This is a genomic window from Pelomonas sp. Root1217, assembly GCF_001425705.1.
Taxonomy (GTDB): Bacteria; Pseudomonadota; Gammaproteobacteria; order Burkholderiales; family Burkholderiaceae_C; genus Pelomonas.
This window is the reverse complement of sequence record NZ_LMDC01000003.1, coordinates 57,672-115,342: the sequence shown is the minus strand read 5'-3', so window position 1 is coordinate 115,342 and position 57,671 is coordinate 57,672. Positions and strand designations below refer to the sequence as shown.

The following is a 57,671-nucleotide window of genomic DNA, read 5'->3' as shown; positions in this document are numbered from 1 at the left end:
CTCGACAAGCGTTAAGCAAGTCGGCTGCCGGCCGGTGGATGCATCGGCCCGCCCTTCACGAGGGCATGTATTTGAAAGATGGGTGGCGCGTTGACCAACGCCACCCGGTGCACCCCCCAGTACCTGATCCGGCTGGGGGCATTAACGAAGTGAAAGGAATAGCACCATGCGTCACCGTAACGGCCTCCGTAAACTCAACCGCACCAGCGCCCACCGCGCTGCCATGCTGCGCAACATGTGCGTTTCGCTGCTCGAGCACGAAGCTATCAAGACCACGGTCCCCAAGGCCAAGGAACTGCGCCGCGTTGTTGAGCCCCTCATCACGCTCGCCAAGGAACCCACGCTGGCCAACCGCCGCCTGGCTTTCGACCGCCTGCGCGACCGCGACATCGTCAGCAAGCTGTTCAACGTGCTGGGCCCGCGCTTCGCCGCGCGCCCGGGCGGCTACACCCGCATCCTGAAGATGGGCTTCCGCGTCGGCGACAACGCGCCCATGGCTTTCGTTGAACTGGTGGATCGCGCCGAAGGCGAGACCGCTGGCGAAGCCGTCGAATAAGCTCAGCCCGCGCTGATCTGCAGAGCCCGCCTTGTGCGGGCTTTTTCATGGCCGCTTGCAACGTCGGCCTCCTCCTACGCGCCAGTCACGCCCGGCCTGACGATGTCGCCGCGACGCTGCGCGCACAGTGGAATGCCAGCTTTCACTTCGCAGGAGCCCGCGCATGAGCCTCCATCCCACCATCTCCTCGGCCAAGGTCGAGGGCACCGCGGTCTATGACCTCGCCGGCGACAAGCTCGGCGCCATCGACGACCTCGTCATCGACAAACGCACCGGTCATGTGCGCTACGCCGCGCTGGAGTTCGGCGGCTTCCTTGGCGTGGGTACCGACCGCTACCCGCTGCCCTGGGACATGCTGAAGTACGACACCAGCAAAGACGGCTATGTCGTCAACCTAGACCGCGACCTGCTGACCACTGCGCCGCGGTACGCCAAGGAAGCCGCGCCGGCCTACACCGAGGACTACGGTCGCAGCGTCTACACCCACTACGGCTTCAACTGGCAGTGAGGACGATCATGAGCAAGCCCCATCTCGGCCGCAGCCACAACGCCCAATCCGGTCCGGTGAAGCACACCGCCGGCGAGTTCGCCACCAGCAAGTCCACCCAGGGGCAGACGCTGACCAAGCAGGCCAAGGCGCCGGCGCGCCAGAAAGACGGCACAGAGCGGGAAGCACCCCAGGGCCCACCTCAGCACAAGATCTGACGCTGAATCAGCGGCGCAGCGGCAGCCAGTGAAGCTCGCCGGCGCCGAGCACCGCGACTTGCGCGCCGTGGCGGGCGAGGTCCGCGCGCCGCAGCGTCAATGCGCCGGTGAGGCCGCCAAACGCAGGCAGCACCAGGGCGTGCGGGTAGTGCACGAAGCAGGGGCGGCGCAGCCGGTCGCCTGCGCGGCTGGCGATGACGACCGCCGGATGCCAGTGCCCCGCGAGCGTGAAGCCGGGTGCCCCTGGCGGTGGCGGTTCGTGCCCGGCTGTCAAAGGCCCTAACGACAATGCCGTGCTGACAACTTCTAATGGCAGCCCAGGCGGATGGATGCGCCGGTCGTGGTTGCCGAGTACCAGCACCGTTGGCACGCCTCGCGCAAAGCCGTCGACCGACTCAAGCAGAGCCGGCGTCAGCCCTTCGGCGCTGTGCCAGAAATCCCCCAGCACGACGAGCCGCCTCGCGCCGTGGCTTGCCGCGAGCACTTCCAGCAGTGCCAGCGTCCGCGCGCTGCTGCCCGCGGGCACCGCCTGCCCTTGCGCACGGAAGGCCGCGCCCTTGCCCAGGTGCAAGTCGGCGGCGAACAAGGTGCGCGCGGCGGGCCACCAGACGGCACCTTCCGGCAACAGCCAAAGGAGTTCGCCGGCGGCTTGGATGCTCAAGCTCATCGACGCCTCCGCCGCGCACCACCGCCCTTGGCGGTTTTGGCGGTTCTGGCGGCCTTGTCACTCTCCTGTCCAAAGGCGAGCTTCTCTCCCACGTCCTGTGGCGCCGCACCACCGCCCGCTGCCGCCTCCAGCTCCGCCAGCATGCGTGTCAGCCGCTGCGCCAGCGACTCGGTCGTCACCCGTTCGCGCAGCATCTCCACCAGCAGCGGAAAGGCCAGCGGCGAGGTTCGCTTTGGACGCTGCAAATCCAGCGGCATGGCGGCCAGCCGATCCAGCGTGCGCGCCAGCGAGTCCTCATCCAGCTCGGCCGACAACAGCTCCTCCTCGGCCTGGCGCAGCAGGCGGTTGCCCGGGTCGTGCTGGCGAAATACATCGAAGTACAACGAGCTCGACGCCTGCAACTGGCGCTGGCTGCGCACCTCGCCCGGATGGCTCTGGAAGATCAGCCCCGAGATGCGCGCAATTTGCCGGAAGCGCCGTCGCGCCAGCTCGCTGGCGTTGATGCTGGCCAGCACCTCCTGGCGGAGTGTTTGACGATCCACCGCCGCGAGCAACGCCGGCAGGCGGGAGGTCCAGTCCACGTCGGTGGCGCTGAGCAGTTCCATGCCGTACTCGTTGATGGCGACGGTGAAGGTGGCCGGCGTGTCCCGCCCGACGCGCCAGGCCAGCAACCAGGCCAGCCCGAGGTGCACCGTGCGCCCCGCGAACGGGTAGAGGAAGAGGTGATGCCCATCCGACGATGTCTGTACCTCGGCCAGCAGTCGCTGCGAGCCGGGCAGGCCGGACCATTCGGCCTGCAGCTTCAGCAGCGGCGCGACGAAGCGCATCTCCTTGTCCAGGTAGCGGCCCTGCGCGGCTTCGTCGAAGCGCTCCAGCATCGCGTCGGCCAGCGTGTCGGAGATCGGGAACTGCCCGCCGTTCCAACGCGGCAGCAGCGCGCGGCCCGGCTTGCCCACGCGCACATAGGCGGTCAGGCCCTCGACACGCACCAGCTCCAGCGCACGGCCGCCCAGCAGGAACACATCGCCCGGCTTGAGCCGTGCGATGAAGCTTTCTTCCACCGTCGCAATGCGGCCGCCGGTCAGGAACTGCACATTCATCATCGCGTCCGACACGATGGTGCCGATGTTGCTGCGGTGGCGCCGCGCCAGCCGCACATCGGGCACGCGCCAGACCCCTTCGTCGTCGGGCACCACGCGCTGGAAGTCGGGATAGGCGCGCAGGCTCTCGCCGCCGTGGCGCACAAAGGCCAGCGCCCATTGCCAGGCCTCGTCGCTGAGACGTCGATAGCTCGGCGCGGTGCGCACCTCGGCCAGCAGCTCGTCTGGCCGGAAGCCACCGCCCAGCGCGACCGTGACGAGGTGCTGTACCAGCACGTCCAGCGGTGCTGCGGGCGCATGGCGCGGCTCGATGCGGCCGGCCTCCACCGCCGCGCGCAGTGCCGAGGCCTCGACGATCTCCAGGCTGTGCGTCGGCACCATGGTCACGCGGGAGCGCCGCCCTGGCGCATGGCCGCTGCGGCCGGCGCGCTGCAGCAGTCGCGCGACGCCCTTGGCCGAGCCGATCTGCAGCACCTGGTCCACCGGCAGGAAGTCCACGCCCAGGTCCAGGCTGGCGGTACAGACCACCGCCTTGAGCTGACCGGCCTTCATGGCCGCCTCCACCCAGCGGCGCAGTTCGGCATCGATGGAGCCGTGATGCAGCGCGATCGCGCCGGCCCAGTCCGGCCGCGCATCCAGCAAGGCCTGGAACCAGCGCTCGCTTTGGGAGCGCGTGTTCGTGAACACCAAGGTGCTGGCCGCCTTGTCGATCAGCTCGACGACAGCCGGCAGCATGGTCAGGCCCATGTGGCCGCCCCAGGCGAAGCGCTCGATGCGCTTGGGCAGCAGTGTCGCGATGTCGATCTTCTTGTCCTGGGCGCCACGCACCAGCACGGCATCCGGCGCCAGCACGTCGCGCGCTTCGTCCAGGTTGGCCAGCGTGGCCGACAACCCCCAGGTCATCAGCGCCGGGTTCCAGCGCCGCAGCCGCGCCAGCGCCAGCTGCAGTTGCACGCCGCGCTTGGTGCCCAGCAGTTCATGCCATTCATCGACGACAACGAGGCGCACGCGCTTGAGCATGTCCGGGGCGTCGGCGCGGGACAGCATCAGGCTGAGGGACTCGGGTGTCGTGACGAGGCCGGTGGGCCAGCGGCGTTGTTGCGAGGCGCGCTCGCTGGTGGATGTGTCGCCGGTGCGGGCGGCGAGCGTCCAATTCGGCGCCAGTGTCGTGGCGGCGTCTTGCAGGGCCAGCAGGGTGTCGTGGCTGAGCGCGCGCATCGGCGTGACCCAGATGACGGTCAGCGGCGCTTCCTTGTTGCCAAAGGCTTGCAGTGCGCCGAGCCAGACGGCCAGGGTCTTGCCGGAGCCGGTGGTGGCGTGGAGAAGGCCGGAGTGACCGGCTTTCATTTCCTTCCAGACGGTGCGTTGGAATGGGAAAGCCTTCCAGCCTTTGGTTTCCAGCCATGTGGTGGTTGGGCTAGGCATCGGGAGCCTTTGCCTTGCAGCGAAAAGACGCTCGCTCCGCCAAAGCAACCCCGATCAACTCACCACCTCCATCAACTCCCGCAGCGAATCCAGCGTATCCGCCTCCCACAACGGCTTGTCCTCCCGAATCCTCAGCATGCGCGGAAACCTCACCGCGATGCCGCTCTTGTGCCGCGTGCTCGCCTGGATGCCCTCAAACCCCAGCTCGAACACCATCGTCGGCCGCACGCGCCGCACCGGCCCGAACTTCTCCACCGTCGTCTTGCGGATCTCGCGGTCCACGCGCTTGATCTCCTCGTCGGTCAGCCCTGAATACGCCTTGGCGAACGACACCAGTGTCAGGTCGCCCCCTGTCGAATCCAAAGCCGCCTCAGCCTCCGCCGCATCCCGCGGCGCGCGGTTCCAGACGGCAAAGCTGTAGTCCGTGTAGAGGTTGGCGCGACGGCCGTGCCCGGCCTGGGCGTAGATCAGCACCGCATCCACGCTGAGCGGCGCGACCTTCCATTTCCACCAGGCGCCCACCGTGCGGCCGATGCCGTAAGCCGACTCGCGGTGCTTCAGCATCAGCCCTTCGACCCGCTTCTCGCGCGAGTCCTCGCGGGCGGCGGCAAGGCCGGCCCAATCGCCAGCGTCCACCAGCGGCGAGGTCGCGATGCCGAGCTGCTCCAGTCGCGCACGGCGCAGATGCATCGGCTCCTGGCGGCGGTCCACGCCTTCGCTCTCCAGCAGGTCGTAGGCCAGCAGCCGCACCGGCGCCTCGGCCAGGATGGCCTTGGACAGCTTGGTGCGGCCGATGCGCTTTTGCAGCAGCGCAAACGGCGCCGGCTCGGCCTCGCCGTGGCGCCAGGCCAGCAGCTCGCCGTCGACGACGGTGCCATCGGGCCAGGTACTGGCTTCGAGCACCACTTCGGGAAAGCGTTCCGTCACCAGCTCCTCGCCGCGCGACCAGATCCACACCTGGCCGTCGCGCTTGACCACCTGGGCGCGGATACCGTCGTACTTCCACTCCGCCAGCCAGTCGCTCCGCTCGCCCAGCGCCTGCGGCTCGCCGGGCAGCGCATGCGCCAGGAAGAAGGGGTAGGGCTGGCCGCCACGAGAGCCGCTTGTGTCCTCGGCCAGCAGCGCCTGGAAGCGCGCGGCCGTCGGCGGCGTGTCGATCTGGGTGTAGCCCATCATGCGCTGGGCGATGCCGGCCGCGTCGGCCCCAGACCACTCGGCCAGCGCCCGCTGCACCAGCAGCTTGCTGACACCGACGCGAAAGCCCCCGCCCACCAGCTTGACGAACATGAAGCGCTCGTCCGCCGACAGGCCCTGCCACGCGCTCAACACGGCCTCGCGTCGCGCCGCTGCGTCGAGCGCACGCAGCGGCAGGATGCGCTGTTCCATCCAGTCGGCCAGCGGCTCGTCGAGCTTGTCCTGCGGGTCGGGAAGCACGTAAGCGATGGCCTCCGCCAGGTCGCCGGTGACGGCATAGCCGGCCTCGAACAGCCACTCCGGCAAACCCGCCGCCTCGCAGGCCAGCGCTCGCAGCTCGCTCGTGGGCACCGCTCGGCGTGGCGTGCCGCCGGCCAGCAGATAGACGGCCCAGGCCGCATCACGCGCGGGCGCGTCGGCCAGGTAGCGTTTCAATGCCGCCACCTTGGCCAGTGTGGACGTGCTGGCGTCGATGGCGAGGTAGAGGGCGACAAAGCGCTTCATCGCGCCGCCTCCACGCCATGCGTCTCGTCGCCGTACTCGGTCGCAAAGGCCTCGGCCTGCAGGCCCAGTTCGCTCAGGTAGCGCACCAGCGCGCCTTCGTCGCCATGGGTGACGATGACGCGCTGCGCACCGGTGGCGGCGATGGCCGACAGCAGCCCCGGCCAGTCCGCGTGATCGCTGAAGACAAAGCCGCGGTCCACGCTGCGGCGCCGGCGCGCGCCGCGCAGCCGCATCCAGCCGCTGGCAAAGGCGTCGCTGTGCGGCCCCAGGGCCTTGGCCCAGCGGCTATCCTGCACCGCCGGCGGCGCAATGACGAGGGCGCCGCGCAGTGCCTTGAAATTGGTCTCGGGCGTCACGGACTCCACCTCAGGCAGCGCGATGCCGGCCGCGCGGTAGGCCGCGTTCAGTCGCTCGACCGCCGCATGCACCAGCACCGGCCCGGGCGCGTCGGCAGTCGCCAGCCCGGCCACCAGCCGCTGTGCCTTGCCCAGGCTGTAGCCCATCAGCAAGGCGTGCTTGCCCTGGGCGGCGCAATCGGCCCACCAGGCCCGCATCTCGCCAAGCACCTCGGTCTGCGGCGCCCAGCGGTAGATCGGCAGCGCAAACGTGGCCTCGGTGATGAAGACATCGCAGCGCACCGGCTCGAAGGGGCTGCAGGTGGTGTTGGCGTCACCGGCGCCGCTGACGAAGTAGTCGCCCGACACCACCCACACCTCGCCGCGGTGCACCACGCGCACCTGGGCGGATCCGAGCACATGGCCGGCCGGGTGCAGGCTGACGGTCACCTCGCCCAGTTGCAGGGGCTCGCCATAGGCAAGGCCCTGGAAGGCCATGTCGGGGCCCACGCGCGAGCGCATCAACCCCTCGGCGTCCCGTTGCGCCAGATAGGCGCCGTGCCCTTCACGGCAATGGTCGGCGTGGGCGTGCGTGATGACGGCGCGCGCCACCGGCCGCCAGGGGTCGATGTAGAAGTCGCCCGCCTCGCAGTACAGGCCCTCGGCGCGCCGGGTGATCAGGTCAGCCATGGCTCGAGTGTGCCGATCCCGGCGTGCGGCTGCTGTCGGACGGCGCCGCCCCGCCCATTTGCGGGCCGCCGCGGAACTCAAACGCCGCTGCCGTGACTCACCACGGGTGCGACCGCCAGGTCCTGCCCGCCGCCACTGCTCCGGACCCGACCTTGCTGCTCGCCTCCCGCCCCTGCCGCCGCTCGCCCTTGCGCCTCAGCCTGCTGGCTGTGCAGCTGCTGGCCAGTGCCTCCGCTTGGGGCGCTGGCACGCCGCCGGTGGTGCCGACGCCGGCCGAGTTGACCCGCCCGCCCGAGGCCCGCAACACCGAGCTGCCGCCCGAGCGCCCGCAGGTCACGCGCGAGCTCGGCAAGCCCGACGACGAACTCAAGATCGACGTTGCTGCCTACAGCCTGCCGCCCGACGCCCCAGTCGCCCTGCGCGAGGCCCTGCCGCGATTGACTGCTGCCTTTGTCGGCAAGGAGCGTGGCTTCGAGGACCTCGTCAACGCTGCCAACGAGGTGACCCGCTTCCTGCAGCGCGACCTGGGCCTCTACCTGGGCTACGCCTACATTCCCGAACAGGTCTTTGACGGCCAGACCGTGCGCATCGCCGTGCTCGAGGGGCGCCTGGACCGCGTCGTGCTGAACTGGAGCGAGGGCCTGCCGGTGGACCGTGAGGTCGTCGAAGCCTATCTGGCGCGCCTGAAGCCGGGCGACGTGCTGACGGTGGACGCCGTCGAGCGCACCGTCTTCCTCATCAACGACCTGCGCGGCATCGTCACGCGGGCCGAAGTCAAGGCCGGCAGCGCGCCGGGCACGGCCATCCTCGAGTTCACGCCGCGCGCCGAGTCGCGCTACAGCGGCAGCATCGACGGCGACCTCAACGGCTCCAAGGTCATCGGCGCCCAGCGCCTGGGCGCCCAGGTCGTCATGGCCAGCCCGCTGGGCCGCGGCGACGGCCTGTCGGCCTCGGTGCTGGCCTCTACCGGCGGCGGCCTGCTGTTCGCGCTGCTGGGCTACACCAGCCCCATCGGCGCCGACGGCTTCAAGGCCGGCGCCTCGCTGTCGGCGGTGCGCTACCAGCTCGACAAGAAGGAATTCCCCCTCGGCCTGGACGGTACCGGCACGACGCTCAACCTCTTCGCCCTCTACCCTTGGGTGCGTTCGCGCAACCTCAACCTGTTCGCGTTGGGCGCCGTCGACGCCAAGCGTTACGTCGACAAGGTCGCCGCCCTGTCGACGAAGAAGCATGTGGACGACGCCAGCGTCGGTGTCAGCGGCGATTTCCGCGACAGCCTGCTGAGCGGCAGCGTCAACACCTTCGAGCTCAACCTGGCCCAGGGCCGGCTCCACTTCCCGGCCGGCGCGCCCAGCGGTGGCGACGACGCGGCGAGTTTTCGCAAGCTCAGCTTCGCGGCCTCGCGGCTGCAGAACGTACTGAGCAATCGGCTGCTGGCCTATTTCACGATGCGCGGCCAGTGGGCCCTGTCCAACCTCGACTCGACCGAGCAGTTCCGCGCCGGCGGCCCGAACGGCGTGCGCGCCTTTGCGCCGGGCGAGGGCACGGGCGACAGCGGTGCCGTGGCCAGCCTGGAACTGCGCTGGCTGCCACCGGCCAGCCTGTTCGGGCGCTGGGCGAGCGAGCTGGTGCTGGCGGCCTTCTACGACGGCGCCTTCATCCGGTACCGCCACGACGCCAACCTCGTGCTGCGCGAACCCGGCTACCTGAACCGCGCCTGGCTGGGCGGCGCGGGGCTGTCGCTGGTATGGGCGCGCGGCAACGCGTATGCCTTCCGCATGAGCCTGGCGACGCCCACGCATGGCCATGCCAGCACCGAAAGCCAGTCCAGCAAGCTGCGCCTGTATGCCCAGGGCTCCTGGAGCTTCTGATGCGGCGCCTGCAACCCCTCGCCCTCGCGCTGTGCCTTGCGGCAGCCTATCCGGCGGCCCATGCGCTGCCTCAGGGCGCCCAGGTCGTGCAGGGCCAGGTCGCCATCAGCTCTGGCCTCATCCAGCAGGGCAGCGACAAGGCCATCGTCAACTGGCAGAGCTTCTCCATCGCCGCGGGCGAGGGCCTGCGCATCCAGCAGCCCAGCGTCAATTCGGTGCTGCTCAATCGTGTCGTCGGCGGCGACCCGTCCCTCATCCTCGGCCAGATGCAGGCCAATGGCCGTGTCTTCCTGATCAACCCGCGCGGCATCGTCTTCGGGCGGGGCTCGCAGGTGGATGTCGGCGGTCTCGTCGCGTCCACGCTGGACCTGTCCGACACCGCCTTCCTGGCCGGCAACTACCGTTTCTCGGCCGGCACAGGTGCAGGCGGCTTGCAAGCCGATGGCAGCATCAGCGCGCCGGGCGGTACGGTGGCGCTTGTCGCTCCCCAGCTCAGCGTCGGCGGCAGCATCGCAGCGCGGCGCGTCGGCCTGGGTGCGGCCAGCACCGTGCAGGTGGATGTGGAAGGCGATGGCCTTGTCCTCTTCAACCTGCGCAACGACGACAACCGCGACGTCGCGCTGAAACTCAGCGGCCGCGTGCAGGCCGAAAGCAGTGCCGAGGTGCGCGCGCAGGCTCGCGGCGGCGCGGCCGGTCAGGTGCTGAACATGGACGGCATCGTGCAGGCGCGTGGCCTGCGCCAGCAAGGCGGCCGCGTCGTCATCGACGGCGGCACGGTGGGCGTCACCACCATCAATGGCAGCGTGGACGCCAGCGGCGAAACCGCCGGCAGCATCACCGCGCTGGGTCAGAAGCTCGCGCTGCTGGACGGCGCGCGGCTGGACGCATCCGGGCGCTTCGGCGGCGGCAGCCTGCAGGTCGGTGGCGGCTTCGAGGGCAGGGGCACCGAGCACAACGCCGAGCAGACCTGGATAGGTGCCGGCGCTGAGCTGCGCGCCAATGCCACCGAACGGGGCGATGGCGGCCGCATCGCCGTCTGGGCTGACGGACGCACCGACATGCTCGGCAGCATCTGGGCCCGCGGCGGGCGTCTGGGGGGCAATGGCGGCATGGTCGAGACCTCGGGCCGCCAGCAGCTCAACCTGCTCGGCCGCGTTGACGCCAGCGCACCGCTGGGGCGGTCGGGCCAGTGGCTGCTCGACCCCAACGACGTGGTCATCAAAGCCAACAGCGGCACCAACACCAACGTTGGCGTGGCGCCGAATTTCGCCAGCACGGACGATGCTGCCGTGGTCGACGTTGGCGCCCTCAACAATGCGCTGTCCGGCGGCACGTCGGTGACGGTGCAGACCCTGGCCTTGGGCACCAACGGCCAACATGGCGACATCGACGTCCAGGCCGCCATCGTGCCTACCGGCGCGGCCACGCTGAACCTGATCGCCTTGCGCAACATCAGCTTCAGCGCCGGCAGCATCGGGGCGGGGGCAGGTGCCCTCAACGTCGTCCTGCAGGCCGGCGGCGACATCACCGGCAGCACCCTCAATACAGGCGGCGGCAGCCTCACCGCGGCGAGTTCGGGCGCGGGCACCGTCGCACTGGGCAGCGTCACCAGCGCAGGCCTGACCCTCAGCAGCGTCGGCGGCGACGTCGTCCTGCCGACCGGCACGGTCACGGGCAATGTCGGCGTCACCACCAGCGGCAGCGGCGCGATCACGCAGGCCGGCGCGTTGGCGGTGACTGGCACGACGGGCGTCACCACGGGATCCGGCAACATCACGCTGACGGCGGCCAGCAACAACCTGCAGGGCGCGGTCAGCCTGACGACCACCGGCATCACCCAGGTCAGCAATGGCAGCGGCCATGCGCTGACCCTGGGCACGCTGAACACCCATGCCCTCACCGCCAGCGCCACCGCCGCCAACCTGAACCTGGGCAGCGGCACCGTCACCGGCAATTTCAGCGCGACGACGACCGGTGCCGGCACCATCACCCAGGGCGGTGCGCTGACGGTGACGGGCACGACGACGCTGGGCAATGGCAGCGGCAACATCACGCTGGCCTCGGCCAACGACCTGCGGGGGCTGGTGAGCGTCACCACCACCGGCAATGCGCAACTCGTCAATGGCAGCGGCAAGGACTTGTCCCTGGGCGCGCTGAGCACCGGGGGCCTGACCGTCAGCACCAGCAATGCCAATCTGGACCTCGGTAGCGGCTCGGTTGGCGGCAACCTCAGTGCAGCGACGACGGGCAGTGGCACGCTGACGCAGACCGGCGCGCTGACGGTGACCGGCACATCGGCCTTGAGCAACGGCAGCGGCAATATCACGCTGGCCTCGGCCAACAATCTACAAGGTGCGGTCGACATCACGACCACTGGCACGACGCAGATCGCCAATGCCAGCGGTAATGCGCTGACTTTGGGCACGCTGAGCACACGCACGCTGACCGTCAGCACCAGCGGCGCCGCCCTGGCCCTGGGCAGCGGCACGGTCACCGGCGCCCTCAGCGCGACGACGACGGGCACCGGCACCCTCACGCAAGGCGGCGCGCTGACGGTGACGGGCGTGACGGCCCTCAGCAATGGCAGCGGCAATATCACGCTGACCACGGCCGGCAACGACTTCCAGGGCGCGGTCAGCATCACCAGCACCGGCGCCACCCAGCTCAGCAATGCCAATGGCAACACCCTGACCCTGGGCACGCTGAACACCGGCGCGCTGACCGTCAGCGCCAACCATGCCGACCTGGTGCTGGGCAGCGGCTCCGTCGGCGGCAACCTCAGCGCGACGACGACCAACAACGGCACGCTCACGCAGAGTGGCGCGCTGACGGTGACGGGCGCCAGCAGCCTCAGCAATGGCAGCGGCGACATCACGCTGACTTCGGCCAACGACCTGCAGGGGGCCGTCAGCGTCACGACGACCGGCACCACGCAGATCAGCAATGGCAGCGGCAAGGCCCTGACCCTGGGGACGCTGAGCGTGCGCGACCTGACGGTCAACACCAGCGGCGCCAACCTGGGCCTGGGCAGCGGCACCATCAGCGGCAACCTCGGCGCGACGACGACCGGCACCGGCGCCATTGCGCAGAGCGGTGTGCTGACGGTGACCGGCACCAGCGGCCTCAGCAGCGGCAGCGGCGGCATCACGCTGGCGGCGGCCAATGACCTGCAGGGCATGGTGAGCGTCACCAGCTCCGGCAGCAGCCAGATCGTCAACGGCAGTGGCAATGCACTCGCCCTGGGTACGCTGACCACCGCCGCGCTGGCCGTCAGCACCAGCAATGCCGACATCGATCTTGGCAGCGGCACCGTGGGCGGCAACCTCAGCGTGACGACGACGGGCAGCGGCGCCCTGACGCAGAGCGGCGCGTTGGTGGTGACGGGCAGCAGCAGCCTGGCCAACGGCAGCGGCAACATCACGCTGACCTCGGGCAACAACCTGCAGGGCGCGGTCAGCGTCACGACCACCGGCACCACCCAGCTCAGCAATGCCAGCGGCAACGCGCTGACGCTCGGTACGCTGAGCACCCATGCCCTGACTGTCAGCACCAGCGGAGCCAACCTGGGTCTGGGTAGCGGCACGGTCACGGGCAACCTCAGCGCCACCACCACCGGCACCGGCGCCATCACGCAGGGCGGCGCGCTGACCGTGACCGGCACCTCGGCCTTGAGCAATGGCAGCGGCAACATCACGCTGACCTCGGCCAACAACCTGCAGGGCGCCGTCGGCATCACCACCACCGGCACGACGCAGATCGCCAACGGCAATGGCAACGCGCTGGCGCTGGGCACGTTGAACACCCACGCCCTGACCGTCTCCACCAGCAATGCCCATCTGGGTCTGGGCAGCGGCACGGTCACCGGCAACCTCAGCGCGACGACGACGGGCACCGGCGCCATCACGCAGGGCGGGGCGCTCACGATCAGCGGCACCACAGCCTTGAGCAACGGCAGCGGCAACATCACGCTGACGTCGGCCAACAACCTGCAGGGCGCGGTCAGCCTCACCAGCAGCGGCACCACGACGCTGGGCAACGGCGGCGGCAACCCGTTGACGCTGGGCACGCTGAACGCCGGCGACCTGATCGTCAGCACCACGGCCGGCGGCGCGCTGAACCTGGGGCAAGGCAGCATCAACGGCACACTGAATGCCAGCAGCCATGGCGGCATCCTCAGCCAGACCGGCGCGCTGTCAGTCAGCGGCGTGGCGACGCTGGACGCCACCACCAGCGGCGACATCAGCCTGCCCAACACCGGCAACCAGTGGCATGGCCTGAACCTGGTCGGCAACTCGCTGGACCTGCGCTCGGGCGGCGACCTTGAAATCCTCAGCCTGACCCAACCCGCCAATCGCGCGCTGACCCTGTCGGCCGGCGCCAACCTCATCCTCGGGCCGGCCGCCAGTATCGACACCGGCACGGCCGACCTCACGCTGGCCAGCGGTGGCAGCTTCACGATGGGCGGCACGCTGGCCGGTCACAACATCGACCTGGCGGCCCAGACCGGCCTCGCCCTCGGCCAGAACATCACGGCCAGCGGCACGCTGAAGTTGACGACGGCCAGCGGCGACGTCAACCAGACCGGCGGCAGCCTGCTCATAACCGGCACGACGACGGTCTCGGCTGGCGGCTCGGTCATCAGCCTGAACCAGCCGACCAACCACTTCGGCGGCGCTGTCAGCCTGAGCGGCGGCACCACCGGCGTGACGGACAGTGCCGCGCTGACGCTGGGCACAGTGAACACCGGCGACCTGACGGTCACCTCGACCGGCAACCTCGGCCTCGGCCAGGGCAGCGTCACCGGCACGCTGAACGCGATCAGCAACGGTGGCGCCATTACCCAGACCGGCGGGCTGATCCTGACCGGGGTCACGACGCTGGACGCCGGCAGCGCCGACATCACGCTGAACCAGGCCAGCAACGATCTGCAGGGCGCCATCACCGCCACGGGCGGCGCGGTGTCATTGCGCAGCGCCAACAACCTCAACCTCTTCGCGCTGACCCAGCAGCCCAACAAGGGCCTGGAGCTTGAGGCGGGCGGTACCCTCATCCTGCCGGCAGGTACGAGCAATATCGACACCGGCACCGAGGCCCTGACGCTGTCCAGCGGCGGCGTGTTCAGCACCTTCGGCACGCTCAAGGGCGGAGCCGTCACGCTCAAGGGTCAGTCGGCGACGCTAGCGCATGACATCACGGCCACCGGCGCTCTCGCCGTGACGAGTACCAGCGGCGCCATCAACCAGACTGGCGGCCGCATCAGCGCCACGGGCACGAGCAGCTTTGATGCCGGCGGCCAGGCCATCACGCTGAACGCGGCGACCAATCAGTTCACCGGCCTGGTCTCGCTGACAGGCGGTACCACTCAGATCAGGAGCCAGGGCGCGCTGGGGCTGGGCAGCCTGGCGACCGGCTCGCTGCAGATCCTGGCCGGCGGCACACTGGGCCTGGGCACGGGCAGCATCGGCGGCGCCCTCGGCGCCACCAGCAGCGGGGCCGTCACCCAGGCTGCTGGCGGCCTGAGCGTGACCGGTACCTCGACCCTCGATGCCGGCGGCGCCGACATCACGCTGGGCGACTTGGCCAACAGCTGGACCGGCGCCGTCGCGCTGACCGGCAGGAACGCCTTGCTCAAGAGCAGCAGCGCCGTCACGCTGGGCCATGTCAATGCCACCTCGCTGGCGCTGACGACGGGTGGCGCCATCACCCAGGGCGCGGGCACGACCCTCGGCCTGACCGGCGCCCTGGGCGTGGACGCGGGCACTGCGGCCATCACTCTGGCCAACACCGGCAACCAGCTCGGTGGCACGGTCACGCTGAAGGGCGGCGCCACGCAGCTGCGCACCACCGGCGCGCTGACGCTGAGCACGCTGGACACGGGCGCGCTGACGGCCAACAGCACCGGCGCCATGAACTTGGGCCACGGCAGCATCGCCGGCAACCTGGCCGCCACCAGCGGCAATGGTGTCATCACCCAGGCCGCCGGCGGCCTGAGCGTCAGCGGCACCGCCAGCATCAACGCGGGTACGGCCGACATCACGCTGGACGACGCGGCCAACGGCTGGACCGGCGCCGTGGCGCTGACCGGCCGCGATGTGCGCCTGACCGACACCAGTGCCGTCGACCTCGGCGCCGTCAGCATCCGCTCCCTCGTGCTGAAAGCCGGTGGCGATGTGACCCAGAGCGCGCCGCTCAGCCTGACCGGCGCCTTGAACGTGGATGCGGGCAGCGCCGCCATCACCCTCAACAACACCAGCAACCAGCTCGGCGGCCTGGTCACGCTCAAGGGCGGCGTCACGCAGGTGAAAACCGCGGCCGGCCTGACCTTGGGGCCGTTGACCACCGGCGACCTCACGGTGGGTGCTGTGGGCCCGCTGAACCTGGGCCAGGGCAACGTCACCGGCAACCTGGTGGCCAACAGCGGCAATGGCGCCATCAGCCAGTCCGGAGCGCTGCACGTGACCGGCTCGGCCGTCTTCAACTCCGGCAGCGGCAACATCACGCTGGCCAACGCCGGCAACCAGTTCCTCGGCGCACTGAGCCTGACCGGCAATGCGGTGACCCTGTTCAACCAACCCAGCCTGAGCTTCGGCACGCTGAGCTTCAACAGCCTGGATGCCACCAGCAACGCCAGCATCACGCTGGGCAGCGGCACGCTCAGCGGCGCGTTGACTGCCCGGGCGCTGGGCGGTTCGATCACGCAGGTGGCGGGCGGCCTCACCGTCGCCGGCAACGCGACGCTGCAGGCGGCGACCGGCATCACCCTGACGGATGCGGCCAATCACCTCAACGGCGTCGTCAGCCTGAGCGGCAGCGCCAGCGCGGTGACGAACGCCGGCGGCCTGCGCCTGGGCACGCTAGCCACCGCCGGCCTGACGCTGAACGCGGCCGGCACGCTGGACCTCGGCAGTGGCGCCGTCGGCGGCACCCTGACGGCGGTCAGCAGCGGCGCCATCAGCCAGTCGGGTGCGCTGTCGGTGAGCGGTGGCACCAGCCTGAATGCGGGCAGTGCCGGCATCTCGCTCGGCCAGGCCGGCAACGCCTTCGCAGGCAGCGTCGACCTGCATGGCGGCGCCACCGTCATCACGGCCGCCAGCGCGCTGAGCCTGGGCAGCCTCAACGTCGCCGGGCTGACGGCATCGGCCTCCGGCGCCCTGCGCCTGGGCACCGGCTCGGTCGGCGGCGACCTCAATGCCAGCGGCAGCGCCATCACGCAGGTCTCCGGCGGCCTGGCTGTCAGCGGGGCATCCACGCTGAGTGCCGGCAGCGGCAACATCGATCTCGCCGAGGCGGGCAATGCCTTTGCCGGCGCGGTCAGTTTGGTCGGCGGCGATGTGACCCTGGCCAACGGCGGCGCGCTACGCCTGGGCAGCGTCACGGCCCATGACCTCAAGGCCAGCGCCGGCGGCGACCTCGACCTGGGCGGCGGCACGGTGAACGGCGAACTGACGGCCACCACGCGTGGCAGCAGGATCAGCCAGTCCGCGGCGCTGACGGTCAACGGCGTGGCCAACTTCGTCGCCGACGGTGGCCTCGCCACCCTGGTGCTGGATCAGCCGGGCAACCAGTTGCTGGGCGGCATCGCCATGCGCGGCGTGAATGGCGGCAGCTTCGCCAGCGCCGACATCAGCAGCGCGCTGGACCTGACGTTCAGCGGCGATGTTCAGACGCTGAAGCTCAGCAGCGGGGGTCTGCTGACGCTGGGCGGGGGCCGCAGCACGACGCTGACGGCCGCGGCCCACAGCGGCATCGTGCAAACCGGCGCGCTGCAGGTCAGCGGCCTGACGACCCTGGTCGCCCAGGGCGGCACGGTCATGCCAGTCGACATGGTCCATGCTGGCAACGACCTGAACCGCGTGCAGTTGCAGACCGCGGCTGGCGGTAGTCTCGGCCGTGTGCAGCTGCGCGATGGCGACGGCAGCCGGCACGACGGCCTGCAGTTGCTGGGCGACGCGGCCAGCCTGGAGATCACCTCAGCCGGTGCGCTGGACTTGGGCGGCGGCCGCTACGGCAGTCTGATGGCTGACACGAGCGCCACCGGCGCAGCCTTCACGCAGAGCGGCGCTCTGGCGGTCAGCGGCCCGGCGACGCTGAAGGCTGGCGGCGGCGCGATCACGTTGATCCGCCCCGACAACGACTGGGGCGGCCTGGTGCAGCTCGGCGGCGGCACAGTGCAAATCACCGCCGCCGGCGCGCTGACCCTGGGCGATGTCGCCACAGACAGCCTGAGCGTGAATTCGGCCGGTGCCCTCAACCTGGGCCAGGGCGTGATCGGCGGTGCCCTGCTCGCAAGCAGCGGCGGCAACGCCATCACGCAATCTGGCGCACTGCAGTTCGGTGGCATGGCCACGCTCAACGCCGGAGGCGCGGACATCGCGCTGCCCCACGCCGGCAATCAGTTCCTCGGCGTCATCAACCTCGCCGCCCGCGACGCGACGCTGTTCAGCCTGCCCGGCCTCAGCCTCGGCACATTGGCTCTGCGCAGCCTGGACGCGAGCAGCAACGGCGGCATCGTCCTGGGCACCGGCAACCTGAGTGGCGCGCTGAGCGCACGAGGTGCCGCGATCACTCAAGTGGTGGGCGGCCTCGCCGTGGCGGGCGGCAGCACGCTGCAGGCAGCGGGCGACATCACGCTGACAGAAGCGGCCAACCAACTGGGCGGCCTCGTGAACCTGAGTGGCGGCACCACGGCCCTGAGCAATGCCGGCGACCTAAGTCTGGGCAGCGTCGCGACCGGTCCCCTGACGCTGGACGTGGCCGGCGCGCTCAACCTCGGCGGCGGCCGGATCGACGGCGAGCTGAAGGCGGTCAGCCGCGGACCACTGACCCAGACCGGTTCGCTCGCGGTCAGCGGCGCAGTCACGCTGGATGCTGGCGCCGCGGCCATCACCCTGGGCCAGGCCGGCAACGCATTTGCCGGCACGGGCATCAACGTTACCGGCGGCAACACCCTGCTCATCAACAGTGGCCCGCTCAGCCTCGGCCTGCTGAACGTCGGCGACCTGACGCTCGCCTCGAACGGTGCCTTGCGGCTTGGCAGCGGCACGGTCGGCGGCGAGCTGAAAGCGAGCAGCGGCGGGGGCGAGATCGGCCAGGTCGCTGGCGGCCTCAGCATCGCCGGCGCGTCGACACTGGACGCAGGCAGCGCCGCCATCCAGCTCAACGAGGCCACCAATGCCTTCGGTGGCCCGATCCATCTGCTTGGCGGCGATGTGAGCCTCGTGGCCAGCGGCGCGTTGCGCCTGGGCAGCTTCACAACGCGCGATCTCAAGCTGAGCGCTGGCGGCGACATCTCGCTGGGCGGCGGCCGCGTCAGTGGCGATCTGACGGCACTGATCCGGGGAACGACCCTCACCCAGACCGGTGCGCTGTTTGTCGCCGGCTCGAGCGAATTCATCGCCGACGGCAGCCTCGTGAATCTCGTGCTGAACCAGCCCGGCAACCAGTTGCTCGGTACGGTCAGCATGCGCGGAGTGAACGGCGGCAGCTTCGCCAGCGCCGACATCAGCAGCGCGCTGGACCTGACGTTCAGCGGCGATGTTCAGACGCTGAAGCTCAGCAGCGGCGGCCTGCTGACGCTGGGCGGCGGCCACAGCGTCAGCCTCAGCGCCGCGGCGGCCAAGGGCATTCTGCTGACCGGGCCGCTGCAGGTGAGCGGCCTGACGACGCTGATCGCCAACGGCGCGGCCGTGCCCGTCGACCTGGCCACCCATGGCGCGGGCAACGACCTCAACCGTGTGGAGCTCAAGGCCCAGGCCGGCGCCAGCCTCGGACAGGTGCAACTGCGCGATGGTGATGCGGCACGCCATGACGGTCTCAAGGTCACGGGCGATGCCGCCCAGCTCGAAGTCACGTCGGCCGGCGCACTGGACCTCGGTGGCGGCAGCTACGGCAGCTTGGGCGTGGACACTGCGGCGACCGGCGCTGCCGTCACGCAAAGCGGCGCGCTGACGGTCGTGGGCCTCACGACCATCAAGGCCGGCAGCGGCAATGTCACGCTGACCCGGCCCGACAACAGCTTGACGCGCTTCGCGATCGACAGCGCCGGCATCGCCAGCCTTGTCAGCGCGGCCGACTACAGCGTCAACGCGAGCCATGTCTCGACCCGGCTCGAACTCGCCGGGCCCGGCGCCCTCAACCTGGTGGGCCCGCTGTCGGGTAGCGGCGAGCTTGTCATGAGCGGCAGCGGCAGCCTGACGATGACGACGGCCCAGAACTACAGCGGCGGCACGCGCATCAACTCGGGCACCGTCGTGTTGTCAGGCCCCTTGGCCCAGGCCGGCAGCGGTGCGGTGCAATTGAGCAGCGCAGGCCAGCTCGATCTGCGCGACGGCGCCGTCATGGATGCTGAACTGGTGGCCAACGGCGGACGTGTGATCAACACTGCGGGTGCTGGCACGCTGGCTGGCGCGGTGACGCTGAAGGCGGCCACAACGGAGTTTCTGCCCGGTATGGGCGGGCTGACGATCAGCGGCGACGTCGCGGACGGCGGTGCCGGCTTCGGGCTGCGCCTGGCGGGCAGCGGCACGCTGACGCTGGCCGGCAGCAATCACTACGGTGGCAACACCGACATCGCCTCCGGCACTCTGCGCGTCACGGGTGAGTTGCCTTCGACCAGTGCGGTGCAGGTCGCGAGCGGGGCGGTGCTGGCCCTGGGCAAGGACCAAGCCATCGGTTCGCTCGCCGGCGCGGGCCGCGTCGAGCTCGGCAGCTTCACGCTGGGCACGGGCCTGGATGGCACGAACACGAGCTTTGCCGGGAGCGTCGTGGGCAGCGGCGGCCTGGCCAAGCTGGGCAGCGGCCGCTTCGTGCTGGGTGGCAGCGGCGCCCACACCGGCGCGACGCGCGTGGCGGCGGGTGAACTGGTGCTGGCGAGCAGCACCGCGCTGAACGACGTCACGGCCGTGAGCGTGGAGGCGAACGCCACGCTCACGGTGCAGCAAAGCCTCAACCTTGGCTCGCTCGCCGGCGCCGGCACGGTGGACGTGCAGGCGGCGCTGCTCGGCGTCGGCAGCAATGGCGGCAATACGCGTTGGGACGGCGCCATCATCGGCAGCGGCGGCCTGGCCAAGCTTGGCACCGGCGTCTTCACGCTGGCCGGTCACAACACGCTGGCGGGCGATCTGCAGGCCCATGCCGGCACGCTGCAGCTCGAAGGCGCCGGCGCTGTCAAACCCTTGGCCGCCGGCGCAGCAACAGCGCCGGTCGTGCCGGCCTCGGCTGGCGTCAACGTGGCCGGCGGCGCGACGCTGGAGTTGCTGACCGACGTCGACCTTGGTGCGCTGAGCGGTGCCGGCCAGGTGCAGCTCAATGCCAACACGCTGGTCCTGGGCGCCAGCGGCCGCAGCAGCCGCTTCGACGGCGTCATCGGCGGCGATGGCGGCCTGAGCAAGGCGGGCAGCGGCACGCTGACGCTGGGCGGCGCCAACCTCTACACCGGTGCCACGCGGGTCGACGGCGGCAGCCTGGTGCTGGATGCGGAACAAACCCTGGCGGCGGCCAGCGCGCTCGTCATCGAGACGCCGGGGCAGGTGCAGGCCAATGCGCGCCAGACGGTGGCCTCGCTGAACGGCGGCGGCAACCTGGTGCTGAACGGCGCTTCCCTGGCGGCCGGCGCCGATGGCGCCGACGGCCGCTTCGACGGTGTCGTCAGCGGCAGCGGTGGCCTGATCAAGCAGGGCGCCGGCATGCTGACGCTGACGGCCGCGCACCGCAACAGCGGCGCCACCGTCATCGAGGCCGGCACGATCCAGCTGACCGGCAATGGCGCCCTGGGTTCGGGCGAGATCCAGAACCAGGGTGAGCTGCGGCTCTCGCGCAGCGACGCGCTGACGCTGGACCAGGCCATCAGCGGCCGCGGCAGTCTCGTCATCACCCAGGGCCAGGTGACGCTGGGCAGCGCCGCCAACAGCTACAGCGGCGCCACCCAGGTGCTGGGCGGCGGCCTCGTCACGACGGCGGCCGAGCGCCTGTCCGACGCCAGCGCGGTGCAGGTGGCCGCTGGCGCCCAACTGCAACTTGGGGGCGCCGAGACCATCGCCTCGCTGCAGGCCGCCGGCAGCGTGCGCCTGGCCGGCAACCTGACAACGCGGGCCGAGCAGGTCTACACCGGCAGCCTGACCCTGGCCAATGCGGCCGGGCTGACGCTCACCGGCACGCTGATCGACGCCAGCCGCAGCACCAACCAGTTCGGCAGCGCGCCGCTGGGCCTGAGCGGTGGCCAGGCCCTGGTGGCCGCCAAGGACAGCCTGCAGCTGGGCGACGTGACCCTGTCGAGCGGCGGCCGCATCGAGGCGGGGCGCCTGGCCATCAACGGCAAGCTGCAACTCACGGGCGGCAGCCTCGCGCTGGTGGCCCAGGCCGCGCCTGACGACGCCAAGGCCACGCTGCAGGGCACGGCCCAGGTGCCGGTCGCCGGCCAGCCGCTGGCGGTGGCCGAGGCGACCGTGCAGCAGGGCAGCGCGAGCGCCATCACGGTCGCCGAGGGGGCCTCCCTGTCGGTGCATGCCGCCGGTGGCGGCTCGGTGCTGCTGGCCCAGGATGCCAACAGCTTCAAGGGCCAGCTCTCGGTACTCAGCGGCGCGAACTACAACACCGCCTGGGCGCCGAATGCGAAGGGCGGCCAGGCCGTGCAGTCCGAGGTGCGCGTGTCTGGCCAGCAGGTGGGGGTGGGCGGCAGCGGTATCGAGGCCGACCTGATCTACATCCGCGCGGACCAGCTCGCCACGGCGGGCGACGCCAAGCTGGTGGCCCGCATGCCGTTCGACGAGATCGTGCTCGGCAGGGCCTTGTCGGCACCGGGCATGGTGCTGGAGCTGGCGCCCGGCGCCTTCGGCACGCCCGGCAGCTTTGGCGCCGTCAACGGCCAGCCCATCCGCATCGAGGTGGGTTCCACTGCAACGGGGAGCCGCACGACGGGACCGAACGCCGGCTATCTGACCGTGCTGCCCAAGGCCGGTGCGCAGGGCTCGACAGCGGTCGTGCTGATCGGCCCCGAGGTTGGCAGCCAGCCCACCACCGGCGGCACGGCCTATCGCTTCTTCCATGATGGGGCCAGTCAGGCAACGGAGATCCCGGTGGTCTATAACGGAGTCCTGCCGCTGACGCCGGCGGCCTCTGGAGCCCTGTCTTCCATCAACGGCGACGCCGAGGACGCCCGCCGTGCCCGTTTCCAGGAGACCGTGCGCACCGAGAACGTGACGGTGCGCCTGCGTTCCGGCGTCATCGCCGAGGTCGGCCCCGGCCGGCCGTCCACCCAAGGCAGCGAGGGCGCCAAGCCGCCCGAACTGTGCGACCCCGCCGCCCAGCCTGCGCTGAGCTGCAAGCCTGCGAGCCCATGAGCGTGTTGCCCGAAACCCATCCTTGCCCCCGCCTCGCGCGCCGCCGCTTCCTGTGGGGCTCGTTGCTCGGCGCGGGGCTCGCCGTTCGGCCCGTCGCGCGCGCCGCCGCGGACTCTCAGCTGCCGAGCACTGAAATCCGCCTGGCGCTGCTGCTGGGCAACCGCAACTATCCGCAGCCCTTCGACCTGCCGCCGATCCCGAAGAACCTGCGCGACCTGGAGGCAGTGCTGGAGCGGCGCGGCTTCAAGGTCACGTCGGCGCTGGACCTTGACCTGCCGGCGGCGCGCCGAGCGCTGGAAGTGTTCATCGCCGAGGCTGCTGCGAGCCCGGCGGATGCGACCGTGTTCTTCTACTTCAGCGGCCACGGCGTGCAGGTGGACGCGTCCAACCTGCTGCTGCCCGCCGGGCTCAATCCCTCGGCCAAGGGCGAGCTGCTGCAGAACAGCAGCATGCAGTTGCTCAGCGACGTCGTGCGCCGCCTGCCCGCGCGCCGCGAGGGCATGATCATCGCGGTCGTCGATGCCTGCCGCACCGGCCTGCGTGCCGGCGAGCTGGTGGGCCTGAACCAGGTCGAGGCGCCGCCGGGCTGCCTCATCACCTTCTCCACCGGTGCCGGCAAGCCGGCCATCGCGCCGGCCGTCGAGACGCAGAACACCTTCTACACCGGGTCGCTGGTCAAGCTGATGGGCAGCGTGTCCGACCAGACGACCTTCCCCGAGCTGATGCAACTGGTGCGCAGCGACGTGCGCGAGACCATGCTCAACCACCCGGTGGCCGCCATCCGTCAATTGGCCCAGGACCCCTTCATCGCCGACCACACCCGCGTGCGCCTGAACGTGGAGCCCAGGCGCGCAGGTGCCGTGGCGCCCGCGGCGCCCGACATCGACGAGGACGCGGTGCTGAAGAAGCTCGAGCAGCTGGCCTGGCCCGCCGAAGTGGTGCAGGTGGCCGAAGACTTTCTGAAGGCCCGGCCCGAGAGCCCCTTCGCACCCGGGGTGCAGGTGGCACGTGACGGCGCGCGCCATGCGCTCAAGGCGCTGCAGCGCAGCGACGTGCGCCTGTACCGCTCGGCCTTTTCCTTCAACCCGGACATGCCCGCCGAGCAGCGCCAGGACCTGCTGCGCTGCGGCCGCGGCGACAAGGATGCCGCCGCGCGCATGGCCTGGCGCGTTCGCGGGCAGAACAGCGGGGGCTATGGCTCCTCGGCGGCGCAATCGCGCTACGAGGGCTGGATGCAGTTCGCCGTGGCACTGGGCAACGGCATTGCCAGCTATGAACTGGCCCTGCATTTCCGCAACACCGGCCAGCCGCTGCTGGCCTCGCAGTTCGAGGCGCGTGCCCGCGACCTCGGCTACACGCCGCCGCCCGACCTGGACAACGTGCGCAAGTAGGCGCGCGGCGCGGGCTACTTCTCCGACAGCGCCATCGCGTCGCCCGTCTGGCCCGAGCGCAGCCGCGCCACATGCAGACTGACCAGGGAGTCCCGCGGCCGCGCGCTGGCCAGCGCTTCGAAGGCGGCCAGCGCCTGGTCGCTGTGGTCGCGCATCAGCTCGAAGGCCTGCAGGTACTCGGGGTCGCTCGCCTGCCCAGACAGCGGTTCATACGTCATCAGGTGGCCGGCGCGGCCGGCCAGGCGCAGGCGGCCGATGGGACGTGCCGGCGCGCCCGCACATGCGGCCAGCGTGGCCTCGGAGACGCAGATCAGCGTGCCCAGGTATTTGTTCGCGCCTTCCAGCCGTGAGGCGATGTTGACCGGGTCGCCGAGGGCGCGGTAGTCGAAGATGGCTTTGCCGCCGAAATTGCCGACTGTGACCTCACCGCTGTGCACGCCGATGCGCGTTTCGCAGAAGGGGATGCCTCGGCCTGCCAGCTCGTCGACAAAGCGGCGCGAGAAGGCGTGCATCTGCAGCGCGCAGCGCAGGGCGCGCTGCTCGTGGTCCTTCTGCTCCACCGGCGCGGAAAACATGATGGCCACCGCGTCGCCGACGATGCGGTCCAGCGTGCCGTCATGCTCGAAGGCGATGGCGATCATGCGGTCCAGGTAGTCGTTGACCAGGCCCACCGCGACCGCCGGGTCCATCTGCTCCATCAAGGTGCTGAACCCCGCCAGGTCGGTGAAGACGAAGCTGCAGCGCTGCCGCCTGCCGTCCAGCGCCAGGGCCTCGGGATGCGTGACCAGGTAGTCGACGAGATTGGGCGACACGTAGCGCGAGAAGGTCTGCTTCATCCAGCGCTGCCGGCGCTCGCTGTGCAGGTATCGCATCACGGTGGTCGGAATGAAGACCCCGGCCATGGCCAGCACGGGCGTGATCGGATCGATCAGCACGCCGGCGCGCAGGAAGGCGCCCCAGGCCGCCATGCCGATGGCGCTGGACAGGGCGACAAAGCCGGCCGACGAGACGGCGGCGCTGCGCCGCATGGCCAGCAGGCCCACCAGCGCGCAACCCAGCAGGGTGGCCAGCCACTCGACGGCCGGCGTCCAGCCCGGGCGGCCCAGGTGGTGGCCTGTCAGCACCTGCTCCAGCGCCTGGGCATGCACCTCCACGCCGGGGATGATGCCGCCCAGGGGGCTGAAGCGCAGGTCCATCAGTCCCTGGGCCGACGTGCCGACCAGCACCACCTTGCCCTTGAGTTCGCCTGCCGGCAAACCGTGGGCCAACACTTGCCAGGCGGGGATGTAGCGCTTCGGGTGAGGGCGGCTGTAGTGCACCCAGAGCGCGGCGCTGGCATCGGTGCCGATGAGTCGCTCGCCGATGCGCACGTCGATGACGCCGCCGTTGTCCCCGGCGCTGCGCACGGTGTAGTGACTGGCTTGCTCCGCCAGCCTCAGCGCCTCGGCGGCCAGGGAGGGCACCAGCCGCCCGTCGAGGCTCAGCACCAGCGGCACCTGGCGGATGATGCCGTCGACGTCGGGGATGAAGGTCATGGCCCCCTGTCCTGCGGCAGCCTGCTGGAATTCAGGCAGGTTGGCGATGCTGGAGGCGAATGACGGCAGGAAGGGCACGGGGTCACCACCCAGCGGGAAGTAGCCGGCCTTCAGCGCCAAGCCGTCGTCGTGCGGGTTGCCGGCGGGCTGGCCGGCGCGTGGCGGCGTGAGGCCGAAGCCGAGCGCAACCCGCCCCTGGGCGAGGGTGCGAGCGAGCACCGCGTCGTTCCCCGGTGCCGTGCCGCCATCGCGCTCGGCGAACAGCACGTCCACGGCGACCGATGCCGGCTCGCCGGCGCCGATGTCGGTCAGCAACTTGGCCACCAGGTCACGCGGCCAGGGCCATTGGCCGAACCGGCGCAGGCTTTCGTCGTCGATGTCGACAATGCGCACCGGCGCGTCGTCGTGGGGCCGTGGATGCCAGCGCTGGAACTGGTCGAAGCTGGCCAGGCGCAGGCCGCGCAGCGCCGGTGGGTCCAGCCACGCCGTGGTCAAGGCCACCACGAGCGCGGCCAGCGGTACGGCCCAGGCCCAATCCCAGGCTCGGCCGGCCCGGCCCGGTTCAGTCCTCGGTGCCGGCATGCAGTTCGGCGGACAAGGCCGCGCGCATGGCCTGCACGCCGGGCAGGAAGAAGTCGCCGATATAGCCCTGCTGCAGCACGGCATCCACGAAGGCGAGCTTGTCCTGCCGGCCCAGCGGCCGGCGCCATTCGTGGGCCAGGCGCTGCTGGACGCGCAGCGCATGCCCTGCATCCAGCCCGATCGAGGGCAGCACATCGGCCTCGCACAAGAGGCTCGCGAGCCGGGCCAGCCTGGGGTCGCCCTGCAGCGCGGCCAACTCGGGCGCGCCGGCGGGCGGGGTGTGCGGCATGCCATCTTTGCCAGCATGGGCGCGGCAGGCCGCCGCCATGAAGGCGGTGCCGCCCTGAGTGTCGGTCGCCAGCACCAGCACCATCAAACGGTCGATCTGTGCGGAGTCCAGGCCGGCGGCCTGCAGCAGCCCCCGCATGCTTTCCACGCTGGCACGCTCCTGGACGAAGCCGGCTTGCGGGCGCCCTTCGTGCACTGCGTCGTGCAGCAGCGCTGCCAGCAGCACCAATTGCGTCTCTGGCGTGCTCAAGGCCTCCAGCAGGCACAGGCCGTAGGCGGTCAGCGCCACCTCGCAAAAATGCTGGCGGTTGTGGTAGCCCAGGCGGTCGAAGTTGACCGGCTGCGCGTCGATGGCGCTGGCGACGGCGGCGCCGGCACGCGCCAGTGCGGCGTCGCGCGGGCCTTGCAGGTCCGCGCTGACCTGGCGCGCGACCCACTGCAGCTTGTCCGGCAGGCTGGCGACATGCTCGAACAGCACCACCAACTCGCCGGCCAAGCGCTGCACCGAGCCGGCGGCCGCCGCGGCGCGCAGGGCCCGCACCGAGGGGGCGGCCGCCGCGCTAGGCATGCTGCACGCTGGCGTAGAAGGGCGTCGGATCGGTGACGTCGATCTGCTCGGGAGCGAGGTGCTTGTGCGCGTACGCCAGGTAGACGCCGGCGCTCAGGAACAGGTTGAAGATGTCGACGTCGATGTGGGTGCCGGCCATGCGCTGCATGACGGCCAGCGCCTGCGACAGCAGCTTGGGCTTCTTGTAGGGTCGGTCCGCGGCAGTCAGTGCCTCGAAGATGTCGGCCACCGCCATGATGCGGCTCGGCACCGACAGCGCCTCGGCGCCGAGCTGGCGCGGGTAGCCGCGGCCGTCCATGCGCTCGTGGTGGGTGCCGGCGTACTCCGGCACGCGCTTGAGATGCTTGGGGAAGGGCATGCGCTCCAGCATCATCACCGTGTGCACCATGTGCTCGTTGACCTTGTAGCGCTCTTCCGCCGTCAGCGTGCCGTTGCGCACCGAAAGGTTGTAGAGCTCGCCGCGGTTGTACAGATGCTCGGGCGTGTCCATGCGGAAGCCAAAGGCCGGGTCGAGCCGCTCGCCGTCGGCGCGGGCGACGATGTGGTGCGGGCGATCGGACAGCAACGGTTCGCTGCAGGGCAGGGCCTGGACGGGCTCGGCCGCGCGGCCGGCCAGTTCGGCCGCCGACAGGCCCAGACGGTCATCGAAATGCCGCACCCAGCGCTGCGCGCCAATGCGCGCCAGCGCCTCGATCGCGTCGTCCTGCATCGGCTCCTCGGTCACGTTGCAATTGGCGACGAAGGCGAAGTCCTGCTGCAGCCGCGCCAGCGCGTGCGCATGGGCCACCTCCTGAGCGTCGCTCCAGCGGCCGGCCAGCTGCGCGCGCAGCCGCTCGATCTCGAGGTCGCGGTGCAGGACCTCGAAGCGCATGCGCACTTCATGGATGCGGTTGTGCAGGGTCTCGAGCCGGGTCGCCTTGTCGATCACGTACTCGGGCGTCGTCACCTTGCCGCAGTCGTGCAGCCAGGCGCCGATGCGGAACTCCTCCCACTCCCGCTCGGAGTGGAAGGCGAAATGCTTCAAGGGCCCGTCGTCAGCGTCGCAGGCGGCCTGTGCCAGGCGCATCGCCAGGTCGGGGACACGCTCGCAATGTCGGCCGGTGTGCGGGCTTTTGGCGTCTATCGTCGTCGCGAGCACGCGGATCAGGCCTTCGGTGAGCTGCTTCTGCGAGTCCACCAGCTCCATGTTGTCGAGGGCCACCGCGGCCTGTGCGGCCAGCGCCTCCACCAGCGCACCGGCCTCAGGATCGAACGGCACGATGGCACCGGTGAACGGGTCGATCGCGTTCATGAACTGCAGCACGCCGATCGGCGAGGCACCCCGCGGGGTGATGGGAACCGTCAGCATCGACACGGTGCGGTAGCCGCTGGCGACGTCGAAGGCGCGCGTGCCGCTCAGGTCGAACCGGGTCTCGGCGTAGACGTCGTCGATGCGAACGGCGCAGTTGTGCAGCGCCGTGTAGACCGACACATAGGTCTCGTTGGGGGCGCCCGTGACCGGGTCGTACAACGGAATCTGCGTGGCTGGCAACGGGTCGCTACGGGTGCGCAACTCGAAGCGCAGCGTCTGCTGCTCGGTGACCATGTACATCGTCGCGCCATCGCAGTTCAGCAGGTGGCGCCCCTCGCCAAGCAGCTGCTTGAGCAGCGCCGCGCGGTCGCGGCTCATGGACATCGCGATGCAGGTCTCGATCAGCCCGTTCAGGCGCAGCGAACGCGAGGACAGCTCCGCACCGAAACGGCTGTGTTCCATGGCGCTGTTGCGGCGAAGGCGGCGCAGCTCGCCCAGCGTGGCCAGGCGCCTGCCTACCAGCGCGCGTTCTGCCGGGCAGGTGAGCCAGTCGCTGACGCCCGCGTCGAAGGCTAGCTGCTGCTCTGCAGCGCCGTGGGCGCCGAGCATGACGATGGGCAACACGGTGGCGGGATAGCGGGCGCGGATGGTGGCCGCCAGCGCGAGCGCTTCGTCGAAGGCGGATTGCGCATCCAGCACGACAACGTCCCAGTCGCCGCGGTCCACCTGCGCCAGTGCATCCTGCCGGCTGCAGTCGCGCACGACGAAACGATCCTCGCGCAGGCCGTCGACCAGCTCTTGAGTCGCATGCGGCCCGGCGCCGTGAACGAGCAGGATCCCGCCCGCGGCCGTCGCGTGCGCCGTGACGGGCGGTGCTGCGCCCGGCGCCAAGCGATCAACGAGAGGCAGTCCCATGGCTCAGCGCTTGAAGACGATGACGCCCGACACGTTGCCCAGGCGGCTGTTGAAGCCGTAGACCACGCCGGCCTGCGTGCCCTGCGACCCCGCGATCTGGCCGATGACCGAGATGTTGTTGCCCAGGCTGCCCGTGCAGCCGCCCTGACAGGCCGCCCCGGTGCTCGTGATCACTGACACACCGGCAAAGCCCGACAGCGAGGTCTGCGTGGCGACACCGGTCAGCGAGAAGGTCTGGCCTGCCACTGGCACCGTCAGCGAGTAATTGGCACTGCCGCCGCCCTGCAGCTTCAATGAAGCGGTGATGCTGCCGCTCGCACTGTCGACGGTGCCGGTGGCGACCAGGTTGCCGTTGGATTGAACAGTGGGCGAGGTGGAGGCGAACGAGGTGAACAGTCCCGACGTCGCGCCCACGGGGGTCGAGGTGGCGGTGAAATAGTGCAGCGTGGCAAGCTTGCCCTTGCTGTCGTCGCCGTCCTCGCTGCCGTCGCGCGCCTTGCTGCGGCCATCGATCCAGCGCCCCCAGGCGATGAAGTCACTGGCGCCCACGTCCGTGGAACTGCCTTTCTCGACGATTTTCCTGCCGGTCGAGCCGTCCCTGAGCTCCACCAAGCCGCCACGTTCGTCGAACTTGGCGGTCGCCGCGGTCAGGTCGGATGAGGTGTCGCCCTTGTCGGTGCTCCATACCAGGCCGGCCGTGACATTGGGTCCGGGCGCGGGAGCCGGTGCAGGTACGGGTGCGGGTGCGGGTGCGGGTGCGGGTGCGGGAGCCGGTGCAGGTGCAGGTGCAGGTGCAGGTGCAGGAGCCGGTGCAGGAGCCGGTGCAGGTGCAGGAGCCGGTGCAGGAGCCGGTGCAGGTGCAGGAGCCGGTGCAGGTGCAGGTGCAGGTGCAGGTGCAGGTGCAGGTGCAGGTGCAGGTGCAGGTGCAGGTGCAGGTGCAGGTGCAGGTGCAGGAGCCGGTNGTGCAGGTGCAGGTGCAGGTGCAGGTGCAGGTGCAGGTGCAGGTGCAGGTGCAGGTGCAGGTGCAGGTGCAGGTGCAGGAGCCGGTGCAGGTGCAGGTGCAGGTGCAGGTGCAGGTGCAGGCGCAGGTGCGGGAGCTGGTGCTGGTGCTGGTGCTGGTGCTGGTGCTGGTGCTGGTGCTGGTGCTGGTGAGGGAGCAGGTACTGGCGCTGGCGCGGGAGCGGGAGCTGTTGCTGTTGCTGGTGCTGGTGCAGGAGCAGGAGCAGGAGCAGGAGCAGGAGCAGGAGCAGGAGCAGGAGCAGGAGCAGGAGCGTTCTGCGCCTCCGAGGCCAGGCTCTGGGCCAGCTTCTCGCCCGACGTGGGTCGGGCAGACGCCGGTGCGGGGGTGGCTACCGGTGCGGCCTCTGCGGCGGCGGCCGTGCCGGCTTCGGCCGCGTTGGCCGGCTGCAAATACATCAGGGCCCGGGCGCTGACGCCGGGTTTCACCGAGCGGTTCGGCGCGTAGGCCGACGAGCCTTTGGGCACGTCGACGCAGCCGCCGTCATTGCAGACTGCCACCAGGCCGCCGATGACGCCCACGCGCAGGCCGTTGTCGACCTCGGCCGTGTACTCGGTGCCGCGGATGCCGATGGTGCCAGAGGGGGTATCGAGCTTGTAGTTGTCGGTACGGGGCTTGCCGATGCTGCCGCTGACGGTGCGCAGGGCGCCGCCCAGCAGGCTCATGAAGCCGCGCTCGTCGTTCCCGGCGGGCCCGGCCAGGTGGTAGTCGTCCAGCCGCAAGGTCGTGCGCTCGCCCAGTGACATCATGGCGCCATCGACCATGCGGAGCTGCACACGGCCCTTGCCGGTCTGCACCGTTTCGCCGGACTCAACGGCCTCGCCGGTCTTGAGCTCACGGACCACGCCCTTGGCCGAGACGACACGGACGTCGCCGCTCGTGAACAAGGCGGTGGCCGATGGTGCGGCCCAGGCCAGGCCGCTGAGGACGCACAGCGCGGCCAGCGCCAGCGCGTCGCGAAGGCCCTTGGTCGGCGCAAGGGCGTGTCCGCGACGCCCACCGGAGCGGTGCTGAGGTCCTTGCCTACGGCTCATTGAAAGCTCCTTTGAGCGCTGATCTGGAAAACATTGCGCGCGTAGTCATAGAGCACGACATTCGACGCCGCCCGGGTCCGTCGCGCCTGTGCGACGAGCTGCCAGCGCGGATCGGCCTGCCAGCGCAGCCCGGCGGAGACGTCGTTCTGGTGGTCCCGGCGGGCCCGGTCGAAGAAGGGCTCCGTGCCGCCGTAGTGGCGGAGCTCGTATTGCCACTCGGCGAATGCGCCAACGGCGGCCGCGAAGCGCTGCTCCATGCCCAGCCGCAAGCCGACGCCGCGGTGGCCGAAGTGGGCGAACGCGGGCTCGCGGCTGCGTTCGCGCACCGCATAGGCACTGCCGTAGCCCAGCGGCCCTGCGCCGCCCGACTGGCCTGCGAGCCCGAGCCCCAGCAGCAGGCGGTCGGTGTTGCGCTCGGCCTGGCCCTTGTACGACTGGCGCGACCATTGCCCGAAGGCGCTGGCCTGCAACGTCGCGTCGAGCTGCGACTGCAGTTGCGCGGTCGCGCCACTGGCCGTGCGGTACAGGCCGCCGCCGACCCAGGCCGTGTTGTTCTGCAGGGCGACAAGCTGCCTGTGCATGCCCGCGGTGTGGCGCAGGCCCGCGGTGGCATCGACCAAGACGGTGTTCATGTCGTGGACGACGCGGTTCACCGCAGCACGAAGGTTGGCCGTGCCCACCAGCTGCCAGGACGGCGACAACCGCGCCTCGGCTGTGGCACCGCCCGCTGCGAAAGCGCTGAGGTCGTGCCGCTGGCGGTTCTCTGGCGTGTTCTGGAACAGGACGCCGCCGAAGGCGGGGATGGCGAACTCCCCCTGCTGGGTGGCACTGTTGACGTTGCTGTCGTAGGCGCCGCCCAGTTCAAGGTAGCCGGACAGCTGCGGCCCGGCTGGGGGCGCCACCTGGTCGATCACGCCGATCGCGCCTTCGATGGCCGCCGATGCAGCCGCCGGCACATTGCCGCGGCCCGCCAGGCGCAGTTGCTCGCGTGCGGCTTCGACGTCACCGGCGGCGAGGTAGGCGCGCCCGAGTTCCGCGCGTGCCAGCGCGTCCTGCGGCTGCCGCTGCACGACGCGCTCGAGCGCGAAGATGGCGCGCGTAACGTGCCCCGCGTCGAGCGCGGCAACACCCAGCAGGTAGTCGAAGGCCGCATCCCCCGCGCGCTGCGCCTCGACATCGGCCAGCAGCGCGTAGGCACCGGCGGCGTCGCGCCGGTTCAGCCTTGCGCGGGCGTCATCCAGCAAGGCGTCCTGGGCACGGGCTTGCGCAACGAAACAAACCAGGGCGACCGTGAAGGCGCTGAGTCGGCCGGCCAGCAAGGCTCGGGCGGCCTTCGTGCTGGAAGGCGGATTGGGCAAAGTAACCTCTCATTGATGGACGTCCGATGCATGGCTGCATGGCGGTCACGGCATCTTCGGGCACCGCTTCCCTGTCTGAAGCCTTGCGGCCACGTCGGCCCGTGACATCCGTCGCGGATGCCTTTTCACAAACGTAACGGCCTGGCGTTGCGCCATCGATGAGAGACAGGAGCCGGCCCAACGGCCGGCGAGGCGCTGGAGGGCGCGCCCCGACAAGGAGGTGAACTACTTCACGGCGCCCTTCAGGCCGGCCGCAGAGCCGCCGACAGAGCTGATCAGGTCGGCGCCATTGATCAGCGTGTCCATGTTGGCGTACTGCTTCACGGTCTCAAGGAGGGTGCGCGGGGCCAGGACCGGGATCTTTTCAAGGTCGCCGACGACGCCGCGGGCCTTGTCGATGAAGGCCTCGAACTCCTTGTCGCGCTGCTGGGCCTGTTCGATGGCGGTCAGCGCCTTGGTTTGCTCGTCGTGCAGCTTCTTCAGCACGGCTGCCTGCTTGGCGATGCCCTTGAAGTCGCCGGCCGCCTTGACCAGGTCCATCTTGTCCTGGGCTTCCCGGGCCTTCACGGCGAGCTTGTCCAGCACCGCGCGGGTGGCCTGGATCATGCCGCGGCGCTCGGTGCACATGCGGGAAGCATCGTCCAGATGCTTGGGCAGGCCGGCCGTCTTGTTGGCGATGCTGCCCAGATGGGTCTGGATGACCTTCAGATCGGCCTCCAGATTGGCCAGGGCGCGCTTTTCCAGGTCGTACTTGCCCTTGATGTCCCGGCCAACCTTGACCAGCGCGGTCAGCCCGCCGAGGCTGGCGAAGGCGACACCCAGCGCGGCGATGGCAGGCGCCGCGGCGCCGAAGGTGACGATGGTCAGTGCAATGGCGGCGGCGGCGGCGCCGAGGATCAGCACGCCCTTGATGACGGCGCCGGCCACGTGGCGGAACTTCTTCCAGCGGATGTCGCTCTTGATCTTCTTCTTGGCCTCGACCTCGGCATCTTTCTCGATCTTCTCGGCCCAGACCAGGATCTGTTGCTCGATGGTGTTCTTGACCGCGTCCTTGAGGTAGTCGTTGTATTCCTTGATCTTGGTGTCGAGCGACTTCTTGCTGCCCGACGCTGCCTTGATCTGCTCCACGAGCTTGAGCGGGTCGGTCTCCGTGGTCATGTCGTTGTACGCCTTCTTCATCGCGTCGATTTCCTTTTGCATGGAACTCAACGGCAGCGCAAAGCCCTCGATCTGCTTCTTGAACTTCTTGCGCATCTCGGCTTCGAAGTTCTTGGCGATGTAGTCGAACTTGACTCGCTCATGGGCCTCGTCGCTGCCACTCTCGAATTCGTAGGTGGCCTCCAGCTTGGGTGGCTTGAGATCGTCCGTACCCGGGATGTCCTCGGTGATGGTGATCGTCTTCTTGACCATGGCGGTGTCTCAGTCGGAATGAAATGGCGGCGGCGCTGCGCCTGGCAGGCGCCGCCATGTGTGACCGTGCAGGTCCGTAAGTTCCCGGCCGTGCCGGGGGGCGACTAGCGCGCGCGGCGCTGCACTTCAATGTTGGCGGCGATGACGATGCGCGGCCGGTCGCCCTGGTAGGGCTCCACCGAGTGCCTCAGCCAGCCGGGGAAGATGGCCAGCAAGCCGGTGCGCGGTGTGACGCTGAAGGTCGTCGGGATCAGCTCCGCGCCCGGCATGGAGCGGTGCGAGCCGATCGGATTGATCCAGCTGATGCGGCCCGACGCGGCGTCGTCGCAGTCGCCCGCGTCGACGTAGTACACGGCCGACCAGTGCGCATCCACGTGATCGTGGACCTGCACATAGTGCCCGCGTTCGAGCACCGTCGCCCAAGCCTGCAGCATGAAGCGGGCTTCGTAGTCCACGCCGCTGCCGACGCGGGCATGGACGCCGCGCACCTGTTCGATGAGCGTGCCGAAGAAGGCGTCCAGGGGCTGCACGCGCCGTGCCGGCAGATCCGCCCTGGAATGCCAGCCGCCGACGACGCTGCGTTGCACGCCTTCGCCAAGCTCGCGCTCCAGCAGGATCCATTCCGCCAGCTCGGCGTTGGCGGCCTCGTCCAGCACGCCTTCCACCAACGCCAGCGGCACGGCGAACAGCTGCAGCAGCTGGGCTGCGGACCCCTCATCCGGTGCAGGCGTCATCGTCGATGTCCCGCCGGGCGCGGCTTCAATCCTTGTAGACCAGCATGCCCTTTTCCTGCATCCAGGAGTAGGCGGCGGGGTAGGCTGACTTGCCCTTCTTGCGAACGTCGGCATTGCCGTTGTTCACGGTGGCATAGAACTCCGCAAACCATTCGCCGGGGGCGCGGTACTGGTACATCGAGACCATCTTCTTGCGCGTGGGGGCGGCGAAGCTCACCCAGCCGTCGTCGCCCAGGCCGGAATCCAGATAGACGCGGCCGTTGTGCGCCACGGGATCGGGGCCGAGGCTGAAGAAGGCGTTGGGCTGGATGCCCTGGCGGACGACCTTGAAGAAGGCCTGGCCCAGGTCGAGCGCATCCTTCAACACCGTCATCTTCTGCCCGCGGGCCGCAACCTTCTTCATGGCCTCGGACTTGGGGCCGAAGAATTCGAAGGTGGCGGTCGCGAAGTCCTGCTTCAGGCCGACGTCATTGCCTTGCAGCTTGGTCGCCTGCACGGTGTTCAGCCAGCGCAGCAGCTCGGGCTTGGCGTCGTCGGCCATGTCGAGCCTGGACTTGAGTTCCGCAGCCAGGGACGTGACGAGGTCGTCCAGCTCCGTAACGACGGCGGCCAGCGTCTTGTGGCCACGCCACTGGCCGCCGTCCATGGAGTCGGTCAGCGCCTTGCCGTTCTTGGTCGCGTGGACGGCGTGGCCGAGTTCATGGCGCACCATCACATCGAAGCACTTGGTCCCCTCCAGCGGGTCGCCAGGCACCGCGTTGAGGTAGTCCTGATCGAAATTGGCATCGTCCTCGCCGAAGTCGAACTGGGCGAGCTGTGTCTCCGGGATGTAGGTACCGGACGTTCCCTTGCCCGGTACCGCGTTGAGCTTCCACTTCTCGGGCAGATGCTCGGCAGGGAAGGTCGCCAGGATGTCCACGGCCTTGTCGAGGACGTGCGGTGGCACGGGCGCCGGCGCTTCGCCGTTGTCGTCGGTCTTGACGCTGTCCAGCGAGCAGGCGAAGGCCTTCTCGAACACCTTCTGGCGCAGCGCCGTGTCCGTCTTCGGCGCTGACCGCAGCGCGTTCAGCAGCTCCTTCTTCACGCCCTCGGTCGGCTTGCCCTTGACGGTCTCGAGGTAGTCCATCACCTCGCCGCGGAACTTGGGTTCGGCCAGCTTGCCCGCCAGTTCGCCCTTTTCCATGGCTTCCTGGACATTCTTGAGTGCCGGCGGCAGCACCTCCGGCACGGGAGCGTCCTTGCCCTTGGGCTCGCTGCCTTTGACGGGCGCCTGCGCCTTGGGGCCTTTTGGCGCCTCCTTCTGCAGCCGCTCGATCAGCCGCTCCAGCGGCGCCAGCGCTTGCACCAGCGGCTCGGCGTGCGAGCGGGCCAACTGGCTGTCGGTGCGCACCTTGAAGGTGATGTCCAGGGCGCGCTTGGCGCCGTCGCGAACCTTGACGAGGTCTTCCAGAGCGTCGGTGTGCTGGCAGCCCTGCACTTCCTTCAGGTGCATGTCCAGCAGCGCGACAGCATCCTTCTCCTCGGTCATCCCGTCCTGGGTCGAGCCGATGGCTTCGAGCACTTCGCGGAGATTGGTCTTTCCCATGACTGAGTTCCTGTGATCCGTTGGATGGAGGCGTTCAGGCCGTGATGGCCGTGCGCAGCTGGCTCAGGGCACCCAGCAGCGGCGTGCGGATGTCTTCGGCCAACTCGCACACATCGGCGACGACGTCGTCGTCGGCCAGCCACCGCTGCAGCTCGTTGACCTGCTGCAGCGTGGCCGGCTCGGCCGTCAGGTTCTTGATCACCGCCTGCAGCTCGATGATGGCCTTGGCCGAGCTGGCATGCTTGGCATTGGCCACCTTGGTGGCGACCGACTTGAGCGAGTTCACTGCCGCCGCGCGGCGGGTCTTCCATTCGTCCATGGCCTGGGCGGCACTCTTGCCAGAGCCTGGGCTGCCGCCGCTGCCCTTCTTCAGCAGCACTTCGATCGCGTCGAGCACCTTCTCCGAGTCGGCGAATTTGCCGGCCTTGGACAGCTGGGTGATGCCGGCCACCAGCTCCTTGAGGCGGGCGGCGTCTGCGCCGGCCAGCCCGGCCTTGATGCCCGCCTGCAGGCCAGCGAAGCGCTTCATGAAGCTAGCCTGCGCGCCGCCGGACGCCTTCTCGGGCCCTGCGTCCGCGTCCTGCTCGTCCTCCTGCTCGTCGGCTTCTTCATCGTCGCCACCGGCAAGCAGTGCCTCGATCTCGTCGAGCTCGGCGTCGGCATCGCCATACTTGTCGGCCTTGGCCAGCTTGGCGATCTCGGCCATCAGCTCCTTGATGCGCGCCGCCGAAGGGCCGCGCAGGCCGGCCTTGATGTCGGCGTCCAGCGCGGCCATGCGTTCCATGAATTCCTCGCGGCCGAGGTCGTCCGCGGCATCGGCCGGATCGGCCTTGAGCAGGTGTTCGGGGATGTCCTCGCCTTCGGTCTCCTCGACCTCGCCGGTCGACTTGCGCACCCGCATCTTCAGGTTGAGCTTGAGCAGCTTCTTGAGCCAGAGCTGCACCTTCTTGAGGGTGGTGCCGGCCAGGCGGTCGCTGACGAAGGTGAGCGCGTTCTTCTCCCACACCACGACGGCCTTCATGTCCTTCAGGATCTTGAAGGGCGCCTCGCCGGGCATCAGGCCCTTGAGGAGCTTTTCCTGCGCCGGGCCGACCGCATAGGCCAGGGCCAGGCTGGCGCTGGTCTTGCCCAGCACGATCATGAACCGCATCGGCCGTGCGTTGGGCTGGGGCTTGCGCAGCAGGGCGATGGCCGTCAGCAGCTTGCTCTTCAGCAGCTTGGTCTGCTTGGCGACGACGGCGCTGCTCGGGCCGCTGGCGGACTTCTGCGCGGCCAGCTCCTGCGTCTTGGCGTCCAGCGCCTTGCGGGCCGCCGCGACGGCCGTGTCCACGTCGGCACGGTACTCCTTGGCCGCCTTGACGATGGCCGCTGCCGCCGCGAGCGGCTCCTTGGGGAAGGCCTTGTCCTTCTTCGCTTCGCTCTCGAAGCTGGTCGCCGCGGTCTCCACCGTCTGCGCCTGGCTCAGCAGCGCCTTGATCTTGCCCTTGACAGCCGCATCGAGCTCGGCGGCGCGGGCCTTGGCGTCATCGGCGGTCTTGAGCTTGTCGGTGCCGTAGGCATCCCAGTCGAGCGCGAGATGCTGCTTGGTGAGTTCCTTGAGCGCGTCCGGCAACTTGGTGGCCGGGGCTTTCGTGGCCTTGGCCAGCGCGGATTTCTGCTTGTCCCAGTAAGCGACGCCAAGCGTCTGCGGCAGATTGACCTGAGCCATCATTCCCCCTAGTAGGCGGTTGATTGAAAAGAGTGGCCGAGGCTCCCGGCGTCGGCGTCATGCCGCGCCGGGGAGCTTCGATGAGCGCGCTGCGGCGCGAGGTTGATCACGTGTCCTTGCGATCAACTCAGTGACTTCAACAGCGCTTCCAGTTCCGCATCCACATCGGATTCGCCGTCCGCAGCCGCAGATTCCGCCGCCGGGCTGTCGTCGTTCAAGCTCGCGAGCAGCGCATCGAGGTCGTCGCTGTCCGACGCGGCTGGTTCGGGTGCGGGCGCGGCGTCGTCCGAATTCAAGCCGGCGAGCAGGGCGTCCAGGTCGCTGCTGTCGGGCGAGCTGTCTGATGAGGTGGCGGTATTGGCCTCGGCGTCGGCTTCTACAGCCGTGTCGTCCGATACCTCAGGCTCGGCATTGGCGGCGCCCTTGCGCGCTGGCCGCTGGTCGGGCTCGGCCAGCTTGCTGCGCACCGCCAGCTCCACCCCCATCCGCGCGCCCGGCTTGGCGGCGCCGGCGGCCGGCGGTGTGAAGACACCCGCCACGGTGTCCGGGCCGGTGAGCTGCACCAGCGGTTCGCCCTTGTGCGCCATCAGCGCCTTGATGCCGTAGCGGCCCAGTTCGGTCGCCACCATCGAGGAAATGAAGCGCTCGGTGCAGGGCAGGGCCGTGCTGTCGCCGTCGGCATCGACGAAGTGGTGGAAGGGCAGATCGTTGACGTTGGGCGCGCCGTTCTGGCCGGCCAGCACCGTCAGTGCCAGCAGCGCCGGGTGACCCCACAGCAGCCCGCCCAGGCCGTCGGCCATCGTGAATTCCTCGAAGGCGAAGGATGAGATCGGATCGCTGCGCTTGCCGTAGGGGTGGCGCATCAGGAAGCGCGGGCCGAGCAGGGCCAGGCGCTTGGACTCCGGCAGGCCGCGCAGGGCTGCGAAGGCGTCCACCACCAGCGGGTGCGGCGGCACGCGCGGGTTGCTGAGCTCGTCCACGGCCATCGCGGTGAAGAAGGTCGCACCGGCCGCTGCGGCGACCTTGGCCATGCGGCCCAGCAACTCGGTGTGCGGCGGCGTGGCCTCGAACTGGTAGAGGCCGGCGACGTAGGTGTAGCCGCCGTCCTTGGCCTCGGCGGGCTTGCTCACCAGCAGCCGGTACAGGCCGCTGTCGCTGAGGTCGTCGCTGGCGCTGAGGTCGGCGGCGAACTCCTCGGCGCTGATGTCGATGAGGTGCACCTGCAGCATCGGCCCGGTCTCGAGCCGGCGCAGCAGGAAGTCGACGCCGCGCCACAGCGACTCGGTGGCCTGGAAGTCGGCCTGATGCAGCACGGCGCGCATGCCGTCGGCAATCGCTGCGTCCAAGGTGTTCAAGAGGCCGGCCTTCTCGGGCTTGGCCGCCGGCACGACGAAGGGGCCGATGACGTTGCGCAGCAGCGTGTCGATGCCGCCGCCGCTGTCGGGCGCGCTCGTGCGGCCGGTCAGGCGCGCGAAATCGTCCAGCCGCGAGCCGGCCGACGGGCTGGCGCCGCGGGCCCGCGCGCCGCGGCCCGCGCGCGATGCCTTTTGGCTGCTGCCAGCGAACTTGGCAACCTCGGCCGCTGCCTTGTCGAAGCTGGCGGTGTTGTTGAGGCGCTTGCGCAGGTCGTTGAGCTTCTTGAACAGGTCCAGCTCGCGGAACAGCGTGTCGGGATGGAAGGAGTCCATGTCGGCGAGCGGGATCTCGACCGGCGCGCCGTCGGTACCGATCGGGAGGCTCAGTGTGATGTTCTGCTGGCCCAGCCAGTCCTCGAGCGAGTCGAATTCGACGGCGCGCGGCTTGCGGCGGGCCAGCTCGTCGCCGGTGTCCAGGCGGCCGGCAGCGGCGCCCGCGCCGAAGTCGCCCAGCAACGCGATGCGGATGGGCCGCTTGGCGGCCCAGGCAGGAGCGGGGGCCGAGAGTTGGCCGTAGTTGGGGGTCCAGTCGCTCATGGCGTCCTCAGTTCGGTCTAAACAAGGCAGCGAAGGCCGCGCCTTGGGGCAGCGCGGGTTGCACGCTCGGGCCGCCACCGGCATGCAGCCACAGGCTGCAGCCTTGCAATCCATCCCAGGCGGCCTGGCTCAGCAGGTTGGCCAGCGCGGGCGGCAGTGATCGGTCGGGTGCGGCGGCGGCGGGCGGCGGCGCGTCGGTCAGGGCGGCGTCCAGCGTCTCGGCGCTCCAGTCCTCGTGCAGCGCGTTGACGGCGATCTCCTCGATCTGGCCGGCCCACTGCCACAGCGCGGCCACCTGGGCGCCATCGTTCGGGCGCGGCAGTGGTGGGCTGATGACGACGAGGGGGAAGTAGCGGCCCACCCGGTCCACCGAAGGGATCATCACGCCGACGCGCAGGCCTTCACCGGGGCCATCAGGCAAGGCGCCGGGCAGCAGCGCGAAGCGCCAGGCGGGGCTCGCGAGGTAGTCGTTCAGCCAGGTGTCGGGCGCGTCGACGCGCAGCTGGTGCAGGCCGGCGGCCAGCCAGCCATCCCATTGAGTGATCCATTCCGGCGTGAGGCGCCGCGAGGCGAAATCACCGAGTGCCGGCAACTTGCCATACCAACCGGCAACGCCGCTCACAGCGCCCCCGGGCAGCGGAACTGCTGCAGCTCGCGCAGCCGGAAGGGGTTGAACACGCTGCTGGCCGTGACCTCCAGCCGGGCGCGGTGGCCATCGAGGTTGATGACGACGACGAAGCGCTCCGGCTGCTGCGGCGAGCCCTGCACCTCGAAGCGGTCGAAGAGGCGGAACAGCGCCCAGGGGCCGTCGAAGGTGACGGGCGTGCCGCCCGGCTGGCCGCTCAGCTTGATCTGCGAACTCAGGCGCGCGCCGGGCCATTGCAGGCTGACGGCCTGGTTGCTGCCGGCGGTGAATTTGCTGACCTGGCCGTCGATGTCCAGGGTCAGCTCCTTCAGGCCGTCATTGAGCTCCAGCACGCGCACGTCGACACGGAAGGCTGGCGACTTGCCGCCGCCGCGGAAGAAGACCTCGCGGATGCGGGTGGCGCGCTGGAAGTCGGCCAGGGCCGCCGGCGACACCGGCTTCGCTCCATCACCCGTGGGCCGGAAGCTCCAGGGGTTGGTGCCGACATCGACCAGGGGGCTGAGCTTGCGCGTGAAGAAGTCATCCATCATGCCGCCGGGGGCGAAGAACTGGCCGAAGTCTTCCGGCAGCACGTCGACCTTGGAACCCTGCGCGACGGGGTAGCGGCCGGCGATGGCGCGCGAGCAGAACTCGCTGACCGGTTGCAGTTCGCCGGTCAGGCTCTGGCGCTCCACCAGGCGGCTCTGGTTGTCGGCGGCCTCGGCCAGTGTCTCCAGCGCGCCGCGCAGCGGCTCGGGCTGCTGGCCGGCAGCGGCCTTGAGCTTGCCGCCACCACCACCGGCAGGCGGCGGTGACTTGCTCTTCAAGGCTTCCTGCACGGCGCTGAGTTGCACATAGACCTCGTTGAACATCTTCATCACGTCGTCCAGAGGCGGTGGCGTGCCGGTCACCAGGCGGCGCAGCGCGGCGAAGTGGTCGTCGACGATCTTCTCCAGCGGGCCGTCGCGCGAGATGGACGTCGGTGCCTTGGCCTGGTTGCCGGCCAGGCGGGCCAGCTCGCCGCCCTTGGCAAAGACGGCGTCATCGGCGCGCTTGTTCAGCTCCTTGTTGATGCTGTTGTCGTTGCTGACCGGGTCGATCAGCGTCGTCTCCCTGGACGCGGCGCGCAGGAAGGCCGCCAGCGGCGAGTCCACGGCCGACACCAGGCGCGACACGGCGATGCCGCGGTCCAGGCCGTTGAGCTTCACGAGGCGCACGTCGGCGAGATACGCGTCCCAGACCTTGACGTACTCCTCCAGGTAGAGGCGGCGCACGCGCTCCACCAGCGTCTTGTCAGCCGCCTGGCGCTTGGCGGTGGCGGCGTTGGTGCCCAGCACCCAGGCCTCCTCGTCGGCGAGCTGCTTGGCGGTCTTGTCTACCGAGGTCTGGAAGGCCTTCTTGTAGCCGTCCTTGGTGAACATGCCCGGGATGCCCTGGGTCAGCGGCAGGCCGCTGGCACGCACGAAGACGTTAGGGCTCTGCGGGCCGGCCGCGGCGGCGACCGTGAAGGGCGGTAGGTCGCCGTCGATCTGGGCGCGGCGCAGCCGGCTGAAGATGCGGTACTCGAGCGGGTAGGCGCCCAGCATCTCGCGCACGCTGGCCACCAGCGTCTTGTCCATCGGCTGGGCCACTTCAAACGCACCGCGCGACAGCAGGGCGTCGAGGTGGTTCTTCAGCAGCGCCACCTTCTCGGCGCCGAGGCTGCCTTCGAGATTCGCGTCCCAGTCCAGGCCCACCCAGGCCTGCAGGCCTGGTGCGTCCAGATGCTCGGGCGTGTAGAGCATCAGATAGGCCTTCAGCGACTCGTAGGCGAATTCGAGGTTGTCGCGGTTGGCGGTGCGCAGGCGCTCCTCCAGGCGGGCGGCGACGCGCGGCGCCAGGCCGCGCTGCAGCAGGCGGTGGTAGGAGACCTGGGCGCCAGCGTCGAGCTTGTCGCCCTGGAACAGGCCGAAGCCCAGGGACAGCGGCGGGTTGTCCAGTGCGAAGCCGGGCGGCTGGGCCGCGTCGCGGATGGCGGCCAAGGCCTCGGGCAGGGCCGAGGGGTCGCTGCCGCTGGTGGGCGGCAGCGCCTTGATGGTGTCCTGCAGGGCCGGCAGCTTGGCCTCGATGTCGCTGATGTAGCGCTGGTTGCCGAAGTAGCTGAAGCCCCAGCCGACCAGCAACGTCAGCGTGACGAGGCCCAGGGTCGCCAGGCCGGCCAGTCGCAAGCGCGCGCTGCGGCGCTCGACCTGGGCGTTCTGGCCCACCAGGCCCTGCTCGACGAACACGACCTTGCGCAGCAGGTGGTTCAGGAAATAGCTGCGGCCCTTGGCCGCGGCGGGTGGCGTGAGTCGCCGCTCGACGCCGAAGGTGCGAGCCAGCGCGCCGAGCACGCGGTCGATGGGCGTGCCTTCCTGGGTACCGCTGGTGAAGTAGACGCCGCGCAGGCGCGGCGGCTCGTCCAGCGGGCCGCCGCCGCCGAAGACGGTTTCCAGGTAGCCGCCGAGCAGCCCCTTGAGCCCGCCGAACTGCTGCGGGAAGGCGAACAGCGTGGCGCGCTTGAGGGTGTCGCTCTCGGCCTCCATGCGCTCGATGAGGCGCTCGCGCAGGCGCTTCTCCAGCGACGCGAACTCGCTGCCAAAGTTGGCCAGCGTCTCCTCGCCGGGTGCCATCGAGACGGGGAAGCTGAAGCCGAAGACCTGGTCGCGCTCCTCCTTGCCCATGGGGCCGAAAGTCTCGTTGAAGCCGGCCAGCAGGTCGCACTTGGTGACCATCACATAGACCGGCGCGCGCACGCCCAGGCGCTGCTGCAGCTCCTGCATGCGGCCGCGCATGCGGGAGGCCTGCTCCTTGCGCTGCTCGGGCGGCAGGGCCAGCAGGTCCTGCACGCTGATGGTCAGCAGCACGCCGTTGATGGGGCGGCGCGGGCGGGCCTTGCGCAGCAGGTCGAGGAAGGTGTTCCAGGCCGACGCGTCGGTCTCCTTGTCGGAGTCCTGCGTCGCGTAGCGGCCGGCGGTGTCGATGAGGACGGCCTCGTCGCTGAACCACCATTCGCAGTTGCGCGTGCCGCCGACGCCGCGCACGCTGGCCTGGCCGAGCTTCTCCGTCAGCGGGAAGTTCAGGCCGGCATTCAGCAGCGCCGTCGTCTTGCCCGAGCCCGGCGCGCCAACGAAGACATACCAGGGCAGGTCATAGAGCGAGTTGCCGCCGAACAGGCCCTTCTTGGTGCCCGGTGCCTTCTTCAGCAACGTCAGGGCCTGCGTGAAGCGCTCCTGCAGCACCGCCTCTTCCTTGGCAGAGGCCGAGGGGCCGCCGCCCATGCCCTTGACGAGGGCGGCATTGATGCGGCGGCGGCGCATCTGCGTCCAGACCAGGCGCAGGCCGCCCAGCAGCCAGACGACGGCCAGCGCGATCCAGCGCGCGAAGCTGGTGTCCAGCGGACGGTGCTCGCCAAAGGCGATCAGCGGGCCGACCCACCAGACCAGGGCCGAGATGACGAGCAGGCCGAAGATCCCGAGGGTGATCGGGTGGAACAGGATGGACAGGAATTTCTTCATGATCAGCGGCCGTCCTGCACCATCAGCGTGACTTCGACTCGGCGGTTCTTGGCACGACCGGCGGGGGTGGCGTTGTCGGCCACGGCTTCCGCGTCGGCCTTGCCTTCGGCGCGCAATCGGCCGATCTCGACTCGCTCGGCCAGCAGGTTGCGGAAGGCCTCGGCGCGGGCCTGCGACAGATGCCAGTTGGACGGGAAGCGCAGCGAGCGGATGGGTTGGTTGTCGGTGTGGCCGGTGATCTGCACCTGGCCCTTCATGCGCTGCAGCGCTTCGCCGATGCGTAGCACCAGCGGCCGCAACTCGGACGACACCTCGGCGCTGCCGGGGTTGAACAGGCCGTCACCCTTGATGATGACGATGGAGCGGTCGGCGAGGTCATTGACCTGCACCAGGCCGGCCTTGACGTCCAGGTCCAGCAGGCCGGCCAGGCGCGGCGCGGCCGGTGGCGGCGTCGGTGCGGCGACGGCAGCGGTCTTCACGTCGAAGCCGCGCAGTGTGGCGAACACCGAGTCCGAGGCGCCGTTGATGCTGAAGCGCAGGCCGATGTAGACGAGCAGCAGCACCAGGGCCGTGGCGGCCCAGATGACCCAGAGAGGCAGCTTCTGGCGCAGGCCGCCCTCGCCGGGCTCGGCACCCTGCCAGCGCGGCGACAGGGCGGGGTCGGGGTTGAGGCCTTGGCGCAGCATCTGGGCCAGACGGGCGCGCACGCCGTCGAGCTGGGCGCGGCCGTTGTCGACGACGCGGTAGCGGCCTTCGAAGCCGAAGGCCAGGCAGACGTAGAGCAGCTCCAGCAGGTTGCGGTTGGCCGGCACGTTCTCGGCCAGCTTGGCCATCAGCGCGAAGACCTTCTCGCCACCCCAGGACTCGTTGTGGAACTGCACCAAGAGGCTTTGCGACGCCCAGGCCCCCGAGCCGCCCCAGGGCGTGCTGGCGGCGGATTCATCGAGCAGCGTGCACAGGATGTAGCGGCCGGCGATGACCTGTTCATTGGGCAGGCCTTCCGCGCGCGCCTTGGCCTCGAAGGCGCGGATGCCTTCGGCCAGCGCTTCCTTCAGCCCAGCGGGGTTGGGATGCTGGGCGCTGTGGCGCACGCGCGGCGCGGCCGACAGCAGCGGCATGGCAGCGGCCACCAGCGGGTTGAGGCTGGCAGTGGTCAGTGCCTCCAGCGCCATCGGGGCTTCCTTGCCCATCGGTCCTGCAGGCATGCCCGCGGGGGCGGCCGGCCGGACCGGCGGCTGGGGCGCCGTCATCGCCGCCCGGCCCGCGCTGGGCTTGATGACGGTGCGGTCCTGCCCGAAGGCGGCAAAGGGGTCGTCGTTGTTGGGATCGCTCATGGGGCGGACCGATCAGCAGTCGATGCAGCGGGTGCGAAGAAAAATGCAACCACAGAGGCACAGAGGCACGGAGAAAGCCAATCCTGCGAATTCCTCCGTGTCTCTGTGCCTCTGTGGTTGCCTTTGGAGTTCATGGTTGTTGCCGTTCAGGCTCTGATGGCCCAGAACTCCAGCTCAAGGCCGGGGAACTCGCCAGCGATGTGCATGGCCAGGCCGCCCGAACTTTCGAGCTGCTTCCACAGCTCGTTGCCGCGCGTCTCCAGCTCGAAGTAGTTGTGGCCCGCGTGGTACGGGATCTGGCGCGGCGCCACCGGCAGCGGGCGCAGCGTGACGCCGGGCAGCTGCAGGTTGACGAGGTCACGGATGCGCTCGACCGGGCCAATCTTGACCTGGGTGGGGAAGCGGGCCCGCAGCGCGTCGCCGGGCAACTGCGCCGACACGGCCAGCACAAAGGTGGCGCTGCGCTGCAGCTGCACGTCGGGGATGAGAGCGACGCGCACGCCGTAGGCGCGGTCCTGCAGCTCGATGGGAATGGCGGTCTGCTCCATCACCATGGACAGCGACTGGCGCAGGTCGTCGATGACCGGCCGGAAGGTGGCGGCGAGGTCGTCGTGCACATACTCGGCGTAGGCGGCCGGGCGGCGGCTGTCACGGAAGGTGGCGAGGTCGCCGGCCAGCGTCAGGCAGTCGCTGTACAGCCGCTCGGGGTGCAGCAGCGACACCGAGCGCAGGTGGTTGAACAGGGCCTGGTTGCGGTTGACGGCCTCCAGCAGCAGGAAGTCCGAGATCTCGCCGACACCGCCGCGGCCGGGAGCGGCCAGGCGGGCCGCAAGTGCTTCACCGCGTTGGTTCAGCAGGCCGCAGAGCTCGCGCACATAACCGTCCAGCACGGGGTGGGCCGGTGCGTGCAGCAGCGGCGGCACGAAGCTCGGGTCCAGCACGACGCGGTTGTCGGCGCGGCGCTCGACGACGCGGGCCACGCCCAGCGTGGCATAGCCCTCGCCGGCGTCGCGCTGCAGCATCAGGCGCAGGTTGAGACGACCGATCTGCAGGGCCGCGTCGCGGTCGAGCTGGGAATTGCTGTCGCCGACATTGACCTCGGCGGCCATGAAGCGTGGCCCCATGGCGCCAGCGGCCTGTTCGGCATCGGTCTCGACGACACCGGGGCGCTGCAGCGTGACCGCCAGCACGACGATCTCATTGCGGACATCGGCAGGGATGTCCAGGGCCGCGGGTGCGGCGTCGCCGCCGGGCGCGGAGAAGGCCGTGCCGTCGGGCAGCAGGCCCTGGGCCGAAGCCAGCCCGACCTTGCCCAAGGTGAGCGAGGCTTCGTCCAGGCTCAGGGCCGCGAAGCCCCAGGCATAGGCCACGGCCTGCTGCAGGCGTTGGCGCCACTGGTGCTCCCAGTGGCGGTCGTGCTGCTGGAAGTGCTGCGGCTGGAGGAACATGCCCTCCGTCCAGATCACTCGGTCACGCCAGGTCATGGATGGGATCGCCTCAATGGAGCAGAAAAACAGACGGTAAGCAGCCACGGCGGCCTGCGATCAGGCACTGAGTGACTGGCGGCGGCGCTTGGTTCCCCGCTCCGTCGGGAACTAATCGGCAGCGGCAGACACTCAGTCAGCGGTTCATCCCGCCGACTCGACACGAGCGTCCGACATGAAGAAGTTTCGCCCCCTCCTGATCCTTTCCTTGTGCGGTCTCACCCTGAGTGCGGCAGCCCAGACGCCGGAGATTCCGCCTCCAGCGGCGTCCGCTGCCGACGCGGTCGACCTGGGCAAGACCGTGCCCACGGCCGAGTCCATCGCCGAAGGCCTGTTCCCTGACGACAAGTGCAAGGAACTGGAGGCTTCGGGCTTCAAGTGCATGGGCTTCAAACCGGCCATCAAGTACTCGCTGCCGGCCACCTCCTTCAAGGTCGGCTCGGCCGAACTGCCGGCCGTGCTGAAAAAACAGCTCGACGTCTTCGCCGACGTGCTCAAGACCAAGAAGAACAGCGATCGCAAGGTGCGCGTCATCGGCCACGCCGACGCTTCCGGCACGCCGCAGGCCAACCAGGCCCTGTCCATCAAGCGCGCCGAGTCGGTGCGCGACTACCTGGTAGCCAAGGGCACCGATCCGGCCCTGCTGGTCATCGAAGGCGTGGGCTCCAAGGACTTGAAGAACCCGGCCAAGCCCAATGCCGACGAAAACCGTCGCGTGGAGATCGGGCGGAAGTAGAGGCCCCTCGTCCGGTTGAGCCGCGCTGGACGCGAGCTCACCCAGCCGGTCCCCCTGGGGGACGGCGATGCTTGCGGCATTGAGCCGCAAGCACATCGCCACACGGGCCGGCTCGGGAGCGGCCCAGCGCTCGGCCCAAAAAGAGAAAGCCGCCCGCGGGCGGCTTTTGCCATCGCGGCGACAGGGCTACGGAACCATCTCGGTCATCTGACCGGGTGACACGATGCTGACGACGCCGGCATAGGCGCACATCAGCTTGGACGTGTTGTTCAGCACCGGCATGTTGGCCAGCATGACGGTGGGAGCACCCGGCACCCAGGGCGCGGGAAAGACCGGTACGCAGGGCATGGGCGTCAGTGTGAACACGCCCTGCGCCGCCGCCGTGGCGGCCGCAGTGGCGGCGGCGACCGTCGGGTTGGCCATGCTCTTGCACGGGCCGAAGGGCTGGATGTTCACCATGGGCTTGTTGTCCATGATGTTGGCCGCGAACTGGTTGCTGGTCTTCATCTTGTTCAGCGGCAGCACTTCCAGCGCGCTTGGCTTGGAGCCGAAGGTGCACATCAACTGCGCACCCTTGCAGACGTGTTGAGGCATGACGGTCTCCTAGTCGTCCCTGAGCCATAAAGCCAGGGCGGTGTAGTTGTCGTGGTTGGGCTTGTCGGTCGCCGCCAGGCGCACACGCTGGCCGAGATCGTTCAGCCAGGCTTGCGGCTCGACCGCAAAAGACAGGGCGATGGCGATCTCGTCGTCGGTCAGCCATTCCCACAGGCCGTCGGTGCACAGCATCAGGGCCTCGCGACCCTCCAACGGCCAGGGCTGGGGCGCGACGCTGATGTGCAGGTCCTCCCCCTGGGTGCCCAGGGCCGAGTAGAGCTCGCTGCGCTTGGGATGCACCCGAGCACCGGCCTCGTCAAGCAGGCCGCCGTCGATGAGGGACTGCACCAGGCTGTGGTCGCGCGTGCGCTGGGCGAGAACGCCATCGCGGAAGGCATAGAAGCGCGAGTCGCCGCAGTGCCCCCACAGCGCGGTGCGCTCCTGCAGGTCGATGGACAGCACGACCACCGTGGAATGCATATTGCGCAGCTGCGGGTTGGCGGCGCGCTGGGCGAGCAGCTCGCGGTTGGTGTCCGCCAGCAGGGCTTCCAGCGCCTGCGGGTGGTGGGCGGGCAGGCTGGCATAGCCCTGCAGCACATGGCTGACGGCGAGCTTGGACGCGATGTCGCCGCCGCCATGGCCGCCAGCGCCGTCGGCCAGCACGCAGCACAGGTAGCGCTCGGAATGCCAGTGGCCGCAGGCGTCCTCGTTGTAGTCGCGGCCGCCCTGTTCCGACATCAATGCGAGCTCGATTTGCACGGGGCTCCTTCTATCGTTGTTCTTGCTCAAGCGCGTCGAGCTGCGCTTCATAGGCGCGCAGGAACTCGCGCCCGAAGACCTGGTGGAAGTCGTCCGACAGTTCACCGGCGATCTGCTGGTATTCGTTCTGGAACACCGACCACAGCTGGGCCTTGCGCGCCGCGGGCAGCAGGCTGGACAGCACCGACTTCTGCGTCAGCCGCGATTCCAGCTGGGCGGGGTCAAAGCGCTGCAGGAGGCCTTCGAGTGCCGCGCGCATGCCGGCCAGGAAGGCGAGCTGGTGGGCGCGCAGGTCGTCGAAGGCGTCGCGCAGGGCGCGATGGGGCTCGATGAAGCCGCGCACCGACGGCCCAAGCAGGTGGCCGAGTGCCACCTCGGCCGTGGGTGAGAACTTCAGCGGGTTGTTCTCCTTGGCGACGATCATGGTGGCCTCGGCGCGCACTTCGCGCTTCAGGGCCGCACGAGCGACCAGCAGGTCCACCGTGCCACGCGCCGACTCGTGGACGAGCTGGCCCAGCAGGCGCATGAAGTCGGGCGTGAGACCACCGGCTGGCAGGTTGGGAATCCCCAGGCCTTCGCGGAAGGCAGCCAACAGGGCGGCTTGATCGGCGGGCAGGCCTGAAGCCACGGGCGTGTGCTGGGCGACCGGCGCCGCCATGGCCGGTGGCGGGGGCGGCGGCATCAGCGGTGCGGCGGGCGCTGCCACGGGCGCTGCGGCCTCGGGCTTCTTGCCCGCCCGGATGATGGTGCGGCCCTCGCCGGCACTGTCGTTCCACGACACGACGGCGCCCGACAGCGTGCCGGATGGATCGAGGGCATTCAGCGCCGCCATGGAGGCTGCCGGCGGCCGGGGCCGCTGGCCCGTCGACGTCGACGATGCCGGCGCGTTGGGCGCAATGAAGGGCCGGTTCAGCTCCGAGGTCGTGTCCGGCAGCGCCTGCCCGGCTGCGGCGGGCAGCATGCCCAGGGCCTGCATCGGGTCGGCATGGCCCGCCATATTGGGCTGGGCGACGGCCTCGCCGAGCAGGGACTGGGCCAGCGGGTTGTTGCTGGCCGGCGTGGGTGCGCCCAGGCCGAACAGCATGTCCAGCGAATCGCCGCCGGCACCGCGGCCACTGCTGGCGCCGGGCAGATCGGGGATCAGCGGTGCCGGTGCACCGGCGCCCAGGTCCAGGCCAAGGGCGCGCGCGCCGGCCGAGGGCGTTGGCGCAGGCGCCTGCCTGGGCGCGGCCACCGGCGCGAAGGGGTCCCAATCGGCCGGGATGCCACCCATCGCCGCGGGCGGCGGCGGTGCGGTGAATGCCGGGGCAGGCGCGGGCGGGGCAGGGGGATTGGGGCCGCCGAAAAGGCCGAGCGGGTCGGCGGCCGCCACGTCACGGCGAATGCCGGGCTGGGTCAGGGCCGTGGCCGGTGCCATGCCGAAGAAGTCGGCAAAGGGGTCGGCCGCGGCGCCACTGGGGTTGCCGGCTTCGACGACGAGGACATAGCCCCCGATCTGGATCTGGTCGCCCGGCTTGATGGCCGCCTCGCGGCCCTTGCCGAGCTGGATGCCGTTCACGCTGATGGCATTGCTGCCCTGGTCGACGATGCCGAAACCGCTGCTGGCGCGGAACAGCACGCGGGCATGCACGCGCGAGATGGTGCGCTCTGGGTCGGGCAGCACCAGCTGGTTGGTCTCCGCGCGGCCGATGTCGCCGCCGAGTTCGTCGAACTGGGCGGACAGCGGCTGGCTCACGGGCAGCCCGTTGAAGGTGGTGACGTTGAGGCGAATCATGGTGAGCGATTCTCAGCGCGGCATGGGTCTGCGACGACCCCTGCAAAGCGGGTGTGGATGCTCATCTGAGCACATAAACCTTGCCTTCGATCAGTGTCAGCCGCAGCGGCCATGCGATGTTGCCGAGCGTTGCATCGTCGTTCTGGCTGCTGAGCACCGGGGCGCCCAGGGGATTGAGGCATTCCAGCAGGCGCCCGCCGGCCACCACGCGCAGCAGCAGGTTCTCCGTCGTGGGCGGCTGCAGCGTTGCCAGAGCTCCAGCCTGCCAAAGCTGCTGCACCTGCTCGCGCAAGGCGGTGACGCCCTGGCCGGCAGGGCGCTGGTAGGCCTGGTCGACCTCCTCCAGCTTGAGGCGACATGCGGCGAGAAAGCTGTCAGGGTTGCCGCGTGAAAGGTCGAAAGCAAGGCGCTGCACGGCGGCGAGCACGGTCTGGCGATCCTGCGGGCCGGGGTTGAGCACGGGGGCGTCGAGCCAGCGCCAGCGCGGGAAGCCGACGGGCAGCTCCAGATCCTGGTGCACGACGGTGGGCGCCTCGAAGCCCTGGCCCTCCTCGACGGCCCAGGCCACCTCGGCCAGCACGCGCACGGCCTCGTCGGCCAGGCTCTTGCCTTGGCGCAGCAGCACGAGGCGCGCGCGCGCCTGGGCGGCGCGCGCGGCCATGCGCGGCTGGGCGGCGGCATTCGGTGCGGCCACGGCCTGCGCAATCGGCGGCGGCGCGACGACCAGCGTGATGCGGTTGCTGCCGTTCTGCAGATATTCGTGCACGGTGATCGACTGACTGCCCGCGCCAGCCGGCAGGGCGAGCACGGGCACGCCGTTGACGTGCACCTCGATTGGCTCGCCGCTGGTCTGCACGTGCAGGCACATCAGGCGGTCCATCAGAAACGCCCTCGCAATGCAGAAACAAAGCCACAGAGGCACAGAGACACAGAGAAAGCGAATTTCTCTCCGTGCCTCTGTGCCTCTGTGGCGGTGTTCAATTCGGCCGTCATCCAGCACTCCAATCGATGAGTGTCAGGGCCGGGATCAGCTCGCGCTGCTGACGCTGGGTGCCGCCGAGCGGATCCTGGCGCAGCAGGCAAACGTTCACCGGCTCGATCGCCAGGCGGTAGAACCATTGCTGGCCACGGCCGTCCGGGCGCGGGCGCAGGCCGCATTCGCCGACGACGGCGCCGCGCAGCGGCTCGGCCAACGGGCCGGCCGACAGCAGGGCCGGCTGGCCGTTGGCAATCGCATCGAGGCTCAGCGTGAAGGGGTGGCGCCAGGTCGCCTTGGCTTGCTCCAACGCGGCACCGTCAGCGAGGTTCATGCGCCATTCGCTGCGGCCCTGGGCGCGCAGGCTGACGCGGGCGCGGCTGCCAAGCCAATCGAGTTCGCCGCTCAGCCGCAGGTCCAGCACCAACGCCGCAAAGTCGATGGCGCCCTGCACATGCAACGCGACGGCGCCATCGGCAGCATGTTGCCAACCCCAGGTGATGCCGGCCTGGCCGACGAGGGGCGCCAGTTCGGCCTCCATGCGGCCACTGGTGCCGGCCATGTGGCGCGACCAGGCGATGAAGAGTTTTTCGAGGCCGGCGCGGGCCGCGGGCTGCAGGCCCTGCCAGGCCTTGAGCCAGGCGGGCGCCGGTTCGGTGTGGCCGTCTGCTTCAAGATGGCAGGCGGTACCGGCCGCGTTCAGCGGCGGAGCTTCGCCCTCGATGGGCCAGGCCAGGGCGGGCAGGGCGCCGTGCCTGACCTCGACGAGGCGCTGCGTGGCCGCATGCACCTGCAGGCCGAGCTCGATGCGGCCCAGTGGCGCGCCCGCATTGCGGATGCCGCAGCTGCTGATGCTGACGCTTTGCACATCGGGAGGCTCGCCGTGGGCGATGCCGGCGGGGCCGAGCTTGGAATCGGCCGGCGGGCTTGGCGGCGCATGCAGCGTCAGGCTCAGGCGGGCAGTGTCGGCGCCGCGCCAGGTCAGGCGGCCGGCGCCGGTTGCATGCAGTACCTCGGGGTGATGGGCATCACAGGTGGCTTCGGTGCTGACCGCGAGCTGCAGCCGCGCGCTCGCGCCGGCGCCCACGGCGCGGCTGAGCACCGGCAGCAGACGAGGCTCGTCGAGTGGCGCGGACAAGGTTTCTGGCTGCGGCGCCCAGGGCACCAGGTCGACGCGCCGCCAGCTACCGTCCTGGCCATGGTAAGCCTGCAGCGGTTTGGGCTCGGCGACGGCGAAGGTGATGGCGGCGAGATCGCAGGCCGTGGGCCGGGGCGGCGGCGGCTGGTCGAGAAAGATGGTTCGGCCGCGTGCTGCGCGGCCGAGCCCCGCTTCAACGGCGGCCAAGGCCTTGTCGTAGCCTGCCGGCGTCATCGCATCGCCGGTGGGCGCGGCCTTGGCGGCGCGGCGCACAAGTTCCTCTCGCGAGCGGTGGGTGAGCTGGTGCAGCTTCAGCGTCGGGCTGAGTAGCGGGTCGGCAGTAATGGCCGCAGCCCATTCAAAGCGGGGCTTGGCCTCGAAGCCCGCGCCCCACAGGCAGCACAGCGAGGCATAACGGGCCAGTTCAGCGACATGGCGCAGGCCGATTTGCTGGGCGTGCTCCAGCGCCACTTCGATGAAGGCCGGCCAGCGGGCCTGGAGCTGCTCGGCGACCGCGGGCCAGACGCTGCCCAGCAACTGCAGCAGTTCGCGCGAATCGCGCTTGAGCTGCAGGGCCTCGACTTTCTCCAGCTGATCCGCGTTGAGTTGGAGCATCAGTTCACCCGCTCCCGGACTTGGCTGTCCAGCACGCCATCCAGTCTTTGCCACCAGGTCCAGCGCCTCGCGCCCGGGCAGACAAGCTGCTGCCCAGCCGCGAAGAATGCGTCGAGCTGCGACGGCGCCAGGCCCGGCAGCAGCAGGGCCAGCAGCTCGGGGTCCCACCAGCGCCACGGCCGGCGGCGGCCCTCGGGCGTGCGCACCTCCGCGAGGTCGCGGCTGTGCTCGCGCATGGCGAGCAGCGGCCGGTTGGACGTCATCAGCACGCCCCACCCCTCGAAGGCGGTGCAGGCTTCACCGAGCAACCAGCCGGTGAGATCGGCCTCCGGTTGCAGCTCGACGATGTAGGCCGCCTGCGCGGCGGCCTCGGGCTTGAGGGCGCCGCGCTGCAGGCAGTCCCAACCGACGGACTGCCCGGCCTGCAGCCGTTCCAGCAGGCCGGGAATGACACCACCGTCGACGACGGCATGCACGCGCCCGTCCGGCCGGTCCCACAGTGCTGATCGGATCTGGGCCGTGGCCAGAGCGGCAGCGTTCAAGCCGGCCCTCCGCCGCCCTCGGAACCTGCGGCGTCGTCGGGAGGTGGGGTGGCTGGGTCGGCGTTCTTGGCGTCGTCCTCGTTGTCCTCCGCGCCCCCTCCGCCGCCGGCCGCAGCCGCGGCCAAGGCGGCCGCTGCAGCGCCTCCCGCAGCAAGGGCAGCGGCTGCGCCGGCAAGGCCGGCGGCGCGGATCTTGGCCGCACGGGCCGCAGCGGCTGCGGCGGCAGCAGCGGTATCTGCGGCTGCCTTGGCCGCGGCTGCGGCGTCCGCACTCGCATTGGCCGCGGCGGCGGTGTTCGGCGTCGCGGTCTCGACGGTCAGGGGGTCGGCAAACAGCTTGTCGTAGTCCGTGGCCTTGGCCGGCGTCAGCAGTTCCTGGTTCATGGCGTCTTCCGGCGCCTTGGGCTCGGCCGCGGCCGCGCTCTCGGCCGCGCCGGCAGACCCGCCGCCACCACCGCAGTTGACCTTGACCAGCGGCCCGTCGATGGTGACGCCCGCCGGGCCCAGCGTGATGACCGAGCCGCCGCAGACGATCTTGATGCCGGCCGCGGCCTCCAGCACGATCTCGGCGCTGCCCTTGGCCTTGATGTTGACGGCTTGCATCAGCAGGTCGGCCGTGGCCTTCAGCGACAGCTTGGCGCCGGCCTCGCCGACGAGGTTGCCCGTCGTCTTGAAGTTGCCCGCGCCGCCGCTTTGCAGGTTGATGTCGCCGCCGGCCTTGACTGCCGTCTTGCCGGTGACGTCAAGCCCGTAGTCGGCACCGACCTTGGCGTTGAAGTCCTTCTCGAGCTTGAGCTGGTAGGTGGCTGCACCCGTCGTGAAGATGTCACCGGCGACCTTGGTGTGCAGGTCCTTGCCGAGGTCGTGCATGACGTCCTTGCCGACGTTGACATACCAGTTCTCGCCGACGACCTCCTTGCGCGTGAGCTTGACCTTCTTGGTCTCGTTCATCTCGATCCAGTCGAAGGCATCTTCCTTCACATGGCGCCGGAAGTCCTTCTGCGACTGCAGCCAGACATATTCCTTGCCCGTCTTGTCGTCGAAGCGCAATTCATGGCGGGCATCGGCCGCGCCATTCTTGGTCGAGTGGGTGCGCCAGCCGCTGATGTCGGAATTGGCGGGCAGGGGATAGATGGGCGTGTTGATGTCGTTGTGCACCGAGCCCGTGATGAGGGGCCGGTCGGGGTCGCCGCCGATGAAGCTGACAACAACCTCGTGCCCGACGCGGGGGATCATCCACAGGCCCATGCCCTTGCCCGCCCAGGGCTGGGACAGTCGCACGAAGCAGGAGCTGTTCTCGTTGTTCTCGCCCAGGCGGTCCCAGTGGAACTGCACCTTGATGCGGCCATGCTTGTCGGTCTCCACCTCGTTGCCCGAGGCGCCGACGACGATGGCCGTCTGCGGCCCGTACATGATGGGCCGCGGCGTGCGGCGCTGCGGGCGGAAGGCATTGCCGCCCGTGCTGATGCACATGAGATTGGCGATCACGCCGTCGCGGCGGCGCGGCAGGGACCTGAGATCGTCGATGGCCTCGTGGTCGGCAAACTCGGCGTGGAAGTTCATGCCGACGACCAGGTAGCTGTCGTCGTCGGCCGCGTTGAGGGCGTCTTCGAGATCGAAGGTGGCGCCCACGGTGATGTCGTTGCAATTGGTGGTGCCGGTGAAGATCTGCTGCAACGACTGCAGCTCTTCCAGCCGCATCTTGGCGACGCGGATGGCAGCCGCCGCGGTCGGCTGTGCGTCGGGCTTGACCTGGTTTTGCACCGCACGGGCTGGGAATTCATAGACCTCGGCATCGCCGAGCTTGGCGGTCGCCGCCGTGGGCAGCGCGCTGTGCTCCTGCTGGATGGCGGAGGCCGTCGCGAGGTAGTCGTAGTCGCGCACGACGGCCTTGACCGAATGCACCTCCTCGATCGACTTCCAGTCGACCAGGGTGGGCTTGGTGGCATCGAGCTTGTGGGACCATTTGACGGTCTTGTCGCCCGTCTTGGCCTTGTGCTTGCCCATCGAGTCGATCAGCACCATGGTGTGAGTGGTGCTGGTGTGCTCGAAGAAGTAGTAGATGCCGAACTCCTCCAGCAGGCGGCTGACGAAGTCGAAGTCCGACTCCTGGTACTGCACGCAGTACTCCAGCGGCTTGTAGACCGAGGCGTCCTGCAGCCGCCAGGCGAAGTCGGCGCTGTAGGGCGTGAGGACAGCGGTGACGATGTCTTTCACGCTCTTGTTCTGGAACACCTTGGAGTTGCGCGACTTGGTGGCGAACCAGGTCCAGGGCCGCATGGTGATGCGGAAGGAGTCAAAGCGGCCATGGCGTTCACCGCGTTGCGCTTCGGTGATGAAGCCATTGAAGTGACGCTTGGCACCATGTTCGATGCTGACGTTGGCGCGCGAGCCCAGCAGCGCGTGCAGGTCGATGGACTCGCGCACGCCCAGCAGGCTGACGTTGCCGACCAGGTCGACCTGCCACTCGGGAAGGGCGCCCAACTGCTCCCGTCCCTCCATGCGCAGCACCAGCAACTTGTCACCACCCAGCTTGGTGGTGATGGACATGACATCACTCATGGCAGCTCTTCATTCCGCGCACGCGGCAGGTCTGCAGAAATGCAACCACAGAGGCACGGAGACACAGAGAAGCCTCTGCATTCCTCTGTGCCTCTGTGACTCTGTGGTTGCCTTTTGAGTTCATGCGGCTCAATCAAAGGCGTAGCTGAAATCGCCATCGGTCACGCCGAGGCTGACCTTCTGCAGCGGTTGGCCGGAGGCCGTGCGCGACAGGTACTCGATCGACACCTTGGGCAGCACCGTGTTGGTCAGGATGGCGTCGATGATGCGGCCGCCCGATTCGGCGTTGTTGCAGCGCTTGACGATGAGCTCCACCGCCGCGTCGCTGTACTCGAAGGGGATGCGATGGTTCTCGGCCACGCGCTTGACGATGCGGCCGAGCTGCAGGCGCACGATGCGGGCCAGCATCTCATCGCTCAGCGGGTAGTAGGGGATCGTGACGATGCGACCCAGCAGCGCCGGCGGGAAAACCTTCTGCAGCGGCTCGGTCAGCGCCGTGGCCAGCGACTCGGGGTCGGGCAGCAGTTCAGGGTCGCGGCACATGTTCATGATGAGCTCGGAACCCACATTGCTGGTCAGCAGGATGATGGTGTTCTTGAAGTCGATCATGCGGCCTTCGCCGTCCTCCATCCAGCCCTTGTCGAAGACCTGGAAGAAGAGTTCGTGCACGTCGGGGTGGGCCTTCTCGACCTCGTCCAGCAGCACGACGCTGTAGGGCCGGCGGCGCACGGCCTCGGTAAGCACGCCGCCTTCGCCGTAGCCGACGTAGCCCGGAGGCGCGCCCTTGAGCGTGGAGACGGTGTGCGACTCCTGGTACTCGCTCATGTTGATGGTGATGACGTTCTGCTCGCCGCCGTACAGCGACTCCGCCAGCGCCAGCGCCGTCTCGGTCTTGCCGACGCCCGAAGTGCCGCACAGCATGAAGACGCCGATGGGCTTGTTCGGGTTGTCGAGCTTGGCGCGCGAGGTCTGGATGCGCCGGGCGATCATGTCCAGGCCATGCTGCTGGCCGATGACGCGCTGGCCCAGCGTGGCGCCCAGGCGCAGCACGGCTTCCAGCTCGTTCTTGACCATGCGGCCGACGGGGATGCCGGTCCAGTCGGCGACGACGCTGGCGACGGCCTGGGCGTCCACCGAGGGCAGGATCAGCGGCGCATCGCCCTGCAGTTCGGCGAGCTGGGCTTGCGCTGCGTGCATCTCGCCGAGCAGGCCGTCGCGGTCGGGTTGGGCCGAAGCCGCCTCGT

35 protein-coding genes and 1 pseudogene (2 of these 36 cut by a window edge) are annotated in these 57,671 nt (G+C 69.6%); 9 read left to right on the top strand and 27 right to left on the bottom strand.

The window, feature by feature from the left end; genetic code table 11:
- From rpoA to ASC95_RS07890, 4 genes are all read left to right on the top strand, one after another.
- Positions 1-15, top strand: partial view of a DNA-directed RNA polymerase subunit alpha gene (gene rpoA / locus ASC95_RS07905; protein WP_056194188.1) — the final stretch only. 975 nt of this gene lie to the left of the window's left edge; the window shows 15 of its 990 coding nt (coding positions 976-990); the start codon falls outside the window, past its left edge; the stop codon is at positions 13-15.
- Between the two features lie 151 nt (positions 16-166).
- Positions 167-556, top strand: a complete 390-nt coding sequence (gene rplQ, locus ASC95_RS07900; protein WP_056194184.1) for a 50S ribosomal protein L17 — start codon at positions 167-169, stop codon at positions 554-556.
- 163 nt (positions 557-719) lie between these two features.
- Positions 720-1,064, top strand: coding sequence for a PRC-barrel domain-containing protein (locus ASC95_RS07895; RefSeq protein ID WP_057297230.1), 345 nt, complete (start codon positions 720-722; stop codon positions 1,062-1,064).
- A gap of 8 nt (positions 1,065-1,072) precedes the next feature.
- Positions 1,073-1,261: a hypothetical protein gene (locus ASC95_RS07890; RefSeq protein WP_057297229.1), complete on the top strand. Its 189-nt coding sequence runs from the start codon at positions 1,073-1,075 to the stop codon at positions 1,259-1,261.
- A 7-nt stretch (positions 1,262-1,268) separates the two neighbouring features.
- Here ASC95_RS07890 and pdeM read toward each other — a convergent pair whose 3' ends face one another.
- From pdeM to ASC95_RS07870, 4 genes are read right to left on the bottom strand one after another with little or no spacing between them, the layout of a single operon-like run.
- On the bottom strand, positions 1,269-1,928 hold the full coding sequence (gene pdeM / locus ASC95_RS07885; RefSeq protein ID WP_057297228.1) for a ligase-associated DNA damage response endonuclease PdeM: 660 nt from the start codon (positions 1,926-1,928) through the stop codon (positions 1,269-1,271).
- Positions 1,925-4,453, bottom strand: coding sequence for a ligase-associated DNA damage response DEXH box helicase (locus ASC95_RS07880; RefSeq protein ID WP_082567607.1), 2,529 nt, complete (start codon positions 4,451-4,453; stop codon positions 1,925-1,927). Before ASC95_RS07880 ends, pdeM begins: the two co-directional genes overlap by 4 nt.
- Positions 4,454-4,507: 54 nt before the next feature.
- Positions 4,508-6,151, bottom strand: coding sequence for an ATP-dependent DNA ligase (locus ASC95_RS07875; RefSeq protein ID WP_057297226.1), 1,644 nt, complete (start codon positions 6,149-6,151; stop codon positions 4,508-4,510).
- Complete coding sequence (locus ASC95_RS07870; RefSeq protein ID WP_057297225.1) at positions 6,148-7,176, bottom strand: ligase-associated DNA damage response exonuclease; 1,029 nt, start codon at positions 7,174-7,176, stop codon at positions 6,148-6,150. The genes ASC95_RS07875 and ASC95_RS07870 overlap by 4 nt, the downstream gene beginning before the upstream one ends.
- 152 nt (positions 7,177-7,328) lie before the next feature.
- On the opposite strand from ASC95_RS07870, the gene ASC95_RS07865 reads away from it, so the two are divergent.
- From ASC95_RS07865 to ASC95_RS07855, 3 genes are read left to right on the top strand one after another with little or no spacing between them, the layout of a single operon-like run.
- On the top strand, positions 7,329-9,047 hold the full coding sequence (locus tag ASC95_RS07865; protein ID WP_162250738.1) for a ShlB/FhaC/HecB family hemolysin secretion/activation protein: 1,719 nt from the start codon (positions 7,329-7,331) through the stop codon (positions 9,045-9,047).
- Complete coding sequence (locus ASC95_RS07860; protein WP_057297223.1) at positions 9,047-22,384, top strand: autotransporter-associated beta strand repeat-containing protein; 13,338 nt, start codon at positions 9,047-9,049, stop codon at positions 22,382-22,384. The genes ASC95_RS07865 and ASC95_RS07860 overlap by 1 nt, the downstream gene beginning before the upstream one ends.
- The gene (locus ASC95_RS07855; protein WP_057297222.1) at positions 22,381-23,775 is read left to right on the top strand and encodes a caspase family protein; all 1,395 of its coding nucleotides are present in this window, start codon (positions 22,381-22,383) and stop codon (positions 23,773-23,775) included. Before ASC95_RS07860 ends, ASC95_RS07855 begins: the two co-directional genes overlap by 4 nt.
- A 14-nt stretch (positions 23,776-23,789) precedes the next feature.
- On the opposite strand, the gene ASC95_RS07850 is transcribed toward ASC95_RS07855, so the two are convergent.
- Genes ASC95_RS07850 through ASC95_RS31760 form a run of 4 tightly spaced genes read right to left on the bottom strand, consistent with a single transcriptional unit; the run spans position 23,790 to position 29,563 of the window.
- Positions 23,790-25,892 (bottom strand): CHASE2 domain-containing protein, encoded by a 2,103-nt coding sequence (locus ASC95_RS07850; RefSeq protein WP_057297221.1) that lies wholly within the window; start codon positions 25,890-25,892, stop codon positions 23,790-23,792.
- Entirely contained in the window at positions 25,873-26,748 is an 876-nt protein-coding gene (locus tag ASC95_RS31115; protein ID WP_162250737.1) for an HD domain-containing protein, read from the bottom strand. The genes ASC95_RS07850 and ASC95_RS31115 overlap by 20 nt, the downstream gene beginning before the upstream one ends.
- Positions 26,741-28,954 (bottom strand): HD domain-containing phosphohydrolase, encoded by a 2,214-nt coding sequence (locus ASC95_RS31765; RefSeq protein WP_082567604.1) that lies wholly within the window; start codon positions 28,952-28,954, stop codon positions 26,741-26,743. Before ASC95_RS31765 ends, ASC95_RS31115 begins: the two co-directional genes overlap by 8 nt.
- A gap of 3 nt (positions 28,955-28,957) precedes the next feature.
- Positions 28,958-29,563 carry a hypothetical protein gene (locus ASC95_RS31760; RefSeq protein WP_235537801.1) on the bottom strand — a complete coding sequence of 202 codons (606 nt, stop codon included), beginning with the start codon at positions 29,561-29,563 and terminating at the stop codon, positions 28,958-28,960.
- A 353-nt stretch (positions 29,564-29,916) separates the two neighbouring features.
- Here ASC95_RS31760 and ASC95_RS31755 point away from each other — a divergent pair.
- Positions 29,917-30,387 (top strand): hypothetical protein (locus ASC95_RS31755; protein ID WP_235537800.1); only part of this gene is annotated, 471 nt, incomplete at its 5' end.
- Positions 30,388-30,481: 94 nt separating this feature from the next.
- Here the strand turns inward: ASC95_RS31755 and ASC95_RS32465 are convergent.
- The 11 genes and pseudogenes from ASC95_RS32465 to tssK form a co-directional block, all read right to left on the bottom strand.
- Positions 30,482-31,006, bottom strand: a pseudogene (locus tag ASC95_RS32465) (FecR domain-containing protein); the annotation flags it as partial.
- Complete coding sequence (locus ASC95_RS07825; RefSeq protein WP_057297216.1) at positions 31,003-32,364, bottom strand: surface lipoprotein assembly modifier; 1,362 nt, start codon at positions 32,362-32,364, stop codon at positions 31,003-31,005. The pseudogene ASC95_RS32465 and the gene ASC95_RS07825, both read right to left, overlap by 4 nt.
- Before the next feature lie 225 nt (positions 32,365-32,589).
- Positions 32,590-33,774 (bottom strand): hypothetical protein, encoded by a 1,185-nt coding sequence (locus ASC95_RS07820; protein ID WP_057297215.1) that lies wholly within the window; start codon positions 33,772-33,774, stop codon positions 32,590-32,592.
- Positions 33,775-33,878: 104 nt separating this feature from the next.
- On the bottom strand, positions 33,879-34,508 hold the full coding sequence (locus ASC95_RS07815; protein ID WP_057297214.1) for a putative 2OG-Fe(II) oxygenase: 630 nt from the start codon (positions 34,506-34,508) through the stop codon (positions 33,879-33,881).
- 25 nt (positions 34,509-34,533) lie between these two features.
- Positions 34,534-36,093 (bottom strand): hypothetical protein, encoded by a 1,560-nt coding sequence (locus tag ASC95_RS07810; RefSeq protein ID WP_057297213.1) that lies wholly within the window; start codon positions 36,091-36,093, stop codon positions 34,534-34,536.
- Positions 36,094-36,127: 34 nt separating this feature from the next.
- Positions 36,128-37,801 carry a hypothetical protein gene (locus ASC95_RS07805; RefSeq protein WP_235537799.1) on the bottom strand — a complete coding sequence of 558 codons (1,674 nt, stop codon included), beginning with the start codon at positions 37,799-37,801 and terminating at the stop codon, positions 36,128-36,130.
- A 122-nt stretch (positions 37,802-37,923) separates the two neighbouring features.
- Positions 37,924-39,753, bottom strand: coding sequence for a type VI secretion system contractile sheath domain-containing protein (locus ASC95_RS07800; protein ID WP_057297211.1), 1,830 nt, complete (start codon positions 39,751-39,753; stop codon positions 37,924-37,926).
- Between the two features lie 7 nt (positions 39,754-39,760).
- Complete coding sequence (gene tagF / locus ASC95_RS07795; protein ID WP_057297210.1) at positions 39,761-40,375, bottom strand: type VI secretion system-associated protein TagF; 615 nt, start codon at positions 40,373-40,375, stop codon at positions 39,761-39,763.
- Positions 40,372-43,914 (bottom strand): type VI secretion system membrane subunit TssM, encoded by a 3,543-nt coding sequence (gene tssM / locus ASC95_RS07790; RefSeq protein WP_057297209.1) that lies wholly within the window; start codon positions 43,912-43,914, stop codon positions 40,372-40,374. The genes tagF and tssM overlap by 4 nt, the downstream gene beginning before the upstream one ends.
- Positions 43,915-43,916: 2 nt before the next feature.
- Positions 43,917-45,248 carry a DotU family type VI secretion system protein gene (locus ASC95_RS07785; RefSeq protein WP_057297208.1) on the bottom strand — a complete coding sequence of 444 codons (1,332 nt, stop codon included), beginning with the start codon at positions 45,246-45,248 and terminating at the stop codon, positions 43,917-43,919.
- A gap of 146 nt (positions 45,249-45,394) precedes the next feature.
- On the bottom strand, positions 45,395-46,732 hold the full coding sequence (gene tssK / locus ASC95_RS07780; RefSeq protein WP_057297207.1) for a type VI secretion system baseplate subunit TssK: 1,338 nt from the start codon (positions 46,730-46,732) through the stop codon (positions 45,395-45,397).
- 175 nt (positions 46,733-46,907) lie between these two features.
- On the opposite strand from tssK, the gene ASC95_RS32335 reads away from it, so the two are divergent.
- Entirely contained in the window at positions 46,908-47,468 is a 561-nt protein-coding gene (locus tag ASC95_RS32335) for an OmpA family protein (RefSeq protein ID WP_057297206.1), read from the top strand.
- A gap of 186 nt (positions 47,469-47,654) precedes the next feature.
- On the opposite strand, the gene ASC95_RS07770 is transcribed toward ASC95_RS32335, so the two are convergent.
- The 8 genes from ASC95_RS07770 to tssH all read right to left on the bottom strand — a co-directional run.
- On the bottom strand, positions 47,655-48,062 hold the full coding sequence (locus tag ASC95_RS07770; protein WP_057297205.1) for a DUF4280 domain-containing protein: 408 nt from the start codon (positions 48,060-48,062) through the stop codon (positions 47,655-47,657).
- Positions 48,063-48,071: 9 nt separating this feature from the next.
- A complete protein-coding gene (locus tag ASC95_RS07765; protein ID WP_057297204.1) occupies positions 48,072-48,821 on the bottom strand; it encodes a PP2C family serine/threonine-protein phosphatase in 750 nt (249 codons plus the stop codon).
- 10 nt (positions 48,822-48,831) lie between these two features.
- Positions 48,832-50,595 (bottom strand): type VI secretion system-associated FHA domain protein TagH, encoded by a 1,764-nt coding sequence (gene tagH / locus ASC95_RS07760; protein WP_057297203.1) that lies wholly within the window; start codon positions 50,593-50,595, stop codon positions 48,832-48,834.
- Between the two features lie 61 nt (positions 50,596-50,656).
- The gene (locus ASC95_RS07755) at positions 50,657-51,475 is read right to left on the bottom strand and encodes a hypothetical protein (protein WP_057297202.1); all 819 of its coding nucleotides are present in this window, start codon (positions 51,473-51,475) and stop codon (positions 50,657-50,659) included.
- A gap of 109 nt (positions 51,476-51,584) precedes the next feature.
- Positions 51,585-53,324: a hypothetical protein gene (locus ASC95_RS07750; protein WP_057297201.1), complete on the bottom strand. Its 1,740-nt coding sequence runs from the start codon at positions 53,322-53,324 to the stop codon at positions 51,585-51,587.
- Positions 53,324-53,866 carry a DUF4123 domain-containing protein gene (locus tag ASC95_RS07745; protein WP_057297200.1) on the bottom strand — a complete coding sequence of 181 codons (543 nt, stop codon included), beginning with the start codon at positions 53,864-53,866 and terminating at the stop codon, positions 53,324-53,326. The genes ASC95_RS07750 and ASC95_RS07745 overlap by 1 nt, the downstream gene beginning before the upstream one ends.
- The gene (locus ASC95_RS07740; protein ID WP_162250736.1) at positions 53,863-56,415 is read right to left on the bottom strand and encodes a type VI secretion system Vgr family protein; all 2,553 of its coding nucleotides are present in this window, start codon (positions 56,413-56,415) and stop codon (positions 53,863-53,865) included. The genes ASC95_RS07745 and ASC95_RS07740 overlap by 4 nt, the downstream gene beginning before the upstream one ends.
- 141 nt (positions 56,416-56,556) lie before the next feature.
- Positions 56,557-57,671, bottom strand: partial view of a type VI secretion system ATPase TssH gene (gene tssH / locus ASC95_RS07735; RefSeq protein WP_057297198.1) — the final stretch only. It continues 1,561 nt past the right edge of the window; only the last 1,115 of its 2,676 coding nucleotides appear in the window; the start codon falls outside the window, past its right edge; its stop codon occupies positions 56,557-56,559.

Coding starts and splice junctions, on each gene's coding strand:
- ASC95_RS07890 (WP_057297229.1), top strand. CDS start 1,073: ATGAGCAAGCCCCATCTCGGCCGCAGCCACAACGCCCAATCCGGTCCG.
- ASC95_RS07870 (WP_057297225.1), bottom strand. CDS start 7,176: ATGGCTGACCTGATCACCCGGCGCGCCGAGGGCCTGTACTGCGAGGCG.
- ASC95_RS07875 (WP_057297226.1), bottom strand. CDS start 6,151: ATGAAGCGCTTTGTCGCCCTCTACCTCGCCATCGACGCCAGCACGTCC.
- ASC95_RS32335 (WP_057297206.1), top strand. CDS start 46,908: ATGAAGAAGTTTCGCCCCCTCCTGATCCTTTCCTTGTGCGGTCTCACC.
- pdeM (WP_057297228.1), bottom strand. CDS start 1,928: ATGAGCTTGAGCATCCAAGCCGCCGGCGAACTCCTTTGGCTGTTGCCG.
- ASC95_RS07895 (WP_057297230.1), top strand. CDS start 720: ATGAGCCTCCATCCCACCATCTCCTCGGCCAAGGTCGAGGGCACCGCG.
- ASC95_RS07805 (WP_235537799.1), bottom strand. CDS start 37,801: ATGGCTCAGGTCAATCTGCCGCAGACGCTTGGCGTCGCTTACTGGGAC.
- ASC95_RS31115 (WP_162250737.1), bottom strand. CDS start 26,748: ATGCCTAGCGCGGCGGCCGCCCCCTCGGTGCGGGCCCTGCGCGCCGCG.
- ASC95_RS07855 (WP_057297222.1), top strand. CDS start 22,381: ATGAGCGTGTTGCCCGAAACCCATCCTTGCCCCCGCCTCGCGCGCCGC.
- tagH (WP_057297203.1), bottom strand. CDS start 50,595: ATGATTCGCCTCAACGTCACCACCTTCAACGGGCTGCCCGTGAGCCAG.
- ASC95_RS07850 (WP_057297221.1), bottom strand. CDS start 25,892: ATGCCGGCACCGAGGACTGAACCGGGCCGGGCCGGCCGAGCCTGGGAT.
- ASC95_RS07800 (WP_057297211.1), bottom strand. CDS start 39,753: ATGAGCGACTGGACCCCCAACTACGGCCAACTCTCGGCCCCCGCTCCT.
- ASC95_RS07755 (WP_057297202.1), bottom strand. CDS start 51,475: ATGGACCGCCTGATGTGCCTGCACGTGCAGACCAGCGGCGAGCCAATC.
- ASC95_RS07860 (WP_057297223.1), top strand. CDS start 9,047: ATGCGGCGCCTGCAACCCCTCGCCCTCGCGCTGTGCCTTGCGGCAGCC.
- ASC95_RS07770 (WP_057297205.1), bottom strand. CDS start 48,062: ATGCCTCAACACGTCTGCAAGGGTGCGCAGTTGATGTGCACCTTCGGC.
- ASC95_RS07815 (WP_057297214.1), bottom strand. CDS start 34,508: ATGACGCCTGCACCGGATGAGGGGTCCGCAGCCCAGCTGCTGCAGCTG.
- rplQ (WP_056194184.1), top strand. CDS start 167: ATGCGTCACCGTAACGGCCTCCGTAAACTCAACCGCACCAGCGCCCAC.
- ASC95_RS07820 (WP_057297215.1), bottom strand. CDS start 33,774: ATGGTCAAGAAGACGATCACCATCACCGAGGACATCCCGGGTACGGAC.
- ASC95_RS07785 (WP_057297208.1), bottom strand. CDS start 45,248: ATGAGCGATCCCAACAACGACGACCCCTTTGCCGCCTTCGGGCAGGAC.
- ASC95_RS31765 (WP_082567604.1), bottom strand. CDS start 28,954: ATGGGACTGCCTCTCGTTGATCGCTTGGCGCCGGGCGCAGCACCGCCC.
- tssM (WP_057297209.1), bottom strand. CDS start 43,914: ATGAAGAAATTCCTGTCCATCCTGTTCCACCCGATCACCCTCGGGATC.
- ASC95_RS07740 (WP_162250736.1), bottom strand. CDS start 56,415: ATGTCCATCACCACCAAGCTGGGTGGTGACAAGTTGCTGGTGCTGCGC.
- tssK (WP_057297207.1), bottom strand. CDS start 46,732: ATGACCTGGCGTGACCGAGTGATCTGGACGGAGGGCATGTTCCTCCAG.
- ASC95_RS07750 (WP_057297201.1), bottom strand. CDS start 53,324: ATGCTCCAACTCAACGCGGATCAGCTGGAGAAAGTCGAGGCCCTGCAG.
- ASC95_RS07810 (WP_057297213.1), bottom strand. CDS start 36,093: ATGGGAAAGACCAATCTCCGCGAAGTGCTCGAAGCCATCGGCTCGACC.
- ASC95_RS07880 (WP_082567607.1), bottom strand. CDS start 4,453: ATGCCTAGCCCAACCACCACATGGCTGGAAACCAAAGGCTGGAAGGCT.